At 64.7% G+C, this 57,117-nt stretch carries 53 protein-coding genes, 1 pseudogene and 1 riboswitch (1 of these 55 only partly in view); of the genes and pseudogenes, 29 read left to right on the top strand and 25 right to left on the bottom strand.

The genetic code is table 11. From position 1 onward, the window contains the following. The 4 genes from CXY72_RS09170 to CXY72_RS09155 form a co-directional block, all read right to left on the bottom strand. Positions 1-858, bottom strand: the 5' portion of a protein-coding gene (locus tag CXY72_RS09170; protein ID WP_158252525.1) for an endonuclease domain-containing protein. The gene continues 66 nt to the left of window position 1, outside the view; the window shows 858 of its 924 coding nt (coding positions 1-858); it begins with the start codon at positions 856-858; its stop codon lies off the left edge, out of view. A gap of 491 nt (positions 859-1,349) precedes the next feature. Further along, on the bottom strand, positions 1,350-2,864 hold the full coding sequence (gene glpK, locus CXY72_RS09165; protein ID WP_104127391.1) for a glycerol kinase GlpK: 1,515 nt from the start codon (positions 2,862-2,864) through the stop codon (positions 1,350-1,352). Between the two features lie 83 nt (positions 2,865-2,947). Continuing rightward, positions 2,948-3,682: an MIP/aquaporin family protein gene (locus CXY72_RS09160; protein ID WP_104127485.1), complete on the bottom strand. Its 735-nt coding sequence runs from the start codon at positions 3,680-3,682 to the stop codon at positions 2,948-2,950. Between the two features lie 182 nt (positions 3,683-3,864). Further along, the gene (locus tag CXY72_RS09155; RefSeq protein WP_104127390.1) at positions 3,865-5,607 is read right to left on the bottom strand and encodes a glycerol-3-phosphate dehydrogenase/oxidase; all 1,743 of its coding nucleotides are present in this window, start codon (positions 5,605-5,607) and stop codon (positions 3,865-3,867) included. A 208-nt stretch (positions 5,608-5,815) separates the two neighbouring features. Here CXY72_RS09155 and CXY72_RS09150 point away from each other — a divergent pair, with 208 nt between their 5' ends. The 7 genes from CXY72_RS09150 (at position 5,816) to CXY72_RS09120 (ending at position 12,355) form a co-directional block, all read left to right on the top strand. Then, the gene (locus CXY72_RS09150; RefSeq protein WP_104127484.1) at positions 5,816-6,703 is read left to right on the top strand and encodes a sugar-binding transcriptional regulator; all 888 of its coding nucleotides are present in this window, start codon (positions 5,816-5,818) and stop codon (positions 6,701-6,703) included. Positions 6,704-6,787: 84 nt separating this feature from the next. Next, positions 6,788-6,929: riboswitch (FMN riboswitch) on the top strand. 87 nt (positions 6,930-7,016) lie between these two features. Continuing rightward, positions 7,017-8,060 carry a bifunctional diaminohydroxyphosphoribosylaminopyrimidine deaminase/5-amino-6-(5-phosphoribosylamino)uracil reductase RibD gene (gene ribD / locus CXY72_RS09145; protein ID WP_104127389.1) on the top strand — a complete coding sequence of 348 codons (1,044 nt, stop codon included), beginning with the start codon at positions 7,017-7,019 and terminating at the stop codon, positions 8,058-8,060. Between the two features lie 8 nt (positions 8,061-8,068). Further along, positions 8,069-8,728: a riboflavin synthase gene (locus CXY72_RS09140; protein ID WP_104127388.1), complete on the top strand. Its 660-nt coding sequence runs from the start codon at positions 8,069-8,071 to the stop codon at positions 8,726-8,728. Beyond that, positions 8,725-9,984: a GTP cyclohydrolase II gene (gene ribA, locus CXY72_RS09135; RefSeq protein WP_104127387.1), complete on the top strand. Its 1,260-nt coding sequence runs from the start codon at positions 8,725-8,727 to the stop codon at positions 9,982-9,984. Before CXY72_RS09140 ends, ribA begins: the two co-directional genes overlap by 4 nt. After that, positions 9,984-10,460 (top strand): 6,7-dimethyl-8-ribityllumazine synthase, encoded by a 477-nt coding sequence (gene ribH / locus CXY72_RS09130; RefSeq protein ID WP_104127386.1) that lies wholly within the window; start codon positions 9,984-9,986, stop codon positions 10,458-10,460. The genes ribA and ribH overlap by 1 nt, the downstream gene beginning before the upstream one ends. Positions 10,461-10,493: 33 nt before the next feature. After that, positions 10,494-10,850 (top strand): hypothetical protein, encoded by a 357-nt coding sequence (locus CXY72_RS09125; RefSeq protein ID WP_104127385.1) that lies wholly within the window; start codon positions 10,494-10,496, stop codon positions 10,848-10,850. A 152-nt stretch (positions 10,851-11,002) separates the two neighbouring features. Further along, positions 11,003-12,355, top strand: coding sequence for an MFS transporter (locus CXY72_RS09120; RefSeq protein ID WP_199184000.1), 1,353 nt, complete (start codon positions 11,003-11,005; stop codon positions 12,353-12,355). 61 nt (positions 12,356-12,416) lie between these two features. Here the strand turns inward: CXY72_RS09120 and CXY72_RS09115 are convergent, their stop codons facing one another. The 3 genes from CXY72_RS09115 to CXY72_RS09105 are packed head-to-tail and all read right to left on the bottom strand — an operon-like array spanning position 12,417 to position 15,054. Beyond that, the gene (locus tag CXY72_RS09115) at positions 12,417-13,256 is read right to left on the bottom strand and encodes an ABC transporter permease (protein WP_104127383.1); all 840 of its coding nucleotides are present in this window, start codon (positions 13,254-13,256) and stop codon (positions 12,417-12,419) included. Continuing rightward, positions 13,253-14,116 (bottom strand): ABC transporter permease, encoded by an 864-nt coding sequence (locus CXY72_RS09110; RefSeq protein ID WP_104127382.1) that lies wholly within the window; start codon positions 14,114-14,116, stop codon positions 13,253-13,255. The genes CXY72_RS09115 and CXY72_RS09110 overlap by 4 nt, the downstream gene beginning before the upstream one ends. Beyond that, the gene (locus CXY72_RS09105) at positions 14,113-15,054 is read right to left on the bottom strand and encodes an ABC transporter ATP-binding protein (RefSeq protein WP_104127381.1); all 942 of its coding nucleotides are present in this window, start codon (positions 15,052-15,054) and stop codon (positions 14,113-14,115) included. Before CXY72_RS09105 ends, CXY72_RS09110 begins: the two co-directional genes overlap by 4 nt. An 85-nt stretch (positions 15,055-15,139) precedes the next feature. Between CXY72_RS09105 and CXY72_RS09100 the strand changes: the two genes are divergently transcribed. Next, complete coding sequence (locus CXY72_RS09100) at positions 15,140-17,089, top strand: ABC transporter ATP-binding protein (protein WP_370446247.1); 1,950 nt, start codon at positions 15,140-15,142, stop codon at positions 17,087-17,089. Positions 17,090-17,209: 120 nt separating this feature from the next. On the opposite strand, the gene CXY72_RS09095 is transcribed toward CXY72_RS09100, so the two are convergent. Then, complete coding sequence (locus CXY72_RS09095) at positions 17,210-19,057, bottom strand: phosphoenolpyruvate carboxykinase (GTP) (protein ID WP_104127379.1); 1,848 nt, start codon at positions 19,055-19,057, stop codon at positions 17,210-17,212. A gap of 178 nt (positions 19,058-19,235) precedes the next feature. On the opposite strand from CXY72_RS09095, the gene CXY72_RS09090 reads away from it, so the two are divergent. Then, positions 19,236-20,678: an XRE family transcriptional regulator gene (locus CXY72_RS09090; protein ID WP_104127378.1), complete on the top strand. Its 1,443-nt coding sequence runs from the start codon at positions 19,236-19,238 to the stop codon at positions 20,676-20,678. A 91-nt stretch (positions 20,679-20,769) separates the two neighbouring features. On the opposite strand, the gene CXY72_RS09085 is transcribed toward CXY72_RS09090, so the two are convergent. The 8 genes from CXY72_RS09085 to CXY72_RS09050 form a co-directional block, all read right to left on the bottom strand. Further along, the gene (locus CXY72_RS09085; protein ID WP_104127377.1) at positions 20,770-21,063 is read right to left on the bottom strand and encodes a hypothetical protein; all 294 of its coding nucleotides are present in this window, start codon (positions 21,061-21,063) and stop codon (positions 20,770-20,772) included. Next, a complete protein-coding gene (locus tag CXY72_RS09080; RefSeq protein ID WP_104127376.1) occupies positions 21,063-21,257 on the bottom strand; it encodes a hypothetical protein in 195 nt (64 codons plus the stop codon). Before CXY72_RS09080 ends, CXY72_RS09085 begins: the two co-directional genes overlap by 1 nt. A gap of 104 nt (positions 21,258-21,361) precedes the next feature. Further along, positions 21,362-22,159 (bottom strand): 3-hydroxyacyl-CoA dehydrogenase, encoded by a 798-nt coding sequence (locus tag CXY72_RS09075; RefSeq protein ID WP_104127375.1) that lies wholly within the window; start codon positions 22,157-22,159, stop codon positions 21,362-21,364. After that, positions 22,159-23,343 (bottom strand): thiolase family protein, encoded by a 1,185-nt coding sequence (locus CXY72_RS09070; RefSeq protein ID WP_104127374.1) that lies wholly within the window; start codon positions 23,341-23,343, stop codon positions 22,159-22,161. Before CXY72_RS09070 ends, CXY72_RS09075 begins: the two co-directional genes overlap by 1 nt. 51 nt (positions 23,344-23,394) lie before the next feature. Next, complete coding sequence (locus CXY72_RS09065) at positions 23,395-24,201, bottom strand: RNA methyltransferase (protein ID WP_104127373.1); 807 nt, start codon at positions 24,199-24,201, stop codon at positions 23,395-23,397. A gap of 211 nt (positions 24,202-24,412) precedes the next feature. Beyond that, positions 24,413-25,723 (bottom strand): DUF4397 domain-containing protein, encoded by a 1,311-nt coding sequence (locus CXY72_RS09060; RefSeq protein WP_104127372.1) that lies wholly within the window; start codon positions 25,721-25,723, stop codon positions 24,413-24,415. A 207-nt stretch (positions 25,724-25,930) separates the two neighbouring features. After that, positions 25,931-26,485, bottom strand: a complete 555-nt coding sequence (locus CXY72_RS09055; protein WP_104127371.1) for an RNA polymerase sigma factor — start codon at positions 26,483-26,485, stop codon at positions 25,931-25,933. Between the two features lie 269 nt (positions 26,486-26,754). Beyond that, positions 26,755-28,236, bottom strand: a complete 1,482-nt coding sequence (locus CXY72_RS09050) for an NAD-dependent succinate-semialdehyde dehydrogenase (protein ID WP_104127370.1) — start codon at positions 28,234-28,236, stop codon at positions 26,755-26,757. Between the two features lie 159 nt (positions 28,237-28,395). On the opposite strand from CXY72_RS09050, the gene CXY72_RS09045 reads away from it, so the two are divergent. The 8 genes from CXY72_RS09045 (at position 28,396) to CXY72_RS09010 (ending at position 37,186) form a co-directional block, all read left to right on the top strand. Further along, positions 28,396-29,862 (top strand): fumarylacetoacetate hydrolase family protein, encoded by a 1,467-nt coding sequence (locus tag CXY72_RS09045; protein WP_104127369.1) that lies wholly within the window; start codon positions 28,396-28,398, stop codon positions 29,860-29,862. Continuing rightward, the gene (locus CXY72_RS09040) at positions 29,847-30,569 is read left to right on the top strand and encodes a GntR family transcriptional regulator (protein WP_104127368.1); all 723 of its coding nucleotides are present in this window, start codon (positions 29,847-29,849) and stop codon (positions 30,567-30,569) included. Before CXY72_RS09045 ends, CXY72_RS09040 begins: the two co-directional genes overlap by 16 nt. Then, positions 30,566-32,092: a 5-carboxymethyl-2-hydroxymuconate semialdehyde dehydrogenase gene (hpaE, locus tag CXY72_RS09035; RefSeq protein WP_104127367.1), complete on the top strand. Its 1,527-nt coding sequence runs from the start codon at positions 30,566-30,568 to the stop codon at positions 32,090-32,092. The genes CXY72_RS09040 and hpaE overlap by 4 nt, the downstream gene beginning before the upstream one ends. A gap of 43 nt (positions 32,093-32,135) precedes the next feature. Beyond that, positions 32,136-33,209 (top strand): 3,4-dihydroxyphenylacetate 2,3-dioxygenase, encoded by a 1,074-nt coding sequence (gene hpaD, locus CXY72_RS09030; RefSeq protein ID WP_104127366.1) that lies wholly within the window; start codon positions 32,136-32,138, stop codon positions 33,207-33,209. Positions 33,210-33,223: 14 nt separating this feature from the next. Beyond that, the gene (gene hpaH, locus CXY72_RS09025) at positions 33,224-34,009 is read left to right on the top strand and encodes a 2-oxo-hept-4-ene-1,7-dioate hydratase (RefSeq protein ID WP_104127365.1); all 786 of its coding nucleotides are present in this window, start codon (positions 33,224-33,226) and stop codon (positions 34,007-34,009) included. Beyond that, a complete protein-coding gene (locus tag CXY72_RS09020) occupies positions 33,994-34,821 on the top strand; it encodes an HpcH/HpaI aldolase/citrate lyase family protein (RefSeq protein WP_104127364.1) in 828 nt (275 codons plus the stop codon). The genes hpaH and CXY72_RS09020 overlap by 16 nt, the downstream gene beginning before the upstream one ends. Before the next feature lie 29 nt (positions 34,822-34,850). Further along, complete coding sequence (locus CXY72_RS09015; RefSeq protein ID WP_370446244.1) at positions 34,851-35,615, top strand: IclR family transcriptional regulator; 765 nt, start codon at positions 34,851-34,853, stop codon at positions 35,613-35,615. A gap of 224 nt (positions 35,616-35,839) precedes the next feature. Continuing rightward, positions 35,840-37,186 (top strand): MFS transporter, encoded by a 1,347-nt coding sequence (locus CXY72_RS09010; protein WP_199183999.1) that lies wholly within the window; start codon positions 35,840-35,842, stop codon positions 37,184-37,186. A gap of 90 nt (positions 37,187-37,276) precedes the next feature. Here CXY72_RS09010 and CXY72_RS09005 read toward each other — a convergent pair whose 3' ends face one another. Genes CXY72_RS09005 through CXY72_RS08985 form a run of 5 tightly spaced genes read right to left on the bottom strand, consistent with a single transcriptional unit; the run spans position 37,277 to position 42,492 of the window. Further along, the gene (locus CXY72_RS09005; protein ID WP_104127363.1) at positions 37,277-38,008 is read right to left on the bottom strand and encodes an alpha/beta fold hydrolase; all 732 of its coding nucleotides are present in this window, start codon (positions 38,006-38,008) and stop codon (positions 37,277-37,279) included. Continuing rightward, the gene (locus tag CXY72_RS09000) at positions 38,005-38,595 is read right to left on the bottom strand and encodes an isochorismatase family protein (RefSeq protein ID WP_104127362.1); all 591 of its coding nucleotides are present in this window, start codon (positions 38,593-38,595) and stop codon (positions 38,005-38,007) included. The genes CXY72_RS09005 and CXY72_RS09000 overlap by 4 nt, the downstream gene beginning before the upstream one ends. Before the next feature lie 19 nt (positions 38,596-38,614). After that, a complete protein-coding gene (gene dacB / locus CXY72_RS08995) occupies positions 38,615-40,081 on the bottom strand; it encodes a D-alanyl-D-alanine carboxypeptidase/D-alanyl-D-alanine-endopeptidase (RefSeq protein ID WP_233197731.1) in 1,467 nt (488 codons plus the stop codon). Positions 40,082-40,126: 45 nt separating this feature from the next. Continuing rightward, a complete protein-coding gene (locus CXY72_RS08990) occupies positions 40,127-41,113 on the bottom strand; it encodes a Gfo/Idh/MocA family protein (RefSeq protein ID WP_104127360.1) in 987 nt (328 codons plus the stop codon). Next, positions 41,110-42,492 carry a DHA2 family efflux MFS transporter permease subunit gene (locus CXY72_RS08985; RefSeq protein WP_104127481.1) on the bottom strand — a complete coding sequence of 461 codons (1,383 nt, stop codon included), beginning with the start codon at positions 42,490-42,492 and terminating at the stop codon, positions 41,110-41,112. The genes CXY72_RS08990 and CXY72_RS08985 overlap by 4 nt, the downstream gene beginning before the upstream one ends. Before the next feature lie 56 nt (positions 42,493-42,548). Here CXY72_RS08985 and CXY72_RS08980 point away from each other — a divergent pair, with 56 nt between their 5' ends. Then, positions 42,549-42,818, top strand: a complete 270-nt coding sequence (locus CXY72_RS08980) for a hypothetical protein (protein ID WP_104127359.1) — start codon at positions 42,549-42,551, stop codon at positions 42,816-42,818. Here the strand turns inward: CXY72_RS08980 and arsA are convergent. Together arsA and arsD are read right to left on the bottom strand one after the other, a co-directional pair. Then, on the bottom strand, positions 42,815-44,566 hold the full coding sequence (gene arsA / locus CXY72_RS08975) for an arsenical pump-driving ATPase (RefSeq protein ID WP_104127358.1): 1,752 nt from the start codon (positions 44,564-44,566) through the stop codon (positions 42,815-42,817). The genes CXY72_RS08980 and arsA overlap by 4 nt on opposite strands. Positions 44,567-44,570: 4 nt before the next feature. Continuing rightward, positions 44,571-44,966, bottom strand: a complete 396-nt coding sequence (gene arsD / locus CXY72_RS08970; RefSeq protein WP_104127357.1) for an arsenite efflux transporter metallochaperone ArsD — start codon at positions 44,964-44,966, stop codon at positions 44,571-44,573. Positions 44,967-45,062: 96 nt separating this feature from the next. On the opposite strand from arsD, the gene arsM reads away from it, so the two are divergent. The 11 genes from arsM to CXY72_RS08910 all read left to right on the top strand — a co-directional run bounded on the left by arsM (position 45,063) and on the right by CXY72_RS08910 (position 55,337). Beyond that, positions 45,063-45,815, top strand: a complete 753-nt coding sequence (arsM, locus tag CXY72_RS08965) for an arsenite methyltransferase (protein ID WP_104127356.1) — start codon at positions 45,063-45,065, stop codon at positions 45,813-45,815. A 93-nt stretch (positions 45,816-45,908) separates the two neighbouring features. After that, positions 45,909-46,262 carry a helix-turn-helix transcriptional regulator gene (locus CXY72_RS08960; protein WP_104127355.1) on the top strand — a complete coding sequence of 118 codons (354 nt, stop codon included), beginning with the start codon at positions 45,909-45,911 and terminating at the stop codon, positions 46,260-46,262. 344 nt (positions 46,263-46,606) lie between these two features. Then, positions 46,607-47,920, top strand: coding sequence for an MFS transporter (locus CXY72_RS08950; RefSeq protein WP_370446243.1), 1,314 nt, complete (start codon positions 46,607-46,609; stop codon positions 47,918-47,920). A 157-nt stretch (positions 47,921-48,077) separates the two neighbouring features. After that, positions 48,078-48,536, top strand: coding sequence for a hypothetical protein (locus CXY72_RS08945; protein WP_104127354.1), 459 nt, complete (start codon positions 48,078-48,080; stop codon positions 48,534-48,536). A 237-nt stretch (positions 48,537-48,773) separates the two neighbouring features. Further along, positions 48,774-49,223: a DUF305 domain-containing protein gene (locus tag CXY72_RS08940; RefSeq protein ID WP_370446242.1), complete on the top strand. Its 450-nt coding sequence runs from the start codon at positions 48,774-48,776 to the stop codon at positions 49,221-49,223. 140 nt (positions 49,224-49,363) lie between these two features. Beyond that, positions 49,364-50,215: a M23 family metallopeptidase gene (locus CXY72_RS08935; protein WP_104127352.1), complete on the top strand. Its 852-nt coding sequence runs from the start codon at positions 49,364-49,366 to the stop codon at positions 50,213-50,215. A gap of 121 nt (positions 50,216-50,336) precedes the next feature. Beyond that, complete coding sequence (locus tag CXY72_RS08930; protein ID WP_104127351.1) at positions 50,337-51,161, top strand: F510_1955 family glycosylhydrolase; 825 nt, start codon at positions 50,337-50,339, stop codon at positions 51,159-51,161. A 125-nt stretch (positions 51,162-51,286) separates the two neighbouring features. Then, positions 51,287-51,541 (top strand): SHOCT domain-containing protein, encoded by a 255-nt coding sequence (locus tag CXY72_RS08925; RefSeq protein WP_104127350.1) that lies wholly within the window; start codon positions 51,287-51,289, stop codon positions 51,539-51,541. Next, positions 51,541-53,001, top strand: a complete 1,461-nt coding sequence (locus CXY72_RS08920; protein ID WP_104127349.1) for a multicopper oxidase family protein — start codon at positions 51,541-51,543, stop codon at positions 52,999-53,001. The genes CXY72_RS08925 and CXY72_RS08920 overlap by 1 nt, the downstream gene beginning before the upstream one ends. A 48-nt stretch (positions 53,002-53,049) precedes the next feature. Continuing rightward, entirely contained in the window at positions 53,050-53,436 is a 387-nt protein-coding gene (locus CXY72_RS08915; RefSeq protein ID WP_104127348.1) for a metalloregulator ArsR/SmtB family transcription factor, read from the top strand. Further along, the gene (locus CXY72_RS08910) at positions 53,433-55,337 is read left to right on the top strand and encodes a heavy metal translocating P-type ATPase (RefSeq protein WP_104127347.1); all 1,905 of its coding nucleotides are present in this window, start codon (positions 53,433-53,435) and stop codon (positions 55,335-55,337) included. Before CXY72_RS08915 ends, CXY72_RS08910 begins: the two co-directional genes overlap by 4 nt. Before the next feature lie 214 nt (positions 55,338-55,551). On the opposite strand, the gene CXY72_RS08905 is transcribed toward CXY72_RS08910, so the two are convergent. Continuing rightward, positions 55,552-55,992: a GyrI-like domain-containing protein gene (locus tag CXY72_RS08905; RefSeq protein WP_104127346.1), complete on the bottom strand. Its 441-nt coding sequence runs from the start codon at positions 55,990-55,992 to the stop codon at positions 55,552-55,554. Between the two features lie 432 nt (positions 55,993-56,424). After that, a pseudogene (locus CXY72_RS20065) lies at positions 56,425-56,900 on the bottom strand (transposase); the annotation flags it as partial. Between the last annotated feature and the right edge of the window lie 217 nt (positions 56,901-57,117).

The raw sequence follows: 57,117 nt of genomic DNA, 5'->3' as shown, positions 1-57,117 counted from the left end.
GTCGACGAGCTTCTGAATTGCCCGAAGCACCCCCTCCGGATCGAACATGATGTCTTGATACAGCACGCGGAGCGTCACGTAGCCGAGGGTTGCCAGCAACCGGTCTCGGGTGCGGTCGCGAATGTGCTCCTCCCAGGCTTTGTGATGACTCTGGCTGTCCGCCTCGACGACTACACAGTCCTCGACCAGCACATCGACGCGGCCGACCCGGTCGATGTGCACCTGAATGTCGCAGCGGTACCCGGCGGCCCGGAACAGGTCGCGTAGGACGGACTCCTGGCCGGCATCCACTCGCGCGTCGATGCGGGACCGCAGCCCTCTATGCTTGTCGGGGACATGGGCGAAGATCTCGTCGAGGTCAGCTTCCCGAATCTTGTGCTCGTGCAGGGCTGTGTCGAGTGCCGCGAGAGCGAAGCGAGGTTCCTGACACTGGATGATCTGGGCGAGGGCGTCGCGGGGCCCGACGCAGTACTCGGTGCCATCAGTGCTGTCGATGAGCGGCCACCAGTGCAGCTCGACGCCGTCCCGCGGGGCGGCCGCCAGCGGAACGTGGCGACTTTGGGGACTGCGCAGACGGGAGCCCTCCCGCGGGATATGCACGTGGGTGAATTGCGAGTCGAAGGCAAAGAAGCCGATCTCCCGGGCCGCCGAAACGCAGGCTTCGCGCCCGCCGATGCGAACCGCCTCGAGGGTGTGGCGATCGGTTCCCGGCAGAGCGTAGTGATCGCGGCGCACTCGGATGAGCGTATTGCTACGCACTGCAGCCGTGATGTGTTTGGCTCGCATGCCGCTGTTCAATAGGTCTTGTCGGCTGACGATGCGGCACTGGCCAGCGAAGGAGGTCAGAAATGGGTTCATGCAGACGATCGTCGTCATTTTCCAGTTACGAGGACCTCCCCGAAAGCAATCTGGGGACAGCACTTCCAGCCGCCTGTGCATAACTTTTCCGTGCTTACTCTTTCGTGCTTACTCTTTCGTGTCGCACCTCTCGCCTAAGCGCATAACTCCTGCAATCTCCGCACTCGTCTGCAATCTAAGCCGGACGCACTCGGGTCGGCCGGTCCGAGAGACCAAATTGCAGGAGTTACGCGATCGGGCCATCCCGGAGTGACAACGGTCACCCGAAGGGCGATCGAGCCGTGTTCACCGATCACCGATCACCGATCACCGATCATGCATCACCGGTCACGGGCGGTCACCGGCAGTCACCGAGGCATAACTCCTGCAGATTGCAGGCACTGTTTCTACGGACCGCGAAAACACGGGCCTCCGAAAACTTGACGCGGCAAATTGCAGGAGTTATGCGCCCCGAAAGAGGGGAAGCGGCCGGGCGGGGAAAGAGGTGTGGACTACTTCACGTCCTCGTCGACCCAATCGAGGGTCTTCGTGACGGCTTTCTTCCAGTTGCGCAGGAGACGAGCAGCTTCCTTCGGGTCCATGGAGGGCTCCCAGCGGGCGTCTTCCTGCCAGTTGGAGCGCAGATCGTCGAGACCGCTCCAGAAGCCCACAGCGAGGCCGGCCGCGTACGCGGCGCCGAGCGCGGTGGTCTCGGCGACAACCGGGCGCACGACGGGCACGCCGATGATGTCGGCCTGGAACTGCATGAGCAGGTCGTTGACCGTGGCACCACCGTCGACCTTGAGCGCGGTCAGCGGCACCCCGGAGTCCGCGTTGACCGCATCGAGCACCTCTCGCGTCTGATACGCGATGGCTTCGAGCGCCGCCCGGGCGATGTGGCCCTTGTTCACGTAGCGGGTCAGTCCCACGAGCGCTCCGCGCGCGTCCGACCGCCAGTACGGCGCGAACAGGCCCGAGAAGGCCGGCACGAAGTAGGCCCCACCATTGTCGTCGACCGTCTTGGCGAGGTCTTCGATCTCAGAGGCGTCCTTGATGATGCCGAGCTGGTCACGCAGCCACTGCACGAGCGAGCCGGTTACCGCGATCGAACCCTCGAGCGCGTAGTGCACCGGCGCATCGCCGAGCTTGTAGCCCACGGTGGTGAGCAGGCCGTTCTTCGAGTGGATGATATCGGTGCCGGTGTTGAAGATCAGAAAGTTTCCGGTGCCGTAGGTGTTCTTCGCTTCGCCCTGGTCGAAGGCAGCCTGGCCGAAGGTCGCGGCCTGCTGGTCGCCGAGGATGCCGGCTATCGGCACCTCGCGCAGCAGGCTGTGTCCGCTGGCAGTGCCGTATACCTCTGAGGACGACTTGATCTCGGGCAACATCGACTTCGGCACATTGAAAATGCTGAGAATCTCGTCGTCCCACTGCAGAGTTTTGAGGTCCATGAACATGGTGCGGCTCGCATTGGTGACGTCGGTCGCGTGCACACCGCCCTCGGTGCCGCCGGTCAGGTTCCACAGCACCCAGGAATCGGTGGTGCCGAACAAAAGGTCGCCGGCATCCGCTTTCGCGCGTGCTCCCTCGACGTTTTCCAGGATCCAGACGATCTTGGTCCCGGAGAAGTAGGTGGCCAGCGGCAGGCCGACGGTCGACTTGAACCGATCGACGCCGCCATCCGCTGCCAACCGGTCGACGATCGGCTGGGTACGGGTGTCCTGCCAGACGATGGCGTTATAGACGGGCACGCCGGTGGTCTTGTCCCAGACGACAGCGGTTTCGCGCTGATTGGTGATGCCGATGGCTTCGATGTCGTGGCGCGTGATATTCGCCTTCGACAGCGCCTGCCCGATGGCCTCTCGGGTGTTGTCCCAGATTTCCTTTGGGTCATGCTCAACCCAGCCGGCCTGCGGCAGAATCTGTTCGTGCTCAAGCTGACCGGTCGAAATAATCGACCCGGCCTTGTCGAAGATGATTGCGCGGGAGCTCGTGGTCCCCTGGTCGATGGCGAGAACGTACTTGGCCATGTGTAACTCCTTTGTTGTTCCAGGTGAGAAATACGGTGGTGAAAGGATAACGAAAGCGGATGCCGCAGGCTACGTCGGCCGCCCTAGCCCAAAACCGGCAGCAGCACACCCGATGATGCTCCGGCGAGCACACCGCCGATGATAGGTCCGAGAACCGGAACCCAGGAGTAGGACCAGTCGCTGCCGCGCTTGCCCTTGATCGGCAACAGGAAGTGCGCGATGCGGGGACCGAGGTCACGCGCGGGGTTGATGGCGTAGCCGGTCGGCCCACCGAGCGAGGCACCGATGGCGATCACGAGCAGCGCCACCGGCAGCGCGCCGAGCGCCGCGAGCCCGCCGGCATCGCCGTTGCGGCCGAATCCGATGACGACGAAGACGAGCACAAAAGTGCCGATGATCTCGGTGACGAGGTTCCACCCGTACGAGCGGATGGCCGGCCCGGTCGCGAAGACACCGAGCTTGTTTGCCGCGTCCGGCTCTTGGTCGAAGTGCGGCTTGTAGGCGAGCCAGACTACGACGGCACCGAGAATAGCGCCGATCATCTGCGCGCCGATGTAGGCGAGCGTCGAGGCGACATTGACCGGAACGCCGGATCCGAAGGTATCAGCCCCACTCGCGACCAGGCCGAGCGTGACGGCGGGGTTCAGGTGAGCACCCGAGTTGTACGCGGCGATCACACCGGCATAGACCGCGAGGCCCCAGCCGATCGTGACCATGAGAAAGCCACCGCCGAAGCCCTTGTTCTTGGCGAGCGCGACGTTGGCCACCACACCACAGCCGAGTAATACGAGGATGGCCGTTCCCACGACCTCTGACATAAAGACGACACCGAGATTGTCCACATTGACCTTTCAGATGGAGTGCTGTTCACCGTACGCAACAGTGTTGTTGAGCGCGGCTGTCGTGCGTGTTGTCTAAAACGTAGCGGCGACGGGGCCGGAGTGAACAGGTTTCTCGTGCACGTTCGTGCAGATTGTCAATAATCGTCAGTTCGAGCGGGTCAGTCGATCAGAACACCGGCTTCGGCGACCGGGGCGAGGTCGACCCCGTGCACGTCCATCAGAGTGGCGCGAGCGAGCTCGATCTCTTCAGCGCGGCGTGCGGTATCCCAGCCGAGAACAGGAGCGACAACGCGGGCGATCTCCTCGATCAGAGGAGTGGTCACGGCGCCGACGAAGGCCATGCTGGTGCGGCGCAACAGCACGTCGCTCAGCCGCACGACGCCCTCGAACCCGGCCAGGAACTCGATTTCACGCCGCGTGTAGTCACTGTTGTGCACGACAGGGGCATCCGCTGGACCGGTCGGATCGATGAGGAAGTCGATGACCTCGCTCGCTCTGGTGCCGTAGCGGGCGAGCAGCGCTGCGGCGCGATCGGTGCCCACCTCGTCGCCGTGGGCTGCGGCCCAAACCACGCGGGCGGCGTCCGAGGCCGGCCAGTCGCGGCCGCCTCCGATAGCGAGCCCCTCGGTAGAGACCGTGCGCGGCAGGCCGAGCAGTTTCAGGATGTCCGTGCTCAGGTTCTCAGCGAGGGCGCGGAAGGTGGTCCACTTGCCCCCGACCAGGCTGAGCAGGGTGCCATCAGCGGCGTCGGTGCGGGGCAGCGGACGGGACTCGATGCGGTAGTCACGGGAGACGAAACCCGGTGTTTCATCGTCGTGTCGCGGTAGCGGACGCACTCCGGCGAAGCGGAACACGATGTGCGAACGATCGACCGGTACCGTTGGGAAAACGTGCGCGACCAGATCGAAGAAGTAATCGATCTCGTCTTCGGTGCAGCGAATGGGCTGGGTGATGTCGTGCTCGAGGTCGGTGGTGCCGACGAGAACGCGGCCCTTGAGCGGGTAGATCAACACGATGCGGCCGTCTTCGTGCTCGAAGAAGATCTCTCGACCTCCCGTCGCCGCGAATAGTTGCGGATTGTCCAGTACGACGTGGGAACCCTTGGTGCCGCCCATGAAAGTGCTCGGCTGGCCGAGAGCGTCATTGGTCAGGTCGGTCCACGGCCCGCTCGTGTTGACGATGACGTCCGCTCGAAAGGAGAATTCTTCGCCGGTGATGCTGTTGCGAAGCAATACGCCGTTTTCCGTTATACCGGCCGCTTCGACATAGTTGGCGGCGCGAGCGTGCGGGCCGGCGTCGAGGCCGTCGCGCAGCACGTCGAGCGCGAGGCGTTCGGGGTCGTGCATGGCCGCGTCATAGTAGGTGGCCGTGTATTTCAGTCCCGGGTTCAGCAGCGGCAGGGCGGCGAGTGCCTTGGTGCGGCCCTTGAATTCGTGGCGGGGTACCGTTCCGCCGTCGCGGGAGAAGGCGTCGTAGATCATCATGCCGATTTTGATGAGCATCGCACCACGCTCGACGTGCTTGGCGCCCTGCTTGTGGGTGAGGAAACGCAGCGGCGCGGCCATCACGCCCGAAAAGGTCGAGAAGATGGGGATGGTCGTCTGCAATGGTTTGACGTAGTGCGGTGCGATCTTGAGCAGGCCGTTGCGTTCCTCGACCGACTCCTTGACCAGGCGAAACTCACCATTTTCGAGATAGCGCACGCCGCCGTGAATCATGTGCGAGCTGGCCGACGAGGCGCCGGAGACGTAATCGTTCTTCTCAACGATGACCACGTCGACGCCCTGCAGGGCTAGATCACGAAAGGTGGCGATGCCGTTGATGCCGGCACCGATGATGAGCACCTGGGCGCTCGGGCGATCGGCGATTGCGGTCGAGGTCTGTGAGTTGAGGAACGACATTGTTGTCACCTTTGTCTCGGGGATTGCCGGTGATTTGCACGGGGCAAGTCATGTGGATGGCTATAGTCTGACAGTCCGACACAATTTCTCAAGTGGATTGAACATACGTGCAAGGAGCCCCGTGATCTTCGATATCGATCCCGCACAGTCTGATCGCAGCCGCGACGCCCTCACCGCCGCGCACCTGTATTACATCCAGGACCTCACCATGGATGCCATCGCTCAAGAGCTGCACACCTCCCGTTCCTCGGTCTCGCGCCTGCTCAGCCACGCGCGCGAGACCGGCCTGGTCGATATTCAGATCAAGTCTCCACTGGATGCCCCGAGTCACCTCGAGCAGCAGATCGAGGCTCGATTTCAGATCACCGCTCACGTCGTTCCGGTGCCGGACAGCGCGAGTGACGTCGATCGGCTCGAGCGTGTCGCCCTCTCGGTTGCACGGATTCTCGGTCAATACTTCGACTCAAACATGACCATGGGCATCGCCTGGGGTTCCACCATGAACGTGATCAGCCGGCACATCACCCCGAAACAGACCCACAACTCCCAGATCGTGCAGCTGAACGGTGCCGGAAACATGCGCACCACAGGCCTGGGTTACGCGAGCGAAATTCTCGGCCGTTTCGGTACGGCGTTCGGCGCGCACGTACAGCAGTTTCCGGTGCCCGCCTTCTTTGACGACCCGGCGACCAAGCACGCATTATGGCGGGAGCGCAGCGTCAGTCGCCTGCTGGAGATGCAGGCCATCATGGATATCGCATTATTCGGCCTCGGTTCGCCATTCTCTGGAGTGGTCAGCCGCGTCTACGCGGGCGGCTACCTCGAACAGGCCGAATTCGATGCGCTCAGCGCAGCCGGCGTGGTCGGCGACGTGGCGACAGTGTTCTACCGCGCCGACGGCTCGGCCGACGGTATCGCCCTGAACGAGCGGTCCACCGGCCCGGATTTCACCGTGCTGCGCCGCACGCCACGCCGCATCTGCGTCGTGGCTGGCCGCTCCAAGCTCGCTAGTCTGCGCGGCGCCCTCGCCGCGTCACTCATCACCGACCTATTCGTCGATGAGAGCACCGCCCGCGCGCTGGTCGAGGCCCCCTGACGTCGTTGCCATGACAGCGCTTGTCGCCGGGAATAACACGCCACGCAGGCTGTTGCACTATAACTAGAAGAAGAACTTGCAATACACGTGCTCCGGGGTCGGTGTAATTCCGAACCGGCGGTTAAAGTCCGCGACCCGTTAGTCCCCCAGCACCATCGAGGGACGAGCGGTTGAGCTGGTGAAACTCCAGCACCGACGGTCAAAGTCCGGACGGGAGGCGCACGAGTTGGTCGGCCCCTATGGTCGACCGACGGGTTTGTGCACGCTGCACATCCCATACCCCCGGAGCTCGTCCGATACGGATGAGGGCGGGATGACCAACAACGCGGCAGTCGGCCTGGATAGCCCTGCCCTGGCGACCGCACTGCGCCGCGCCCTGGAACTCGCCGCCCGCGGTCCGGCCACCGGCGTGAACCCACGGGTCGGCTGCGTCATCCTGAACGCCAACGGCGAGACCCTCGCCGAGGGCTGGCATCGCGGTGCCGGCAGCCAGCACGCTGAGGTCGACGCGCTCTCCCACCTCGCCCCCGGCCTGTCCCGCGGCAGCACCGTCGTCGTTACACTCGAACCGTGCAATCATGTCGGCCGTACCGGTCCGTGCGCGCTCGCTCTGATCGACGCCGGCGTCGACCGCGTCGTCTATTCCGTCACCGACCCGGGCGCGCACTCCTGCGGCGGTGCTACTCGGCTGCGCGCGGCCGGCATCGAGGTAGAGGGCGGCCTGCTCGCCACTGACGGGGAGGCCTTTCTCGGCGACTGGCTTGTCGCCGCCCGCCTCGGCCGGCCCTTCATCACGCTGAAGTGGGCCTCCAGCCTCGACGGTCGCGCGGCGGCTGCCGACGGCTCCAGCCGGTGGATCACGGGAGCGGCAGCGCGGCTCGACGTGCACCGGCGTCGCGCCGCCAGCGGCACGATCCTGGTCGGCACCGGCACCGTGCTCGCCGACGACCCGGCGCTGACCGCCCGCGACCCCTCTGGCGACCTCCTCGCCCGCCAGCCCATTCCCGTGGTCGTCGGCCGCCGAGCGCTGCCGGCATCCGCTGCGGTCTACGCACACCCGCACGCGCCACTATTTTTCGACGGCCTCGACCTGCCAAGCCTGGTGGCCGACCTACACCAGCGCGCCGTGCGCACCGTGTTCATCGAGGGCGGGCCCACCGTGGCGAGCGCGTTCGTCGCCGCCGGGCTGGTCGACGAGTACCTCGTCTACCTCGCACCAACGCTCCTCGGTGGTCCCCGGCTGGCTCTCGGCGACTTCGGCGTGACCACCATCGGCGAGCAGCGTCGCCTCTCCATCCATTCCCTCAACCGGATTGGCGACGATGTTCTCATCGTCGCCAGACCCCTCACTACCTAAGGAACCCCATGTTCACCGGAATAATCGAGGAACTCGGCCAGATCGAGCGCATCGAGACCACAGTGGATGCTGCCCGCTTCACCATCCACGGCCCGCTCGTTGTCGATGGTGCCGGTCACGGCGACTCGATCGCTGTCTCGGGAGTCTGCCTCACCGTGGTCGAGCGCACCGCCTCGACTTTCACCGCCGACGTGATGGCGCAGACCCTGCACATGTCGACACTGTCCGAGGCCCGCGTCGGTTCTCCGGTCAACCTCGAACGTGCAGCGCTCGTCGGCGGGCGCCTTGGCGGCCACATCGTGCAGGGCCACATCGACGGCACGAGCACCGTGCTCGCCGTCACGCCGGGCGAAGCCTGGCGGGTGCTGCGATTCAGCCTCTTCCCCCAGCTTGCCAAGCTCGTCGTCGACAAGGGCTCGATCGCAATCGACGGCGTCTCCCTAACGGTGAGCAACATCAGCCCGGCCACCGACGCGACCCAGTGGTTCGAGGTGTCCCTCATACCCGAAACCCTCGCCGCCACAACGCTTGGCGAGCGCCGGGTCGGCGACCTCGTCAACATCGAGACCGACATTCTGGCCCGCCACGTTGAGCGGATGCTGGCCCTCAGCGCCGCCGCAAAAACCCCAGAACCCCAGCACGCAACCGCACCAAGGAGCGCATCATGAACCTCGCCGACATTCCTGCCGCACTGGACGCCCTTCGCCTCGGTCGACCGGTCATCGTCGCCGACGACGAAGGCCGCGAAAACGAGGGCGACGTCATCATCTCGGCCCAGCTCGCCACCCAGGAATGGATCGCCTGGACCGTGCGCTACTCCTCCGGTTTCATCTGTGCTCCGATGACCAACGAGCTCGCCGACCAGCTCGATCTGCCGGTGATGGTCGTGAACAACGAAGACCCGCTCGGCACCAATTACACGGTAAGCGTCGACGCCGCCGACCGACTGTCGACCGGGATCAGCGCCGCCGACCGAGCCCACACCCTGCGTGTGCTCGCCGACCCCGCGTCGGTACCGGCGAGCCTGCACCGCCCCGGCCACATCCTGCCCCTGCGCGCCAGAGACGGCGGCGTGAGGGAGCGTGGCGGCCATACCGAAGCCGGTGTCGATCTGATGAAACTCGCCGGTCTGGTTCCAGTCGCGGCCATCGCTGAGATCGTCGGCGAAGACGGTGAGATGATGCGCCTCCCCGGCCTGCTCGAACTCGGTGAGCGCGAGGGCCTGCTCGTCATCACGATCAAAGACCTGATCAGCTACGTCAATGAGTTTCACCCGGATGAACCCCTATCGACAATCTCCCCGCTCACCAAGGCGCCACGGGTCGACTTCGAGGTGGAGACCACGGTGCCCACCCGGCACGGAACTTTCCGGATCCGCGCCTACCGGGACCGCTCGACCGGTGCCGACCATGTCGCTCTCGTGGCGGGCACGCCGGTCGACGGCGCCATCGTGCGGGTGCACTCCGAGTGCCTCACCGGCGAAGCGTTCGGCTCGCTCAAGTGTGAGTGCGGACCGCAGCTGAGCGCTTCGCTCGACATCATCCAGGCGGAAGGCGGCGTGGTCGTCTACCTGCGCGGCCAGGAAGGGCGCGGCATCGGCCTCATCAACAAGCTGCGGGCCTATGCACTGCAGGAAGACGGCCTGGACACCCTTGATGCCAACCTGGCGCTGGGTCTGCCCGGTGACAGCCGCGACTACGGCGCGGCCACGGGCATTCTGCACGATCTGGGATTGCACGAGGTGCGGCTGCTGACCAACAATCCCGAAAAAGTGCGCCAGCTCGAGCTGCACGGCATCGCCGTGACCGAGCGTGTCCCGCTTATCGTCGGCATCGGGGAGTTCAACGAAAAGTACGTTGCGACCAAACGTGACCGTATGGGGCACCATATCTCCAACATCGAAATTATGAATGGAATCGCCTAATGGCTGGAACAGGACCCACAATCTCGGTTGACGCGGCAGGCCTGCGGTTGGTCATCGTGGCAGGTCTTTGGCACGACGTGATCACCGACGGTCTCATCGCCGGTGCCATCCGGGTACTCGAAGCGAGCAACGCCGAGTTCTCGCTCGTGCGGGTACCGGGCAGCTTCGAGCTGCCCGTCACTTGCAAGGTCGCCCTGGACAGCGGTGCCGATGCTGTCATCGCCCTCGGTGTGATCATTCGCGGCGGCACTCCCCACTTCGACTTCGTGTCGAATGCGGCAACGGATGGCCTCACCCGCGTCGCGCTCGACGCCGGTAAACCGGTTGGCTTTGGGGTGCTGACCCTGGACGATGAGCAACAGGGCCTCGACCGGGCCGGACTACCCGGTTCGAAGGAAGACAAGGGTGCGGAGGCGGCATCCGCCGCTCTGGCGACCGCACTGGTGCTGCGGGAGCTACGCGAGCACATTGGGTAATTGGGGGCGCGTTTGACTGCTTAAGCTGAACGCATGGACCTTCTACGCAACATTCTGCTCATTTTGCACTTCGTCGGTTTGGCCTCACTACTTGGTGGCTTCCTCGTGCAGATCAAGCCGATCATTGCCGGCAAGGGCACCATTGTCACCGCGATGTTCCACGGTGCATTGACCCAACTGGTCACCGGTTTGCTGCTCGTCGGCGTCATCGAGATGGGCTCGCTCGGCCACATCGACAACACCAAAATCGGCATCAAGCTTCTGGTGCTCATCGTTATCACCGTGCTCGTGATCGTGAATCGCAAGAAGCCGACCGTGTCGTCCCTCGTACTGTGGGCCATCGGCGCCCTGACCTTCGCCAACGTCGTGATCGCGGTGCTCTGGAAGTAACCGGACTTCGAGCCGATAGCCCCCGGGGTAAACTACGGTGTGACCTCTACACGAGGTCACACCACTATTCGTGCGTAAACGCTTCCGCGGGAAGTCAGATCGACTTGCGGGTTTCGTCGGCGCCCAGCCACCTTCCGGAGCGTTTCACCCCCATGTCAACATCCACAGCGTCAGTTTCGACGCCGACCACGCCTCTCAACCCGAAGAGCCGCGTCATCATGGCGAGCCTCATCGGCACGACCATCGAGTTCTATGATTTCTACGTCTACGCGACCGCGGCCGTGCTCGTTTTCCCGCACCTGTTCTTTCCGACGGGCAACGAGACCACCGCGCTGCTCGCCTCTTTCGCCGTGTTCGGTGCCGCCATGGTCGCCCGCCCGATCGGGGCGCTGTTCTTCGGTCACTTCGGCGACCGTAAAGGACGCAAGGCCACCCTGGTCGGCGCGTTGCTCACGATGGGCATCGCGACCTTTCTGATCGGCCTGCTGCCGACCTACGACATGATCGGCTGGTGGGCGCCGTTCATGCTCGTCATCCTGCGACTCGCCCAGGGCTTCGCCCTCGGCGGCGAGTGGAGCGGCGCAGCACTCGTCGCGACCGAGAACGCCCCCGCAGGCAAGCGCGCCTGGTACGGCACCTTCCCGCAGGTCGGCGCGCCGCTCGGCTTCATCATCGCCAACGGCCTGTTTCTTGGCCTTGCCCTCGCGTTGCCGTCAACCGACCCGACCCGTCCGTCCGAGGCATTCCTCGATTGGGCCTGGCGCATCCCGTTCCTGTTCTCGGCCGTGATGGTCATCATCGGACTCTGGGTACGTCTGCGCTTGGTGGAGAGCGAAGTCTTCACCAAGGTCGTCAAGGCCGACCGGGTCGAGAAGCTACCGCTCGCGGCGGTGTTCAAGTCCAACTGGCGCGAACTGATCCTCGGCACGTTCATCATGCTCGCGACCTACGTATTGTTCTACCTGATGACCACGTTCACGCTCGGCTACGGCCGGGCCGCAACGGATGCCCCGGTTCCCGGCCTGGGCTTCAGCTATAACAACTTCATTCTCATGATGATTCTCGGCGTGGTGTTCTTCGGAATCTTCACGCTGGCCTCTGGACCCTGGGCGGACAAGCACGGACGACGTAAGGCGCTCATCATCGTGACGTTGTTCATCATCGTGTTCGGCCTATTGTTCGTACCACTGCTCGGCGCGGGCTTTCCCGGCGTGCTACTGTTCCTCATCGTCGGCTTCTCGCTCATGGGCATGACCTTCGGCCCGATGGGCGCGCTTTTGCCCGAGCTGTTCCCGACCAGCGTGCGCTACACCGGCTCAGCCTTCGCCTACAACATGAGTTCAATTCTCGGCGCAGCCGTCGCCCCATTCATTGCCATCTGGTTGTGGACCGTCGGCGAGGGAAGCCCGTTCTGGGTTGGCATCTACCTCTCGGTCATGGCGGTCATCACCCTGATCGCGCTCCTGTTGAGCCGCGAAACGAAGGACCTCGACCTGCACCGCTAGGCTGTCGCCGCACAGCATCCGCACCCCCCTCTCGCGATTGCGAGGAGGGGGGTGCGTTTCTTCAGTTCAAGAACAGGGCCTTGAGGCGGCGAGTGGTGAAGACCAGGCCGATCACGATCATCACGGCGTAGTACAGCACGTGCCAGAGCATTCCGGGTTCGATCTGCCCGGTGGTCAGGCCACGTACGAGGTCGACACCGTGCCAGAGCGGCAGCGCCTGGATCACGTACTGGACGCCCTGCGGGTAGACGCTGAGCGGGTAGAACGTGGCCGAGAACAAAAACATCGGCAGCAGTACAAAGTTGATCCAGTCCATCTGCTGGAAGGTCTTCATGTAGCTCGTCACCGCCATCCCGATACTCGCGAAGCCGAACGCGATGAGCACGACCGCCGGCAAGGCCAGAAGCGCCCACCAAGACAGGTTGAGCCCGAGCACCTGCATCACGAGCAGGAATCCGGTCGCGTAGAGCAGCCCGCGCAGCAGGGCGAGCGAGATCTCGCCAAGCGCAACGTCCAGCGGGCCAAGCGATGTGGACAGCATGCCCTCGTAGAGCTTGGCGAACTGCATCTTGAAGAACACGTTCCAGGTCGAGTCGTAGATCGCGCCGTTCATCGCGGCGACGGCGAGCAGGGCCGGGGCGATGAACGCCGCGTAGGACATCTGAGTGCCGTCAGCGGTCTGCACCTGGCCGATCAGGGCTCCCAGGCCGAGGCCCATCGACAACAGATAGAAGATGGGCTCGACGAATCCGCTGAGCACCACGAGCAAGTTGGTGCTGCGCGTGGCCCGCCACCCGCGCGCCATCACACTGCGCGCGTTGCCGGCATACAGACTGCCAAACCGGTCCGGAGCGGCAGCGGATGCCGCTACGGTCGATGGGGAGAGCTGAGGCCCGGTCATTTGTTCAACCGTCTGGTCGCGAGGCGGCGGGCCCAGATCCAGCCGATGGCCAGCAGGGCGGCCAGATAGAGCACGTGCACCAGGCTCAGCCAGATCGGCTCCGGCAGGCCGTAGGCGAAGACGCGAGAGAGTTCCGTGCCGTGCCAGAGCGGCGAGATCCAGCCGATCCACTGCAGGTACGGCGGCAGCACGTCGAGCGGGAAGAACGTGCCCGAAAACAGAGTCATCGGTAGAACCACGAAGCGTTCCACCATAACTAGCTGCCCGGTGTCATCTTTCAGGGTGGCCGTGTAGGCCATCACGAGCACGCCAAAGGCCAGCCCGGTCAGTAGCGCCACCGGCGCGGCGACGAACCCGAACCTTCCGGGCACCGCACTGAAGACGAGCATGAACACGTAGAAAATAGTGCAGGTGACGAGCATGCGAGCCGCGACCGATATGACGAGGCCGTTGATGATCTGGCCGGGCTGGATGGAGCTCGCATTCATACCGAAAAAGGTAGGGTTCCACCTGAAGCCGAGCATGATCGGGTACGTGAACTCCTCAGTGGCTACGGCGATCGCGCTGCTTGCAAGCAGCGCCGGCGCCAGAAAGGCAAGGTAGCTCACCCCGGTGACGGCGTCATCCCCGAGATTGCCGTCTACGAGGCCGGCCAGGCCCACGCCCATCGCGTAGAGGTAGACGAACGGGCTGCCGACGGCGGTGAAGAGCACGGTCTGGGCGTACGACCGCATGACCCGAAACCGGTGCTCGGCCACATACCAGGAGCCGTAACGCCGAGTGCGCGCCGCGGCTTTAACGGCCGCCGCGAGCGTCTCTGCGCGCTTGCCGTCGCTGATGCCTTCCGTTTGATTGCTCATTCGATCAGGTTTCGGCCGGTGAGCCTCAGGAACACGTCTTCCAGGCTGGGGCGGCGTACGAGGCTGGTGATCGGGTGGAGGCCGGCAGCGGTCATCCGCTCTAATTCGTTTTCGCCACTGTCGCTGTAGACCAAAATACGGTCGGGCAGCACGTCGACTCGCTCACCATAGCCCTGGATGCGACCGGCGACCTCAGCGTTTTGGGTAGAACCGAAGCGCACTTCGAGTACTTCACGGGACGAATAGCGGCGAATGAGGTCGGCCGGGGAGCCCTCGGCCATGATACGACCCTGATCGACCACGACGAGGCGGTCGCAGAGTTGTTCAGCCTCGTCCATGTAATGGGTGGTGAGAAGCAGCGTCGTGCCCTGCTCCTTGAGGCGGAACAGACGGTCCCACAGAATGTGGCGCGCCTGCGGGTCGAGGCCGGTCGTGGGTTCGTCGAGCAGCAGGATGCGCGGGTCGTTGATGAGCGCCCTGGCAATGGTGAGGCGGCGTTTCATACCGCCAGAGAGATCATCGACCTTGGCACCGGCCTTGTCGGCGAGCTGGGCGAATTCGAGCAGTTCGTCGGCGCGGCGGGCGACGCGGGCGCGTGGCAGTCCGAAGTACCGGCCGTAGACCAGCAGGTTCTCGCGCACCTTCAGTTCCATGTCGAGGTTGTTCTCCTGCGGCACGACGCCGAGCTGCGAACGAATCTCGGGACCATACCGGTTCGGGTCGAGGCCGAGCACGTCGAGGTCACCGCTCGTTCGGGTGGAGACCGCGCCGATCATGCGCATCGTCGTGGACTTGCCCGCGCCATTGGGGCCGAGCAGCCCGAAAGACTCCCCCGGCGCGACCTCAAAACTAATGCCGTCGACGGCGACGAACTCCTTCGAGTTTTTGACCGGATAACTCTTGACGAGATTCTGGGCGGCGATGACAGGCGCTGGCACAGCTCTAACCTAGACCGCCCCCGCTTTAGTGGGGATGGTTCGCATCTGGGACGGTTAAGATTTACCAGTGACTACCGCTAGCCGTGTGCCCGAAACCTCCGCTGCCCCAGCTTCGCCCACCGCAGCCAAGCCGCCGCGCGGCCGCCGCGGCCGTGCCGCTCCTACCGGGCCGAGGGCGACGTTCAGCCAGTTGCTGCCCTACCTGTTCGAGCACAAAAAGGTGCTCAGCGTCGTCATCGTATTGAGCGTGCTCGGCGCTGCCGCGAGTCTGGCCCAGCCTCTGCTCGTCAGCCGGGTCATCACGATCGTGCAGGCTAACGATCCGCTCGGATCGCTCGTCGGCCTGCTGATCGCCCTCGTAGTCATTTCGGGCCTGATCAGCGGCTACCAGCACTACCTGTTGCAGCGCACCGGTGAGGGGGTTGTGCTCTCGAGCCGTCGCAAACTGGTCGGGCGTCTGCTGCGCCTGCCGATCAGCGAGTTCGACGCGCGTCGCACCGGAGACCTCGTCTCCCGCGTCGGCAGCGACACCACCCTGCTGCGCGCAGTGCTCACCCAGGGCCTGGTCGAAGCCATCGGCGGATCACTCACTTTCATCGGCGCTCTCGTGGCAATGCTCATCATCGACCCGGTGCTGCTCGGACTGACCGTGCTCGTCATCGCGGTGTCGGTGGTCACCGTCATCCTGCTCTCGCGTCGCATCCGCACGGCGAGCACGGCAGCCCAGGCGAAGGTCGGTGACCTCGCCGCGAGCGTTGAGCGTGCCATCAGTGCCATTCGCACCGTGCGTGCGTCCAATGCGACCGAGCGCGAAGTCGCCGTGATCGAAGAAGACGCTCGCGGCGCCTGGCGCATGGGCATCAAGGTCGCCAAGATCAGCGCCCTCGTCGTGCCGATCGCGGGTATCGCCATGCAGGTGTCGTTTCTCGTGGTGCTCGGCGTCGGCGGTTTTCGCGTCGCCAGCGACGCCATCACGATCGCCGACCTGGTCGCGTTCATTCTGTTCCTGTTCCTGATGATCATGCCGCTCGGCCAGTTCTTCGGCGCCATCACCTCGGTCAACGCGGCGCTCGGCGCCCTCGGCCGTATCCAGGAAATCATCGACCTGCCCGCCGAAGACCAGTTCGACCGCGATATCGCACCACTGGCCATGACGGTCGGCGCCGCCAACGAGAAGGTCAACCCCGAAGCCGCCGCAATCAGCTTCGAGAATGTGCATTTCGGGTACGCTGCGGTGCCAGTCGAGGTTGACGCCGAAGCAGATCATGACAAACCGACGACAACGGATGCTGCCGGCACGGTCGCTTCCGCCGGCTCGGTCGCTTCCGCCGACCCCGTCGGCGCCGTGGAAGCCCGTCCCGTGCTCAAGGGAGTCTCCTTCAGTGCCCCGCGCGGGCTGCGCACGGCGCTCGTCGGGCCCAGCGGTGCCGGCAAGAGCACGATCCTCGCCCTGATCGAACGGTTCTACGACGTCTCCGATGGCACAGTGCGGCTCGGTGGGCTGGACATCCGTTCGCTGGATCGCACCGCGTTGCGGTCCCAGATCGGCTATGTCGAGCAGGACGCCCCGGTGCTCGCCGGATCGCTGCGCGACAACCTGACGCTCGCCACCCCGGACGCCACCGACGAGGACTGCATCAAGGTGCTGCATGCCGTCAATCTCGGCGAGGTGCTCGAGCGCGACCCCGCTGGGCTGGGAGCTGCTGTCGGCGAATCGGGAGTCAAGCTCTCCGGTGGCGAACGCCAACGACTCGCCATCGCCCGGGCGCTGCTCGCGGCTCCGCCGATTCTGCTGCTCGACGAGTCGACGTCGAGCCTCGACGGCAAAAATGAGCAGATGATGCGGGAGGCCATCGATGCCGTTGCGGCCGACCGCACGCTCATCGTCATCGCGCACCGTTTGTCGACCGTCGTTGACAGCGACCAGATCGTGGTGCTCGACCACGGTGAGGTTGTCGGCGTCGGCACGCACTCCGAACTCGTTGTCTCTACGCCCCTGTACCGGGATCTCGCCAAGCACCAGCTTCTGGTCTAGCCAGCCGCGCCGGCCGGGTGCCTCAAACCGGTATCGGCTCGTCTCAGCCACCGGAGTCGGACTGAAAGGACGCGAACAGCCCTGCCGCGTGAGGCGACAGGGCCGTTACTGCTGCAGAAACTAGTCCTTCAGGTGGTACCGCACGCTCGCGAGCTCGGCCCGGAGCGCCGGCGGGACCTTGTCACCGAACTTGTCGAAGTATTCCTCGGTCAGGTCACATTCGGCGAGCCAGCTGTTCTGGTCGATCGCGAACAACTGGTCGACGGCTTCCTTCGACAGGTCGAGACCGTCGAGATTCAGGCCGTCCTCGGCCGGAAGCAGGCCGATCGGGGTATCGATGGCGTCGGCGGTGCCCTGGATGCGGCGAATCATCCATTCGAGTACCCGCGAGTTCTCGCCGAAACCGGGCCAGATGAAAGCGCCGTCCGGACCCTTGCGGAACCAGTTGACCTGAAAGATCGCCGGGGCGTTGGTGCCGAGTTCCTTGCCGACTTTGAGCCAGTGGCCCCAGTAGTCGGCCATGTTGTAGCCACAGAACGGGAGCATCGCGAACGGGTCGCGTCGCAGCTCGCCGACGATGCCGTCAGCGGCGGCGGTCTTCTCCGACGAGATCGTGGCTCCCATGAATACACCGTGTTTCCAGCTGCGCGCCTGCGCGACCAGCGGAACGTTCGTCGCCCGACGGCCTCCGAACACGATGGCGTCGATCGGTACGCCACCGGCAGCTTCCCAGTCGTCGGCGATCGACGGGCACTGGGCGGCCGCGACGGTGAAACGCGAGTTGGGGTGGGCGGCGGTGCGGCCGGAGTCGGGCGTCCAGTCATTGCCCTGCCAGTCGATCAGGTGGTCGGGAGCTTTATCGGTGAGGCCTTCCCACCAGACGTCTCCGTCGTCGCGCAGTGCGACGTTGGTGAAGATGGTGTTGCCCCACATGGTGGAGACGGCGGTCGGGTTGGTGGTTTCACCGGTGCCGGGGGCGACTCCGAAGAAGCCGGCCTCTGGATTGATCGCCCACAGGCGACCATCTTCGCCCTGGCGCAGCCAGGCGATGTCGTCGCCGATGGTCTCGACCGTCCAACCGGGGATGGTCGGGCGCAGCATCGACAGGTTCGTCTTGCCGCAGGCCGACGGGAACGCGGCCGCCATGTGGAACACGCCGCCCTCGGGCGAGATCAGCTTGATGAGCAGCATGTGCTCGGCGAGCCAGCCCTCGTCACGTCCCATCACCGATGCGATGCGCAGAGCGAAGGACTTCTTCGACAGCAGGGCGTTTCCACCGTAGCCGGAACCGTAGGACCAGACCTCGCGGGTGTCGGGAAACTGCACGATGTACTTGTCGTCGTTGCAGGGCCACTCCACCTCGGGGCGGGTGATGCCCGACTGGTCGACGAGCGGGTAGCCGACGCTGTGTACGGTGTGCACCCACGGTTCTCCGGCTTCGATCATGGTCAGCACGGTCTCACCCATGCGCGTCATGATGCCCATGTTGAGGACGACGTAGGGAGAGTCGGTGATCTCGACGCCGAGCTGCGAGATGGGCCCGCCAAGCGGGCCCATCGAGAACGGCACGATGTACATGGTGCGACCGCGCATGCAGCCGGCGAAGACTCCGCGCAGTTCGGCGCGCATGGCGGACGGTTCGGCCCAGTTGTTGGTGGGGCCGGCATCCGCTTCAGCGTTGGAGCAGATGAAGGTGCGGTTCTCGACGCGGGCGACGTCCGTCGGATTGGTTCGAGCAAGAAAGCTGTTGGGGCGCCATTCCGGGTTCAGCCGGATGAGTTGGCCGGAGGCGACGAGCAGTTTGGAGAGGTCGTTGGCCTCGCGCTTGGAGCCGTCGCACCAGACGATCGCGTCGGGTTCGGTCAGGCGTGCAATCTCGTCGACCCAGGCTTGCAGGTTGGGGTCGGTGCTCCCCGTGCGACGCGGGTTGGCGTCCCCGGCGCTCTGGCGGGAATGGGTGAGGGTCATCGTCTGGCCTTTCTGTACTGCTCGGGTAGGTACAAAGTTGTGGGACGCCGGGCTGCGTTGTGTGCAGGACATTGCCTACGACCAGAATTTTGGCCACATCTTCAGAGTGGCCCCCCTTCAGATGAGAAACCGCGATATTGCAGGTTAAGAATCATCATTCTTTAGATATCGTTAAGGAATGTCGCCTCAAGCTTCCGATCTGATCACCCTCGGTCATCGCATCCGTCATTTTCGTGGCGAGCGCGGTCTGACCCTCGACCAGCTCGGTGAGCGGGTCCGCCTCGCCGGCAGCCAGCTGTCCCTGATCGAGAATGGCCGCCGCGAACCGAAACTGTCGACCCTGCAGGACCTCGCGACCGCGTTGTCGGTCGATCTGGCCGAGCTGCTGCGCCGGGAAGCGCCCAATAACCGTGCGGCGCTGGAGATCGAACTGGATCGGGCCCAGAAGAATCCGCTGTACGGGGCGCTGGGACTGCCAATGGTCAAAGTCACGAAGGGGATGCCTCTGCCGGCCATCGAGTCGCTTCTCGGCCTGCACCGCGAGCTGTCGCGCCGGGCCAGCGAAGCTATCGCGACGCCGGAGGAGGCGCGGCGTGCCAACACCGAATTGCGCGAACGGATGCGCGAGCAGGGCAACTACATGCCCGAGATCGAAAAGCTCGTGGAGGAGCGGGTGCGCGCCAGCGGGCATACTTCGGGTGCCCTCACCCACCGCGAGGTCAGTGTCATGGCCGATCAGCTCGGCTTCAGCCTGATCTATGTCAATGACCTGCCGGGCTCCACCCGATCGGTCACCGACCTCGCCAACGGTCGCATCTACCTGCCGCCGGCCTCGATTCCCGGCGGGCATGGCCTGCGATCGATGGCGTTGCAGGCGATGGGCCACCGGCTGCTCGGGCACGAACGGCCCGTCAGCTACGCCGAGTTCCTCTGGCAGCGACTCGAGATCAACTACTTCGCGGCGGCGTGTTTGATGCCGCGCGAAGCGTCCGTTGCCTTTCTTGCACATGCCAAGCAGGAGCGGGAGTTGGCCGTGGAAGACTTTCGCGACGCCTTCGGCGTGACCCATGAGGCGGCGGCGTTGCGATTGACCAACCTCGCCACGTCCCACCTCGACATGACGCTGCATTTTCTGCGAGTCAACGGCGACGGCGCTCTGCAGAAGGGGTACGAGAACGACGACCTGCCGTTTCCGGTGGACGTCACCGGGTCGATCGAAGGGCAGTACGTCTGCAAGCAGTGGAGCGCCCGCAGCGCCTTCACCCACACCAACCGCACCACCGAGTATTACCAGTACACCGACACCCCGGCCGGCACGTACTGGTCGGCGACGCAGACCGGGTCGACGGATGCCGGCGAGTTCTCGATCAGCGTCGGCGTTCCGTTTGCGCAGGCCAAGTGGTTTCGCGGGCGGGAGACCACGCAGCGCACGGTATCGCGCTGCCCCGATGAGTCGTGCTGCCGTCGACCCGATTCGGATGCCGCCGCCCGCTGGGCTGGGCGGGCCTGGCCGAGCGCCCGGCTGCACGCGCACGTGTTGTCGCCGTTGCCGTCCGGAACTTTTCCCGGCGTTGACGATTCCGAGGTGTACGCGTTCCTCGAGGCACACGCGGCGGAGTAGCGGCACTTTATAGTGTGACGCCGGTAGCTGATCGCGCAGAATTTCTAGAAAACAGTATGCGTCTGATTGCGGCCCCTCCGGGACGGCCTGATCAGGCGTCAGCCGGCAGACGCCAATTGCGCCACAGGGCGAAGATGAGTAGCAGAACGGGGACGATTCCGACAATCAGATACGCCGAATCACCCCACTCTTTGTGCACGAGCGAAACGCCGAAAACCAGCAGACCGATGTAGAGCATTCTCCAGCCCAGCATCAGCAATTTTTGGCGAACCGTGGGTCCCACGAAGGTTTGCCGGCCCCGGTTCGGCCCGGATATCCTCACGGCTTCGACCAGACCGATTGCCGTCGAGACAGTGATGAGAGCAAAGCCGAGCAGGAGATCCATCAGTGCTGCCTCTGCGCGGTGACGCGCCGATTATGCCAGACCCGAACCAGGTCGAACGGAACCAGAACGGCGATGCCGAGCAGCACGAACGCCCACGGGCCAACCTCGGCATTCGCGCGGACCAGCCAGACGGCGTAACCGATGCCGCCGGCCAACCCGGCCAGAACCAGAATGGTGCCGAATATCGCTGCCATGCGGTCGCGCCCCCATTGTGTCGATACTACGACTCTAAACGCTCAGAAGTCCCGGGCGCGACTATCTGGCTGCGGGCGGCTGAGGGCGGCCAGGCCGCCAATGACTACTTCGGCTGCATCCGAATCGCCCCGTCGAGACGGATGGTTTCTCCGTTGAGCATGGGATTTTCGATGATATGCCGCACTAGGAATGCAAATTCGTCGGGGTCGCCGAGTCGGGACGGGTGCGGCACCTGGGCGCCCAGGGAGTCCCGCACCGGCTGCGGCAGCCCCTGCAGCATGGGAGTGTCGAAGATTCCGGGCGCAATGGACATAACCCGAATCAGGCTTTGCGCGAACTCGCGGGCCAAAGGAAGGGTCATCGCGGCGACGCCACCCTTGGAGGCAGCGTAGGCCGCCTGCCCGATCTGCCCGTCAAACGCGGCGACCGATGCCGTGTTGACGATAACGCCGCGTTCGGCGCCGCCGTGGCGGTCCGCGTCACCGACGGGTTCGGTGCGCTGCATTGCCGCGGCGGCCAGTCGCACGACGTTGAACGTACCCACGAGGTTGATGCGAATAGCGCGTTCGAAGTCTTCGAGCGGCAGCGGCCCATCGCGTCCGACCGTGCGAGCGCCCGGCGCGATGCCGGCGCAATTGACCACGATGCGCAGCGGACCCTGGGCCACCGCGACGTCGACGGCGGTCTGCACATCGCCGGCGCTCGTCACATCGCCGGCGACGAACCGGGCCCGTTCGCCAAGGGAGGCGGCGATCTCCTCGCCGGGGGCACCGGGCAGATCCAGCAACACCACGGATGCCCCGGCTTCGTGCAGGGTGCGAACACAGGCCAGGCCGAGGCCGGAGGCGCCTCCGGTGATGAGGGCGGAGCATCCGCTATTGAGCACATTGACGGCGTGCATCAGAGCCTCTCGATCAGGGTGGCGTTGGCCATGCCGCCTCCCTCGCACATGGCCTGCAGCCCCCATCGACCTCCGGTCATTTCGAGGTGGTTGAGCAGGGTCCCCAGCAGGCGGGTACCCGAGGAACCGAGCGCGTGGCCCAGGGCGATGGCGCCGCCACGCGGGTTGAGGCAATCGGGGTCGGCGTGAAGCTCGTGCAGCCACGCCAGCGGCACGCTCGCGAAGGCCTCGTTGATCTCATAAGCGTCGATGTCGTCGATACTCAGACCGGCCCGCGAGAGGATGCGCTGGGTCGCCGGAATCACGCCGGTCAGCATGAGCAGCGGGTCACTTCCCACCACGGTGAAACTGTGAAAGCGGGCGCGGGCGTTGAGGCCGAGCTGGTCAGCCCGCTTGGCGCTCATGATCAGGGTCGCCGAGGCGCCGTCGGTCAGCGGCGAGGAGTTGCCGGCCGTGACATGCCAGCCAAGCTTCGGAAACCGGGCCGCGAGTGCATCGGTACGAAAGGCGGGCAGCAGGCCCACCAGCGAGGCGTGCGACGTGCCGGCGCGAATGGTCTCGTCCTCGCTGACCACGCTGCCGTCCGGCCGGGTGACGGTCACGATTTCGCCGGAGAAATCTCCCCGTTCGGCCGTCGCTGCTGCGCGCCGGTGGGAGCGGGCCGCGTAGTTGTCGAGGGCGTCGCGGCCGAGGTTCCATTTTTGGTTGATGAGCTCGGCGGAGACGCCCTGGTTCACCAGTTCGTCGGGATAGCGCTCATGCATGAGAGTGCCGTATGGGTCTTGAGAGCCGGCCGATGACCCGAGCGGAACGCGACTCATCGACTCGACGCCGCACGCGATGACGACGTCAGCGCTGCCGCTCATGACGGCCTGGGCGGCGAAGGCGGTTGCTTGCTGGCTGGATCCGCACTGCCGGTCGATCGTGGTGCCGGGAACGGTGTCGGGAAACCCGGCGCTCAAGAGAGCGGTGCGGGTGACGTTGTTGCTCTGCTCGCCGACCTGGCTGACGCAGCCGCCGATCACGTCGTCAACGAGCCCCGAGTCGAGGTCGTTGCGGCTGACCAGCTCGCGCAGCACGGTGGCCAGAAGGTCGGCCGGATGAATGCCGTCGAGAGCTCCCCCGGGTTTGCCCCGGCCCGATGGGGTGCGCAGAACGTCCACGATGACAGCTTCATTGCTCATGACCCCAGCCTAGGCCCGCCGGGGCGACAACAGCGGGAGGCCGATGTCCGGCTACTGGGACAGGGCCCACATCGCGACGGCACTCGCCGCGGCCACGTTGAGCGAGTCGATGCCGTGCTTCATCGGAATCTGCACGACGCTGTCCGATGCGGCGAGCGCCTCGGGCGTGAGCCCCTCTCCTTCGGCGCCGAGCAGCAGGGCCAGGTGCTCATGCCCAGTGCCATCGAAATCGCGCAGGCTGACCGCGTCGGGGGTGAGGGCGAGGGCGGCCACGTGGAAGCCGTGCCGGGTGAGCAGGGCGCGGGTCTCCATCCAGTCGCCGACCCGGGTCCACGGCACCTGCAGCACGGTCCCCATCGACACGCGAATGGCCCGGCGGTAGAAGGGGTCGGAGCAGCGGGGCGTGACCAGAATCGCATCCGCCCCGATGGCGCCGGCCGAGCGAAAGATGGCGCCGACGTTGGTCGGGTCCGATACGTTTTCGAGGATGACGATGCGGCGCGCACTGGCCAGCAGGGCATCGGCGTGCGGCAGCTCTGGCCGGTTCATCGCTGCGATCACACCGCGATGCAGAATATATCCGGTGAGATCGGCGAGCAGGTCGCCAGGACCGACGAACACCGGAATTTCGGCTGCGTAGTCGCCGAGCACCGCGAGTGCCTCGTCGGCCGTGTTGCCAAGAGCGAGCACCGATCGCGGAGCATGCCCCGCTCGCAGGGCCCGCTCGAGCACGAGGGCCGACTCGGCGATGTACAGCCCATGTTCGGTGCCGCGGGCTTTCTTCAGGGCCACGTCGGTGAGGTGGGCGTAGTCGACCAGTCGTGGGTCGCTCAGGTCATCGATAGCGATCAGGGGCATCCGCAAAGTCTAACGAGCGGCCCGAGCGGCCCCCTCGGCCCGCGCCCGGGCAGGTGCCCCTGTCGGCCCGCGCCACTCTGCGCATAACTCCTGCAATTTGCCGGCCGNCCCCCCCCCCCCCCCCGGAATTTCCGGGGGTCGAACGGCCACCCGCCGCGGATTGCAGGAGTTATGCGCCACGGTGGCTCGGGCTGGCGCAGCGGAGATGGAGCTACTTCGTGCGCACCGTCTGCACGGCCAGGGCGAGGTTGCCGTCGGCGAGGCTGCCCCAGGCGTACACGATGGTGTTCGTGCGCGCGGCGATGCGCACGTCGGCCGGACCGATGAGCGCTGCAGTGGTACCGGCAGCGGCAACCGCTGCTGAAATGGTACCGACCGGTAGCGCGAGCACGGACTCGTTCGGGTTGGTCAGGCCGGAAATGGCCGGGGCTCCGTTGGCGAGCACGTCGACGGCGGGGGCGGCAGCAACGTGACGCACGGTCAGGCGGCCCTGGCCGTCGCCGGGCGCTGAAGTGTCGTTCGTGAACAAGGCGGCGGTCGGAACCCCGGTCTCACTGAGGTGGGCATTGGCCGTGTAGTTCAGGCCGGATGCGACCGTGAGGTCGACCGGACCGATCACAGGAGCACTCGCGTCGGCGGCATCCGCTGCGGTGATGGCGAGGGTGTAGCTGCCGGCCGCAAGACGGAACGTCTTCGTGAGGGTGCAGGGTTCGAAGTTGTCGATGACTCGCTTGTTGTCGACATACACGTCAACCACGACGCCGGGGATCGCGTGCAGCACCGAAACGGATGCCCGCGTGGCAGCCCGAGTGCGTACCGTCTGTACGAACAGGGCGAGGTTTCCCTTGGCGAGGCTACCCCAGGCGTACACGATGGTGTTAGCACGCGGGGCGATCGTGACATCGGCCGGGCCGAGCAGCGGAGCCGTGGTTCCGGCAGCGGCGACGACAGCACTGATCGTGCCGACCGGCAGGTCGAGCATGGCCTGCGACGGGTTGGTCAAGCCGGCGACGGCCTCCGCACCGTTCGCGAGCACGTCGACGGCGGGAGCGGCTGCAACGTGGCGCACCGTGAGACGGCCCTGCCCGGCAGCCAGCGGCGTGGTGTCGTCGTTGAACAAAGTGGCGGTGGGAATACCGGTGTCACCGAGGTAGGCGACGGCCGTGAAGCTGCGGCCAGCCGTGAGGGTCACGGTGGTCGAACCGCTGAGTGCGATGTCGACCACCGGCTTGCCGTTGGCGCTGCCGCCGAGCACGAAGGGGTCCATGGCGGAAATCTTGACGGTGTGCGTGCCGGCTGTAAGTTTCAACGGGCCGAGCAGTGTTCCCGGCGTGAAGTCGCCGACAACGACACGGCCGTCCACCGAAATGTCGAGGATCAGCCCGGGAATGGCGTGTAGCACCGACACCGAGGCGGTGCCCGGTGCCGCAGATGCCGCGGGCACGGCCGCCTGAGCCGGCGCGAACCCGGCGAGGGCGACGAGGAGGCCGGCGGATATTCCGACGGCGATGGACTTGCGCATTGCTACCTCCATCGGGTCGTTACGGCAGGCGGCTTCGCCTCCCTGCTAACAACTTCCCTGCTCCGCCGAGTTTTGGATGCACCGTCAGAAAGTTTTTCGACGCTAGAGCACGTGCAGTTCACCGCGAGGTACGCGCGGTCCGCCACGCGAGTATCGCGTTCGGCGAGAGCCATGCGGCGCAGGTCGTCCGCAGCTATATGCCTGGCATCAATAGGAGTCATCGGACACCTCCAACCGGGTGCGCAAGCGCGTCAGGCTGCGGCGCATATGGCTCTTGACCGTACCGAGCGGCAGCCCGAGGATGCTGGCGATCTGCACCTGGGTGAGATCGTCGAAAAAGGCCAGCCGCATCACCTCGCGGGGCACCGGCTCCAGGCGGTTGATTTCGTCACCGATCAGTACCCGGTTGACGACGCTGACACTGTCATCGGAATGCTGTGCTGAGATGGTCGCGGCGAGGCAGTCCTCGAGCCGACGCTGTCGCCTGCGCACCTCATGGGCGTCCGCGATCATGTGCCGGGCGATCCCGATCAGCCAGTCCGGCAGCCGGGAGCGGGCCGGGTCGAACCCCACGCGCCCGCACCAGGCCGCGATGAACACCTTCTGGGTGACGTCTTCGGCGTCGGTCGCATTGGCGAGCGAACGTACGGCGATCGTGAGCACCAGCGGTGACCAGCGTGCGTAGGCTGCGGCCAACGCGCGCTCGTCGCCATCGCAAAACGCGCGGTCCACTGCCTCGTCATCGTCGGTGGGTGCACTCACGTCGGGGTGGGTCCTTGGGGTCAAAACACGAGCTGGACAGGGCAGCGAGAGCCGAACCCTTCGGGCATCACCCCTCGCGCCCACCAGCTTAGTGAGGTTTCTTCACTTCAGGCGGGACTTCGCAGCCGCACAAAGAGGGCCACAGCAGCAGGCCCGACGCCGCGCACTGTGACCCTCCCGTGGTGGGACAGTTACTTCCTAAGTTCTCTCCTTGACAGTAAGACGGATGCACCCTGCCGCAGATTGACCGGCCGCTCACGAACAGCGTGTTAGGGAACGGGCGTGAGCGTGTACTTCGTCGAGAGGTATTCCTGGATACCCTCGAGCCCGCCCTCACGACCCAGACCGGACTGCTTCACGCCGCCGAACGGTGCGGCCGCGTTCGAGACGACGCCGGTGTTCAGCCCCATCATGCCGGTCTGCAAGGTGTCGATCATGCGCTGGCTGCGGGCGAGGTCGGTCGTGTAGACGTAGCTGATCAGGCCAAACTCGGTGTCGCTGGCGAGGCGCACCGCATCCGCTTCGTCGGTGAAGGTGCTGATGGCGAGCACCGGACCGAAGATTTCGTCGCGCAGAATATCGCTGCCCGGCTGGATATCGGTGAGTACGGTGGGTGCGTAGAAGGAGCCCTCGCGGTCGATTGCGGCACCGCCGGTTATCAGGGTCGCACCGCGGGTGAGGGCGTCCTGCACGAGGGAATCGGCCTTGGCGACGGCTTTGCCGTCGATGAGCGGGCCAATGGTGATGCCGGTCTCGGTACCACGCCCGATCTGGAACGCCTCGACTTTTTCGGTGATCCGGCGGGTGAATTCGGCGGCGACGGACTCGTGCACGATGAAGCGGTTGGCTGCAGTGCAGGCCTGGCCGATGTTGCGGAACTTTGCGATGATCGCTCCATCAACGGCCTGATCGAGGTCGGCATCGGCGAAAACGACGAAGGGGGCGTTGCCACCGAGTTCCATCGAAGTGCGCAGCACATTCTCGGCGGACAGCTTGATGAGGGATTTGCCGACCGCGGTCGACCCGGTGAAACTGAGTTTGCGAAGGCGCGGGTCGGTGATGATCGGCTCGGAGACCGTGCCGGACTGTGATGTCGTGATGACGTTGACAACCCCGGCAGGCAGGCCGACCTCTTCGAGCAGAGCCACGAAGTGCAGGGTGGTCAGCGGAGTGAGCGCGGCCGGCTTGACAACGACGGTGCAGCCGGCGGCGAGTGCCGGGGCGATCTTGCGCGTCGCCATGGCCAGCGGAAAGTTCCACGGGGTGATCAAGAAGCAGGGACCAACCGGGTGCTGGGTGACGATCATGCGACCGGTGCCCTCGGGGTTAGCGCTGTAACGGCCACTGATGCGCACGGCTTCTTCGCTGAACCAGCGCAAAAACTCGCCGCCGTAGGCGACCTCCCCGAGCGCCTCGGGCAGTGGCTTGCCCATTTCGATGGTCATGAGCAGCGCGAACTCATGTTTACGTTCCTGCAGCAGATCGAAGGTGCGGCGCAGAATTTCACCCCGCACGCGGGCGGGAGTCGCGGCCCAGCCGGCCTGGGCGGCATCGGCGGCGTCGAGGGCGGCGGCGCCATCGGCCACGCTCGCGTCAGCGATGGTCTTGATCACACGACCGGTGGCCGGGTCGGTGACATCGAGGGTGCGCCCGCCGGTCGCAGCGACCCACTGCCCGTTGATGTAGAGCTGGCCCGGCACTCGAGCGAGGAGCTCCGATTCGTTCGTTGGCGCGTCGGTAACAACTGTCATTGCATCTCCCATGCTTGTCTCTGCCCGTCGATCTGACGCTAATAGCCTAACGGCGCTCACCGACAGGGTCGGTGGGCGCTCATGCTTCTACGGGGTTGCGCCATTCGCGTGATCGTATATTATTTCAAATACACACGCAGCGCTGCGAGAGGATGTCCCATGCAGAAGCCCACGTCATTCACCGGCACCCCCGGCAAGGTGATCGCCCTGCACCTCAACTATCCCTCGCGCATTGCCCAGCGCGGCCGCGTGCCGGAGCAGCCCTCCTACTTTCTGAAGCCCGGCTCCTCGGTGAGCGCGTCCGGCACCCCGATTGAACGCCCGGCCGGCACCGAACTGCTCGCCTTCGAGGGCGAGATCGCCCTGATCATCGGCCACAGGGTCCGTCGAGTGAGCCCGGAGCAGGGCTGGGCGGCCGTCTCCGGCGTCACCGCCGCAAACGACTTCGGCGTCTACGATCTGCGCTATGCCGACAAGGGGTCGAATCTGAAGTCCAAGGGCGGAGACGGCTTCACCCCTCTTGGCCCGCACGTGATCAACGCCAGGGGCGTTGAACCCGATGCCCTCCGGGTGCGTACCTGGGTCAACGGCGAGTTGGTGCAGGAAGACACCACCACGCACCTGGTCTTCCCGTTCGGCCGCCTGGTCGCCGATCTCTCCCAGCTGATGACGCTCGAGCCGGGCGACGTGATTCTCACCGGGACCCCCGCTGGGTCCTCCGTGGTGCAGCCCGGCGACGTGGTCGAGGTCGAAGTGGATGCCCCGACTGCGCCGGGCGCGCCGAGCAGCGGGCGACTGGTCACCCCGGTCGTCGCCGGCACGATCGCGATGGCCGAATATGGCGCCAGCCCGAAGATCGACGATCTGCAGCGGGCCGCGGCGTGGGGTTCGACCCAAGCGGCCGGGCTGGCAGCTTCGGCCAGCTCAGCCAGCGTTCTGACCGACGAACTCAAAGCGAAGATCAACTCGGTCGGAACGGCCACGCTCAGCTCTCAACTGCGCAAACGCGGCCTGAACAACGTCTCGATCGACGGACTCCAGTCCACTCGTCCCACCAAACGTCTGGTGGGGCTCGCCCGAACCCTGCGATTCATTCCCAACCGGGAGGACCTCTTCATCGCCCACGGCGGCGGCTACAACGCGCAAAAGCGCGCCTTCGATTCGCTCCGCCCCGATGATGTGCTCGTGATCGAGGCTCGCGGCGAGACCGGCACCGGCACGGTCGGGGACATCCTCGCCCTTCGCGCCCAGGTCAACGGCGCAGCCGGTCTGGTGACGGATGGCGGGGTGCGCGACGTGACCGCCGTGGCCGCCCTCGAGATGCCCACGTACTTCGCCAACGCGCATCCGGCCGTTCTCGGCCGTCGTCACGTGCCGTGGGACACTGACCTCACCATCGCCTGCGGTGGTGCGGCTGTGCAGCCCGGCGATGTGATCGTGGGAGACGCTGACGGTGTCCTCGTGATTCCGCCGCACGTGATCGAGGAGGTCGTCACCGACGCGATCGCGCAGGAGCGTGAGGAGACCTTCATCGCCGAGATGGTTGCCGCGGGCGAGGGCGTCGACGGGCTGTACCCGATGAACGCCACCTGGAAAGGGCGGTACCAAAAATGGTCGCCCCAGTGACGCTCCCTCCCATCGGCGTGAGCAAGTCCCAACTCGCCTATCAATGGATCAAGTCACGCATCTCCGACGGAACGTTCACGCCGGGCTACCGCTTAGTACTCGGCGCGATCGGTAAGGATCTGGGCGTGAGCGTCGTACCGGTGCGCGAGGCGATCCGGCGCCTCGAAGCGGAGGGGCTCATCACCTTCGAGCGCAACGTCGGGGCGCAGGTCGCGATGCTCGAAGAGACCGAATATCTCTATACGATGCAAACGCTGAGCGTCGTCGAGGGCGTCGCGACGGCCCTGTCGGCGCCATTCATCACCACCACCGACATCGAACGTGCCCGCACGGTCAACCAGGCCATGATCACCTCCCTCGAAGACCTCAACCCGCACCGGTTCACCGAACTCAACCTCGAATTCCACTCGATCCTGTTCGAGAACTGTCCGAACCCGCACATCCTCGATCTGGTGCACCGCGGCTGGAACCGCATGAAGGTGCTGCGCGACTCCACTTTCAGCTTCGTGCCCGGCCGCGCTCGCGACTCCGTAACGGAGCACGACAACCTGCTACAGCTGATCGCGTCGGGCACCGACGCGCTCACACTCGAGTTGGCCGCGCGCGCCCATCGCACCGGCACACTGGATGCCTTCCTCGCATACCAGAAGTCGCAGCACCCCAGCCGATATCCGCCCCGTCCCCGAGAAAGAGAGCCTGAGCGATGACGCAGACGTCTGTCCAGACCGCACACTACGTACCGGCCGACCTGCCCACCAGCATCCGTCATTTCATCGGTGGCGAATTCGTCGACAGCGTCGGCGGCGAAACGTTTGACGTGCTCGACCCAGTGTCGAACCAGACCTACGCCACCGCGGCCGCCGGCCAGCAGGCGGACATCGATCTGGCCGTCGCAGCCGCGAAGGACGCCTTCGACAACGGACCGTGGCCGCGCATGCTGCCCCGCGCCCGCGCCCGGGTACTGCACCGCATCGCCGACGCCGTCGAGGCGCAGGATGCCCGGCTCGCCGAGTTGGAAACCTTCGATACCGGGCTGCCGGTCACGCAGGCGCTCGGCCAGGCGCAACGGGCGGCCGAGAACTTTCGCTTCTTCGCTGACCTGATCGTGGCGCAGGCCGACGACACCTATAAGGTACCCGGCAAGCAGATCAACTACGTCAACCGTAAGCCGGTCGGTGTCGCCGGGCTGATCACCCCGTGGAACACCCCGTTCATGCTCGAAAGCTGGAAGCTCGCGCCCGCGCTTGCCTCCGGCTGCACCGTCGTGCTGAAACCGGCCGAATTCACGCCGCTGTCAGCGAGCCTGTGGGCCGAGATCTTTCGCACGGCGGGCGTTCCCGACGGTGTGTTCAACCTGGTCAACGGCATCGGCGAGAGGGCCGGCGACGCGCTGGTGAAGCATCCCGACGTGCCGCTCATCTCCTTCACCGGCGAAACCACCACGGGCCAGACCATTTACCGCAACTGCGCCGCGAACCTCAAGGGCATGTCCATGGAGCTCGGCGGTAAGTCACCCGCGGTCGTCTTCGCCGACGCCGACCTCGACGCCGCGATCGACTCGACCCTGTTCGGCGTGTTCTCGCTGAATGGCGAGCGGTGCACCGCGTCGAGTCGCATCCTGGTGGAGCGCTCCATCTACGATGACTTCTGCGCCCGCTACGCGGCCCGCGCAGCACGCATCGTCGTCGGCGACCCACACGACCCCAGGACCGAAGTCGGCGCGCTCGTGCACCCCGAGCACTACGCCAAGGTCATGGGCTACGTCGAGATCGGCAAGACCGAGGGACGTCTGCTCGCCGGCGGCGGTCGCCCGGCCGGGCTTCCCGAATGGTTGGCACGGGGCAACTACGTCTCCCCCACGGTGTTTGCCGACGTCGCCCCGACCGCCCGTATCTTTCAGGAGGAGATCTTCGGCCCGGTCGTGACCATCACCCCCTTCGAAACGGATGCCGACGCGCTCGCCCTGGCCAATGGTGTGAAGTACGGGTTGGCGGCCTACATCTGGACCACCGATCTCAGTCGCGCACACAACTTCGCCCAGTCCGTCGATGCCGGGATGGTCTGGTTGAACTCGCACAACGTGCGGGACCTTCGCACCCCGTTCGGCGGAGTCAAAGCCTCCGGCCTCGGCCACGAGGGAGGCTACCGATCGATCGACTTCTACACCGACTCGCAGGCCGTACACATCACGCTCGCCCCGGTGCACCCGCCCCGCTTCGGCGGCAAGTAGCTTGTTTTCAGTTCCGCGGCCACCGATCAGCGAGGAGAACCCCATGACAATTCCGATCCCGACTCCCACCCAGGCCCCGCCGGATATTCTCCGCTGCGCCTACATGGACATCGTCGTGACCGACCTGGCCACGTCGCGCGAGTTCTACGTCGATATTCTCGGCCTCGTCGTCACCGAGGAGAGCGACACCGAGATCTACCTGCGCAGCTTCGAGGAATTCATCCACCACAACCTGGTATTGCGCCAGGGGCCCATTGCCGCCGTCGCCGCGATGGCCTTTCGGGTGCGCAGCCCCGAAGACGTCGACCTCGCCGAGGCTTACTTTCAGGAGCTCGGCTGCCGCACCGAACGCCGCACCGAGGGCTTCGTGAGGGGCATCGGTGACAGCGTCCGCGTCGAAGACCCGCTCGGCTTTCCGTATGAGTTCTTCTATGCAACCACCCACGTGGAACGACTCGCCTGGCGCTACGACCTGCAGGGTCCAGGTGCGCTCGTGCGCCTCGACCACTTCAACCAGGTCACCCCCCACGTCGGCCGCGGACGTGGATACCTCGAAGACCTCGGCTTTCGCGTCACCGAAGACATCAAAGACGACGACGGCGTCACCTACGCGGCGTGGATGCGCCGCAAGGACACCGTGCACGACACCGCCCTCACCGGCGGTGCCGGGCCGCGCATGCACCACCTCGCCTTCGCCACGCACGAGAAGAACAACATCATCTACATTTGCGACAAACTCGGCGCCTTGCGCAAGAGCGACCTGATCGAGCGCGGACCCGGTCGTCACGGCGTCTCGAACGCGTTCTACCTGTACCTGCGTGACCCCGACGGCCACCGCGTCGAGATCTACACGCAGGATTACTACACCGGCGACCCCGACAACCCGGTTGTCACTTGGAACGTGCACGACAACCAGCGCCGCGACTGGTGGGGCAACCCCGTTGTACCCAGCTGGTACACGGATGCCTCGCTCGTGCTCGACCTCGACGGCAACCCCCAGCCCGTCATCGAACGCACCGAGTCGAGCGAAATGGCCGTGACCGTCGGCGCTGACGGCTTCTCGTACACGCGCAAGGACGACGAGCTGGCCGGCTTCAAACTCGGCAACACCCTGTAGGAAGAAGCGCGCGCATGCTTGACCAGTCAGTCATCGAAGAGATCGCCGACGAACTCGTCGCGGCCGGCCGAACCCGGTCGACGGTCCCCCTCCTCACCGCCCGCTACCCCGGCATGACCGTCGACGATGCCTACGCCGTGCAGAGCTTGTGGAGGGAGCGCGGCATCGCGGGCGGCCGCCGTCTCGTCGGCCACAAGATCGGCCTGACCTCCAAGGTCATGCAGAACGCCACCGGCATCACCGAACCCGATTACGGTGTGATCTTCGCTGACGAGGTCTATGAGAATGGCGCGAGCATCCGTTTCGACAGCTTCTCGAACGTGCGAATCGAAGTCGAGCTTGCCTTCGTGCTGGGCACGTCACTGTCCGGCCCGAACTGCACGTTGTTCGACGTGCTCGATGCCACGGACTACGTCGTTCCGGCGCTGGAAATCCTCAGCTCACGCATCGAAATGGCCGGCCGTACCATCGTCGACACCATCTCCGACAACGCGGCGATGGGCGGAATGGTGCTGGGCGGTACGCCCGTGAAGGTCGGCGATATCGACCTGCCCTGGGTGTCGGCGCTGCTCTACCGCAACCAGACCATCGAGGAATCCGGTGTGGCCGCGGCCGTGCTGGGCCACCCCGCTGCCGGCGTCTACTGGCTGGCGAACAAGCTCGCCCAGCACGAAGCCAGGCTCGAAGCCGGCGAGATCATTTTGGCCGGCTCGTTCACCCGCCCGATGTGGGTGGAACAGGGCGATACCGTGCACGCCGACTACGGACCGTTGGGAGCAATCACATGCCGATTCGAGTAATAGCAGAGCCGACCTTCCGAGACGTTCTTGCGAGCGCCTCACGTGCCCAGATCGGAATGTGGGTGTGCTCCGGCAGCGCGCTGGTGGCCGAAATCTGCGCCGGCAGCGGTCTCGACTGGCTGTTGATCGATACCGAACACAGCCCCAACGGCCTCGAGGCGACGCTCAGTCAGCTGCAGGCGGTGCACGGCTACCCGATCGTGCCGGTGGTGCGCGTACCAGCCGGCGAGCGTGTCATCGTGAAGCAACTGTTGGACCTCGGCGCTCAGAATCTGTTGATCCCCATGATCGACACTGCCGAGCAGGCCCGCGAGATGGCCGCCGCGGTGCGCTATGCGCCGCTCGGCGTTCGCGGCGTCGGCAGCGCCCTCGCCCGGGCATCCCGGTGGAACCGTATCGACGACTACCTGGCTCGCGCCAACGACACGATCTCACTGTTCGTGCAGATCGAGACGACGGATGCCGTGGCCAACATCGCCCAGATCGCCGCCGTCGACGGCATCGACGGCGTGTTCATCGGCCCCGCCGACCTCGCCGCGTCGATGGGCCTGCTCGGCCAGCAGGACCACCCCGACGTCATCGCCTCGGTCGAGCAGTGCATCCGCACGGTGTCGGCGCTCGGCAAACCCGCCGGCGTCAATGCCTTCGCCCCCGCAACCGCCGAGCGTTACCTGGCGGCGGGCGCCCGCTTCGTGCTCGTCGGTGCCGACGTGGCCGTTCTCGCCCGGGCCTCGGAGAAGCTCGCCGCGACGTTCATCAGGCCCGGCAGCACGGGCCCTGCCGTCGATGCCGTCCCACGAACGAGTTACTGAGCGCCCAGGCCGAATGCGAGAATGAGAGGGTGTCGATCCCCGAATTCGCCGAGACCTCCGGCAGCCCCGCCTCGGGGCCCGCCTCGGTGCCCGCCTCGGTGCCCGCCGCACACTCGCAGACCCTGTCGCGCGGCATTCGCATGCTGGAGATTCTCGCTGAATCCGGCGAACCGATGAGTATCCTCCAACTCGCCGCTGCCCTCGACGTGCACCGTTCGATCGCCTATCGCATCCTCCGCACCCTGGAAGATCACGGCCTCGTCGTGCGGGACCCGGCCGGACTGGTGCGGCTCGGCCCCCGCTTGGCCGCCCTGGCCCGCGGGGTGTCCCGCGACCTGCAGGCCGCGGCACTGCCCGTGCTTACCCGTATTGCCCACGACCTCGGCATGACCGCCTTCGTCGCCGTGCTTGACCTGGGCGAGGTGGTCACGCTCGTGAGTATCGAATCGCGCCAGCCCCACGCGACGGTGGCGCAGCGGCCCGGCACACGGCACCCGCTGCACGTGGGGGCACCAGGGATCGCCATCCAGTCCGCGCTGAACGCCGCGCAGTGGGCCGCGCTCGGTCTCACCGAAACTCGACGGAGCGAGGCCAGTGAGGTCGCTACTGTCGGCTATGCCTCCAGCCACGACGAGGTCATTCCCGGCCTGTCGTCGATCGCCGTGCCGCTGCCCGTGCCCGGGGATTCGCCTGCCGCCATCGCCGTCGTCTATATCTCGAGTCTGCATTCCCCCACCGACATCGGCGCAGCCCTCACCGAGGCTGCGCGCACGATCGTCGCCGAGCTTCGCTGACCCACTCTGCGTGTTGCACGCGCTACTGCGCGTCAATCGTGTATGCCGGGTGCGATTGTGCTCCACCTCCCGCACAAGCAACGATCCCGTACAATACTGACCAATAGGTAGGTAATCTTTGGTTTTGCTGCCATACTGCCCCCGTGCCGGTTTTCTCCGCACGATCCCCACACTGTGCATCAGTACCCGACCCAGCACCGCAATGAGATACAAGGGAGTATTCCATGGCCTTAACGACCGAGCGCACGCAGGCAATCAGCGCTAAACGGAATGAAGAACGGCGGGTCCTCGCCGGTACGATGGTCGGCACCACCATCGAGTGGTACGACTTTTTCATCTACGCCCAGGCCGCCGGCCTCGTACTGGCCGGCCTGTTCTTCGCCCCGCTTGCCGGCGAAAACGTGCCGCTCGCTCAGCTGATCGCCTGGGCGTCACTCGGCATTAGCTTCCTCGTCCGTCCGCTCGGCGCCATCATCGCCGGGCACCTCGGCGACCGCATCGGCCGCAAGGCGATGCTGGTGTTCACACTCGTCATGATGGGCGCGGCCACTGCTCTCATCGGCCTGCTGCCGACCTTTGACCAGATCGGCGTCTCGGCACCGATCCTGCTGATCGTGCTTCGCATCCTGCAAGGCTTCTCGGCCGGCGGCGAATGGGGCGGTGCGGCGCTCATGAGCGTCGAGCACGCACCGATCAACAAGCGCGGATTCTTCGGTGCCTACCCGCAGATCGGGGTTCCGGTCGGCCTCATTCTCGCCACGGGTGTCATGATCATCGTGACCACCTCGATGAGCGACGACGCGTTCCTCAGCTGGGGTTGGCGCATTCCGTTCCTCGTCTCCGTGCTACTCATCGTCGTCGGTTGGGTCATCCGCCGCGCGGTCGCCGAAAGCCCGGTCTTCAAAGAAATGCAGAACCGCAAGAAAGAATCTGCCGCCCCGATCAAGCAGCTCTTCCAGAACCACTCGCGTCAGGTCATCCTCACCGCATTGATCTTCATAGCCAACAACGCGGCCGGTTATATGCTCATCGCTTTCTTCGGCTCGTACGCCACCAAGCCCGCCGACGCTGGCGGACTCGGCATGGAGCGCACCCCTGTGCTCATCGCCAGCACTGTCGCCGCCGCGTTCTGGCTCGCGTCGACCATGCTCGGTGGAATCCTCTCCGACAAAATCGGCCGCGTGCGCACCTTCCAGCTCGGCTACGCGTTCCTCTTCATCTGGGCAATCCCGATGTTCCTGCTCGTCGACACCGGCGACATCGTCTGGTTTGCGCTCTCGCTCATCATCCTGGCGAGCGGACTCGGCTTCTCCTATGGCCCGCAGGCCGCGCTCTACGCCGAAATGTTCCCGGCCCAGGTGCGCTACTCCGGTGTTTCGATCGGCTACGCGCTCGGTGCGATTCTCGGTGGCGCGTTCGCCCCGCTCATCGCGCAACTGTTGCTCGATCAGACCGGTCAGTCCATCTCGATCGGCGTCTATCTCATGGTGCTCGCCGCGATATCCTTCGTCGCGGTGACCCTGGTGAAAGAGACGCGCGGGGTTGCGCTGGGCATCAGCACGCACGAGTAACTGTCGTAGATCACAACCGTGCCGCTTGGAATAACACTCTGGCGGCACGGTTTCTTCGTGCTTGCTGCGCGCGGGCTACGAGCCAGCGGCTCAGTTCAAGAACTCCAGGGCGGCTTGCGTGAACTCGGGGGCGGTCAGCGCGCTAAGGTGGGTGCGGCCGGGCAGTTCGACGTACCCGGCACCGCGTTCGGCCGCGAGCACGGCCACCCCCGCTGGAATCTGGTCGGCGCCGCCCGCCACGAATAATTGCGGGATGCCCACTGGCACGTCCAGGGTGCATCCCGCCATCCCCTGCACACACGCCCAGAGTGCCTCCCGGTCGGCACCAGCGGTGATCGCCGGCCCGAGTACGGCGGCGATGGTCGGGTCGGAAGGAAGGTCGCCAGAGAGCAGGAACCGGTTGACCTCGCCCTGGTCCCAGGTGTCGAATAGTTCGAGCGGCCCTGCCCCGCCGAGCACGAGGCTGCGCACGCGTTCGGGCGCAAGCCTGGCCAGGGCGGCCACGACCCGCGACCCCAGGGAATAACCGATTACGTCGACCCGCTCAAGTTCCAGTCTGTCGAGCACCGCCACGAGGTCAGCGGCCAGCTGCCTCGGTAGATAGTCGGCAGAGCGGTGCGGCCTGTCGCTGCGCCCGTGCCCGCGGAGGTCAGGCGTGATCGCGCCCCGCCCGACTTCCCCAAGTGCCCGCACCCACCCCGAGCCAATCCAGGTGACCGCCGCGGTCGACGCGAAACCGTGCACGAGCAGAACCGGTCGCTCCCCCGGGGCGGCATCAAAGGCAATTTGTACGCCATCGAGCCTGTTGGCGAATAGGGTCACTCGACGGCGTCGCTCACGGCAAACACCGCACCGGCGTGCGCCATCTCAGCGAGGGCGGTCGCCGTGGATTCCGCGGCGACACCGGCAACGAGATCGGTCAGCACCCGCACGCGCTGGCCGTGTTCGAGCGCGTCGAGAACGGAGGCTCGCACGCAGTGGTCCGTTGCGAGGCCGACGATGTCCACCTCGGTCACGCCGTGCTCGCTCAGCAACTCCGTCACCGTCTGCCCGGCCTCGGTGGCGCCCTCGAAAATGGAATATGCGGGCCGGCCCTGGCCCTTGCGAATGTGGAAGGTCACGGCATCCGTTGTCAGAGCCTTGTGGTACTCGGCGCCCGTCGTGCCGGCCACGCAGTGCACCGGCCAGGTTGTGACGTAGTCGGGCGCCGTATCGCGCGCGAAGTGGCCACCGTTGTCGTTGCCGATATCGTGCCAGTCACGCGAGGCGAAGACATATTTATAGGCATGCGGATGCTCGGCCAGCAGCACACTCACACCCGACGCGACCGCGGCCCCACCGTCAACGCCGAGCACTCCGCCCTCGGTGAAATCATTCTGAACGTCGATGATGAACAGTGCGCGGGTCATGAGGTCTCCTTGCGAAGGGTTAGTTGTTCGATAAATTGTCACCGCAGTGAAAGAAGCCGGTGGTCAAAGTGTCGATGGCGATTTTAGCGTTTGAGCTCACGGTGCCGATGGCGTAGATGGCGAAGGTGAGCGGGGTGCCGTCGGCGGCGCGAATGACCCCGGCGAGCGTGTAGCCGGTATCGATCCAGCCGGTCTTGGCGAACACTGCGCCGTCGGCGGCGGAATTCGCACCGGCGAAACGGTCGCTGTAGGAGAGGGAACCGCGCGGACCGCCGGCGATCGGCAGGCCATCGAAGAGCACGCCGAGGTTGCCCTCGCGGGCGTTGACCTTGAGGAACAGGGCCGTCAGGTACGCCGGCGAAACAGCATTGTGAGGGCTGAGTCCCGAGCCGTCCTTGATGATCATGCCGGTGGTGTCGATGCCGTAGGCGGCGAGGCCACCGACGATGCCTTGTTGCAGCGCGGAGAAAGAGTTGCCGGCGCCGTTTTCGATGGCCACGAGGCGGGCGAGCATCTCGGCGATGGTGTTGTCACTCACAATCAGGGACTGTTGAATAAGCGTCGACACCGGTGCGGACTGTACGGCACCGAGTTGGGCGGTTCCGGCCGGGGCGGTGGCCTGACTGATGCTGAGGCCGCCGCCGAGCGCGTCGGCGAAGGCCTGGCCGGCCCGGGCAATCGGGTCTTCGCTGCGCGCCGATGTGCTCCGGGTCGGGTCGTCGCGGTCACCGTCGACCATCAGCGCGGTGATCTCGGGCATGGCGCCGAGGCCGAGCTCGGTGCGGGCCCAGCCCTCGTCCCAGTCAGGGCCGGAAAAGTACGAGGCGTCGAGTACGAGCGAGGTGATCGGCGGATTGGTCGGGTCGGCAGCCCAGGCGACCATGGTCTGGGTCGCAAGGTCGTCGAGGTGGGCGGCGCCGGTGTAGAACGGCTCCTGACCGGTGGGTAGCCGCGACAGGGTGAGGTCTCCCCCGCCGACGAGCACGACCTGACCGGGTTCCGCGCCCTTCACCACGCGGGTCGTGGCCCGGTAGTCGCTCCCGAGCACGTTGAGGGCAGCGGCCGAGGTGAGCACCTTCATGACACTCGCGGTGCGGGACGACGTCGTGCCGCCGCGGTCGAACAACACCTCACCGGTGTTGGCATTGACGACCTGCGCCTGAAAATCGGCGAGGCGGGCGTCGGCGGCGAGCGCGGCAACCGAGCAGGTACGCAACCGGCTGGCCGCTGTCGCTTCGGCGGGCACCGGTCGAGCCGGATCGATGGTGGGAGTGGGAAGCGGCGTGGCCGTGGGCGACGGCGCGCCGGATGCCGCAGCCGGCCCGGCGGCGCCGGTCTGGGTTCCGGCGAAGACGGCTCCACTACCGAGCAGCACGAAGACGGCAGCACCGGCGGCGATCAGCGACGCCCGGCGGTACCGGGTGAAGACTGCACGGATTCCGCTGCGCGGAGCAGGGTCGCCCTCTGGGGCTACGGGTGTCTGCACGGGTTCATCCACCTCCGTATGGTAGCCGACGCGCCTTCGGGCCAGCTATTCTCCCGGGTAGCGCAGGCCGATCCTGGCCCGAATCGCGTCGAGGGTGTGCATGATGGCGACCGATTCTTCGGCCGGCATGATGTCGCTCGAGAACTTGCCGGCGCGAATCAGGGCCTCGGCTTCGACCGCTTCGAAGTGCATCCCGCGGCCGGTGAACTCGGCCGGTACAAACGTTTCGAGTACGGTGCCGACCGTGTCCAGTACTCGAAAACCGGTCGGTGCGTACCAGACGGCGTCGATGTCGATGCGCCCCTCGGCGCCGATGATCGACGCCGAGGTGGGGCCGAGGGTGTCGCTTGCCGAGAAGGTCGTGGCGATCTGTCCGCCCAGATAGCGAAAAATCGTCGCGACCTGGGCATCCGCTCCGGTGGCCTTGAATGAGGCACTGGCCAGTATCGTTTCGGGTGCCCCGAAGACAGCGTGCGCGAAATTCACCGGATAGACCCCCAAGTCGAGCAGGGCTCCGCCGCCGAGTGCCAGGGAGTTGATCCGGTGTTCCGGGTCGTTGGGAAGGTCCTGGGTATGGTCGGCGAGCAGGCTGCGCACGTCGCCGAGCGTGCCGGCCGCCAGAATCTCGCGGATGCGCACCATGTGCGGCAGAAACCGGGTCCACATGGCTTCGAGCACGAGCAGATTCTTGCTCGCGGCCAGGTCGACGATCTGTCGGGCTTCCCGGGCGTTGAGCGCGATCGGCTTCTCGATCAGCACGTGTTTGCCGGCATTCAACGCGAGGGCAGCGTGTTCGGCATGAAACGGATGCGGTGTCGACACGTAGACGACGTCGACCGCGGGATCGTTGACCATCGCTTCGTAGCTGGCATGTGCCGTGGGAATGCCAAATTCGGCGGCGAAGGCATCCCCTGACGCCTGGCTGCGCGACCCGACGGCCTGCACCGTGTGGCCGTTCTGTACCAGGTCGCTCGTGAACTGGTGGGCGATACCGCCGGTGGCCAGGATTCCCCAGCGAATCGAATCTGTCATGCCTGGAGCTTATCGGCCGGCACCGACACGGGGTTCTGAATGCCGATGCCTGAGACGATTCCGCCTCCGACCAGCAGAATTCCGGTGACGATCGCGGCGCGATGGAACCCGTCGACGTCGAGCACCGGGCCCACGACAATGCTCGCTGCGGCGATGGCCACCAGTCCGGCGACCCGGGAGAGCGCGTTATTGACCGCGGAGGCAATGCCCGCCCGGCCGGGTTCAATCGCGCCCAGAATGGCGGAGGTCAGCGGCGCGACCGTGATCGTCAGGCCCAGGCCGAAGATGATGACGCCGGGCAGAACCTGGCTGGAATAGGCGACGGTCGAGTCGATGCGCAGCATGAGAAAAAACCCGATACCGGCGATGATCGGCCCGACGCACATGAACAGACGCGGGCCAAATCGGCCAGCCAGACGACCGATGACGGTGGACAGGGCGATGCTCAAAATGCTCACTGGCAGCAGGGCCAACCCGGCGCGCGTCGCGCTGTATCCGCCGACCTGCTGCAAGAAGACAGCGAGCAGGAACGTGCCGAGCGACAGGGCGGCGTAAATGAAGGTCGTCGCCACGTTTCCCACCCAAAAGTTGCGCACCCGAAAAAGGCTGAGCGGCATCATCGGCGCTCTCGCACGGTTCTCATGCCAGATAAACGCCGCAAAACTCAGCAGTCCGACGATGAGCGGCACCAGAATGACCGGGCTTCCCCAGCCGAAGGCGGCGTGCTCGATCAGCGCAAAGACGGGCAGGGCCACGCCAAGCACACCGAGAACCGCTCCGCTGACGTCGATGCGGGGCGCGGCATCCGCTGCCTCGTCGCCCGGCAACCGCGCCAACAGAACCAGGGTGAGCGCGATCGGCGCGATGTTGACGGCGAACACCAGCCGCCACGACGCCAGGTCGACCAGCAACCCGCCGATGAGCGGGCCGGCAATGAAGGCTGTGCTGGTCCAGGCGGTCCAGGTTCCGATCGCGCGGGCCTGGCCGGCACCCGAAAATGTGCTGAAGATGAGAGCGAGCGAGCTCGGTACCAGCAGCGCACCAGCGACGCCCTGGATGGCACGTGCGCCGATCAGAAACGGAGCGCTCGGAGCCACCGCACAGAGAACGGATGCCGAGACGAACCCCACCAGACCCCACAACAGCACCCGCTTGCGCCCGAACGCGTCGGAGAGCGAACCGGCCAGCAGAATAATGCCGCCGAGGGTGATGAGGTAGGCGTCGACGACCCACTGCTGGGTCGAGATTCCTCCGCCCAGTTCACGGGTGATCGCGGGGAGAGCCACATTGATGACGGTGCCGTCGAGAAAGGCGATGAACGAGGCCAGCACCGCGACCACCAGAACAAGCCGTGGGGAATCGGCCAATGAACGGGTCATGACGTGAATGAACCCCACGTGCTGCCGCGGCGTGCCATATAGGTCAGACTAGACCAATGATCACCCTGCAGCAGGATGCCGATGGCTTCATCCGCATGAACCGGCACTTTCCCGACACCACTCTTATCAGCATCAGCTTCACAGAGGGGGCGGTGGGAGAATTCACCGGGGCCCAACTGAACGCCGTCTTTGACGACGCCCTGGCCGAGTTTCGCGGGCAGAACCGCCTCGAGGGAGCAAAAGGTTTTTCCCGGGCGCCGGCGAAAACCGTGCATCCCACGAAAAACATCACCGTCATCAAGGTGCACCCCGAAATGGCCCGCTAGCTGCGACCGGGCGCAGTCAGCGCAGTCAGTCTGTCCACGCCGATCGGTTCAGCGGCCAGTAACGGCACGATCGCGACCCGATCGGCGTGGTCGAACACCCGGTCGATCTGGGTGACCTCGTTGGCGGCGCGCGCCAGCAAAAACGGTGACTCGGGGCGCGCCGCCGCAATGGAATTGTTGACTACCCAGCCCCACGGCTGGATTCCGGCGCGCTGAAGATCCTGCTGGAGCTCCTCTGCCTCGAGCACCGGCGTCGTCTCGGCCAGGGTGACGAGCAGCACCTTGGTCAGCGCGGAATCCTGCAGTCGCATCAATGGGGTCACGAACGCCATGCCCTCCCCCATCTGACGCGCGATTTCACGATGGTACGATCCCGTGGCATCGAGCAACAGCAGGGTGTGGCCGGTCGGAGCGGTATCAACGACAACGAATTCGTGCCGCGATTCATGCACGGCCTTCGAGAATTGCCGAAACACGGCGACCTCATCGGTGCACGGCGAGAGCAGGTCTTCGGCCAGGGCGGCCCGGCCGTCGTCGTCGAGGTTCGTGCCCTTGGTAGCCATGACGTGATTTCGATACTCTCGAATAGCCTCGTCCGGGTCGATGCGCGAGACGCGCAGCCCCGGCAGGGTTCCGTGCAGGGTGTCCACAAGGTGGGCCGCCGGGTCCGTCGTGGTCAGGTGCACAGTATGGCCGCGCCGAGCGAGGGAAACGGCGAGTGCTGCAGCGATCGTGGTTTTGCCGACACCGCCTTTTCCCATGCATAAAATCAGGCCGTGACCGGTCTGTTCTAATTCGTCGACGAACTGGCCGAGCGGGGCATTCGGCACTTCGACCGGGGTCTGCGGGGATACTCCACCATTGTTGCCGGCTTGAAACAGGTCGCGCAGCGCTCTGTCACCCGTCATGTTTCCGGTCTTGAGCTCGAGCAGGTCACGCGGCAGGATAGCGATGTTCGCCGGAATACCGTCCAGAGCGGCCGCCTCGCGTGTGCGCACCGCTGCGGCTATCGGCTCTGTTCCCGCGCCAACTGGCAGCAGTCCATTGATAACGACATAGCCGCCAAGAATTCCGATCTGCGCCAGCTCAGCGTGGGTGCGATCGATCTCGCTCAAAGCGGATGCCTGCGCGCGCGCCACGAGCACCAGCCGCGTACGCCGCGGGTCGGCCAGGGCAGCGACCGCAGCCGCATACACCGTCTTGTGCTTCTCCAGCCCGGATAGCGGGCCGAGGCACGACGGATCACCCTTACCCGCATTCAGAAACTCCGTCCAGGAGCCGGGCAACTGCAGCAGGCGGATGGTGTGTCCGGTCGGCGCGGTGTCGAACACGATGTGGTCGTAGGTCTGGAGCAGGCTGTCATCGGTCAGTAGGTTCGTGAACTCGTCGAACGAGGCAACCTCGGTAGTACACGAACCGGACAGGCCCTCAGCAATGCTGGCCAGCTCGCGCTCCGGCAAAAGCCCCCGAACCGGCGCGATAATGCGTTCGCGATAGGCATCCGCGGCCTGCTCCGGGTCGATTTCGAGGGCGCTGAGACCGGCAATGGCCTCAATCAGAGTGACCGTGTTGCCGATCGTGACACCGAATACCTGCCCGATGTTGGACGCCGGGTCGGTGCTCACCAGCAACACTCGGCGGCCCCGGGTGGCCAGCTCGATGGCCGAAGCGCAGGCAACGGATGTCTTGCCGACGCCACCCTTTCCGGTGAAAAACAGAAAGTGGGGCGGGTCTTTCAGAAACTTCACGGTGCTAGCAGCAGCCGGTGGCGCCGCCGCAGCATCCGCTTTCAGATTTCTCACTCAGGCCGAGCTGGGGTCGCTCGGCTGGCTCACTCGTGATGGGAGCGAGGCCGGCGAAGGCGGACAGTTGGGTTTTCGAGGGATAGGTGCCGGTCGCGACGGTGACACCGTCGACGACGGTGAGCGGCAGCCCGGTCGAACCGACGACGTGCATGAAGGCGCGCACGGTCTCCTCCGTGGTGAAAGCGAGCGGGTCGGTGGCCAGGTTATGGCGCTGGATGTCAGCGCCCAGGTCCTGCAGACTGCGCACGGTCGCGGTCACTTCGACCAGGGACTGGTCGACATCGACGCCGCAGACTCCGGTGTCGCAGCACAGTGCCGGTTCGTAGATTCGGATGGCAGCCATGTGGATCTCCCTCATAAGTTGAGCCTTCACTCGCTATATCGATAAGAATCAATGTAGCAGTAGGCTGGTGCCGCACCTACCGGAAGGGATCATTTCATGACCGAGAAATCTGAGATCACGGAGCGTGTTCGTGCGCGTTACGCGATGGCCGCAGTGCAGTTGAACGACGTCTCGAGCACGTCGTGCTGCGTGCCGACCGATTTGGGCGACGGCGACGTGTTCGGCTCCGCGCTCTACACCGGCAACGAAAAGTTGGAGATCCCCGAAGAGGCGTTTCTGGCCAGTCTGGGCTGCGGCAATCCAACAGCGGTCGCCGACCTGCACCCGGGAGAAACGGTGCTCGACCTCGGCTCCGGCGGCGGCATCGACGTGCTGCTCTCCGCTCGTCGGGTGGGCCCAACGGGCTTCGCCTACGGGCTCGATATGACCGATGAGATGCTCAGGCTCGCCCGAGCTAATGCGGCGAAGGCCCAAGCCACCAACGTGGAGTTCATTAAGGGTCAGATGGAAGCCATCCCCCTGCCCGGTGCAACCGTCGACGTGATCATCTCCAACTGCGTCATCAACCTGTCCACCGACAAGAATGCGGTGATCAGCGAGATGTTCCGGGTTTTGAAGCCCGGCGGGCGTCTCGGAATCTCCGACGTGGTGGCCGAAAACCATCTGAGCGCAGAGGACCGCATCGAGCGCGGCAGTTACACCGGTTGCATCGCCGGGGCACTCTCGAATCAGGAATACCTGGACGCGCTCGCCGCAGCAGGATTTCTCGACGCGACTGTGGAGTACACCCACGAAGTCGCCCCCGAAATGCACGGGAGCATCGTGAAGGCGGTCAAACCCCGCGCCTAGTCTCGGGCGCTTTTTTCCCTGGAACGGCCGGCCCCTACGAGCAGCAATCCTGAACTCAGAAAGCAGGATCGCCACAGCCAGAGATGACAGTGCATGCTGACTAGTGCCTCTCGTCTGGATGTACTGAATCGGCTGGGGCGGGCCTTGGCGGATCCGACCCGATCCCGGATTCTACTGAGCCTGCTGGATGCCCCGGGGTATCCCGGCCAGCTTACGGAGGGACTGCGGCTGACGCGCTCGAATGTATCGAACCACCTGAGTTGCCTGCGGGGTTGCGGCATCGTGGTGGCCACGCTGGAGGGTCGGTCGACGCGATACGAGATTGCCGACCCGCATCTGACGCGTGCGCTGGTCGCGCTGGTCGACGTGGTCCTCGCCGTCGAGGACGGTGACGCCTGCGCAGATGACACCTGTGACGTGCCCCCGTGTTGCGGAGCCGAAACATGAGCGCGCCCTCACCCCTTCACCTTCCGGCACTGGGCCCGATTCGCAAACGCCTCCTCCAGCGCCGAATCCGCTGGCTCGGCTGGGCTTGGGCTGATGCGGTCGCCGCGCTGGTTATCGCGGGTTTCGCGATCCGAGAAGGCAGAGAAGCATGGACAGGCGACACGTGCGCCACGCCGGTATCCGCGCTGACCGGTGAACGCACCCTCGAGCATGAGGCCGGCTCCTGCGATCCCTTCCAGGCAATGGCTTACGACCAACCGGCGGGTCATTGTGCAATAATCTGCGTATGAATGCAGATACGGACAGGTGCATGCTTGAGGGAGATGTGATCTTTCAGGCGGGGCATGCCCTCGAGGGCCCACCGGCGCACCATCGGCATCCGCTCGAACGAGCCAGTGACCCCCACCGTGCCGTCGCTCATGTTTGAGGTCCTGCGTAACCGAACGTATCGCCGACTGTTCAGCGCGCAAGTCGTCGCGCTGATCGGCACCGGAATGCTCACGGTAGCTCTCGGCCTCCTCGCGTTCGACCTCGCCGGTGGTGATGCCGGGATAGTGCTCGGCATCGCACTGACCATCAAGATGCTCGCTTACGTCGGCGTCGCCCCGGTCATTTCCGCGCTGACTACGCATGTGCCACGCAAAACCCTGTTGGTATCAGCGGATGCACTCCGCGCGATCGTCGCGCTCGCCCTGCCGTTCGTCACCGATGCCTGGCAGATCTACGTCCTCATCTTCGTGCTGCAAGCCGCTTCAGCTACCTTCACCCCCGCCTTTCAAGCCCTCATCCCGGAGGTCTTGCCGAGGGAGAGCGAGTACACCCGGGCGCTGTCGCTGTCGCGACTGGCCTACGACCTTGAATCGCTCCTCAGCCCGATTCTCGCCGCCGCACTCTTGACCGTTATCAGCTACCACTCCCTTTTTGTGGGAACGATCGTCGGGTTCGCTGGCTCCGCCCTGCTCGTGTTCACCACCACTCTGCCGGCTCATCAGGTGGCCGTGACAACACCATTCGTGGAGCGCCTCACCCGCGGCGTTCGCGTCTTCGCACGCACCCCGCAATTGCGCGCCCTGCTGGCTATGAACATGGTCGTCGCAACGTCGACCGGCATGGTCATCGTCAACACCGTCGTGCTTGTGCAAAGCCACTTTGGCCGCCCTCAGTCCGACTTTGCTCTCGCCCTCGCCTGCTACGGATTCGGGTCCATGCTCGTCGCACTTGCGCTGCCCCGGGTACTCGAGCGTTTTGACGACCGAAACGTCATGCTGCTCGGCTGCGCGCTGTTGCCCGCCGGGCTTTTGGCCCTCGCCGGTCTTGTTCTCGCACCGGCGATACCCCTGACCTGGTCTGGTCTCCTCGTGATCTGGTTCGTGCTCGGCGCCGCGACCGCACTCATCCTGACGCCGTCGGCGCGGCTGTTGCGCCGCTGTTCCGACGAGACCAGCCGACCAGCCGTTTTCGCCGCCCAGTTTTCCCTGTCCCATGCCTGTTTCATCGTCACCTACCCACTGGCCGGGATACTCGGCGCCCTGTTGGGATTGGCGCCAGCTGCGACCATACTGGCCGGTATCGGGATACTCTCTGGGATCGTTGCGTTACGGGCCTGGACGACTCGGACGACACCTCTGGCACAGGTCGAATCAACGATCGCCACCTGAGAGATGATGGACGTGATAGCAGCAACAGGCGTTGCCGCGATCTCAGTTCTTGCTCGGGTAAAACCGGCACTCAGGTTTCGCCGCTGGCCGTGCGGTATTCTGCAAGAGAAGACATTGGGCAGTTCGGTCGTGGGCTGCGGGCAAAGAAGTAGGTGAAATGACGCTGGATCGTGCGGTGCGGCGGTCGGGTGCACCCGTATCTGTGCCTCCTCTCATCTCCTTGCTCGCTCTGGCCGCCCTATTGTTCGCAATTCTTGCCATTCATTCCGAGACCACCGGGCATGCCATGCACACGCTGGTCCCTGCATCATCGGCTGGTGCTGCATCATCGGCTGTTGCCGAGCACCAGACGTCGGTGACGGGTATGGCTGCAGTCATGGCTGCTCCCGTCGTCGCGATGATGTCGTCCGGAAGCCGCGGCGGGATGCTTGAGTGCACTCTGCTGGCGATGACGTGCGTCCTGCTGCTGACTCTCGTCGTCATGGTCTTTCTGACTCGGCTCCCGGCCAGGTATCGACGCCCGCTCGATACCTGCGTGACGTCGATCTCCTGCCGCATCAGCGCTCAACCGCGTCAGCGTCCCAGTCTCACCCTTCTGTCCATCTGTCGCGTTTAGACCGAGATGCAGTTCCGCGCCAGCACGTGGCGTCGGAACTGCGCCGTGCCCGCGGCCGCCGGTTTCTACCGCTAACAGACGAATGGATGAACGATGCTCAACCCACGAACTTTCTTATTTGCTGCCGTGACCTTGGCAGCAGCTCTCACTCTCAGCTCATGCTCTGGCGGCAGCCCCGCCGCCGAACCAGCGGGCTCTTCTGCCAGCCACAGCACAGCAGCTTTTGACTCCGCCGACGTGACCTTTGCCCAGATGATGATCCCCCATCATGAACAGGCCGTTCAAATGAGCGACGACCTACTCGCCAAAGACGGCCTCGATCACAGCGTGGTCGACCTCGCGACCGAGATCAAGGCTGCGCAGAAACCGGAGATCACCCAGTTGAAAGACTGGTTGACGGCGTGGGGCGAAGACGAGAACAGCATGTCGGACATGTCCGGCATGGACGGCAGCTCTGCCGGGATGATGTCCGACGACGACATGATGGCGTTGCAGCACGCCTCGGGAGCAGACGCCAGTTCCTTGTTCCTAAAGCAGATGACTGCGCACCATGAGGGGGCCGTCGCGATGGCGCAGCTCGAAATTGATAACGGTGAGAATGCGGATGCCCGGGCGATGGCCGCCAACATCGTCAAGACGCAGTCGGCTGAAATCGCCGTCATGGCCGAGCTTCTCGCCGCGCTCTAGAGCGGCACATTCGGGGCTGGTTCTTCTCTGGAAGGCCGGCCCCAGAACACCACCCAACGTTTTCTGAACCACCTGCAAGGACATATTCATGTATCGCCGTCAATTTTTTCACCTGATGCGTATTCCCGGAACGGTGCTCCGTGGATAACACCGGTCACGTCGCCACGGCGCCGCCCATCCCCGGTGTCATTCCACCAATGTCGCGCCGAGATATCCGCGCGATGGAGAACATGGTGCGTGCGGGCCGATCCGGTGCATCAAAAACTGCGCCATCGGTCAAAGTCACTTCTCGGCCCATCCCGCTGCGCCAGCGTGCTGCGGCCGCCAGCGCCATGGCGATGATCGCGCTCTTTGCGATCGGCGCGTCCCTCCCCGCACTCGCGGTGAACACAGAACCGCCACAGGCCGCAGCTGCGAGCGCCGCGAAAACGGACGATCTGCAAAGCGTCACCGCAGCGGGTACAACATCCGTTCCCTTTCAACGTGACGGGTACACCATCACGGAAGCACCTGAACCGGCCTCGTACACCCAAGTTGCCAGCGATGGAGAATACGCCAGCCTGAGTCCGGGCCAGCTCAGCGATCAAGGCTGGGCTCTACCTGTTCTGGGCCGAATATCGAGCCCGTTCGGTTCTCGCCCGAACAAGCCAGTTGATGGTGTCGGCGACTTTCACAACGGCACCGACATTGCCGCTCCCTGCGGCCAGCCCGTCTTCGCGGCGGCTGGAGGAAAAGTTATCACCTCGGGCTATCAGGGCTCCTATGGCAACTGGGTTCTCATCGACAACGGCAACGGCATCGAGACGGGTTATGCCCATAACAGTCAGCTCCTCGTTGATTCCGGCCAGATGGTTGTAGCCGGTGAAATTATTGCCATAGTGGGATCAACGGGTGCGTCCAGCGGCTGCCACATGCACTTTGAAACGCGCGTCGGCGGTGACGGCATCGATGCAGAAACATTCATGAGCGCCCGAGGAGTCACTCTTGGTTAAAATCAACCGATCAACACGCCGGATCAGTGCGTTGTCCGTACCGCTCGTCAGCCTCCTGGTTCTGACGGGATGTTCGGCCAGCGATGTAGATTCGACAGCGGTATCGCCCAGCACGGTCCCTATGGCGAACGCTTTCGAACACGTGCATGGCCTCGGCGCCGATCCTCTCACGGGAGACACCTACGCGGCCACGCACCAGGGGGTGTGGCTCATCCCGACCGGAATGCTGCCAGACACCTATCTGGCTGGAGCGCCACGAGCAGACCTGACCCAACCGATGCAGCTCGCCGGCCTGGCGCAGGACACGATGGGCTTCACCGTGGCCGCGCCGGGCCAGTTGATGGCATCGGGCCACCCCGATCCGACCGAACCCAGCGATCTGGCGCTTCCCAATTTGGGACTCATCTCCAGCACAGACGGTGCGTCTACCTGGACGCCGCTATCGCTGGCCGGCAAGACCGATTTTCACGATTTGGATGCCGTCCCCCTCGACGACGGCACCCTCCGTGTCTACGGATACGACGCGGGCGCTGGAACTATTTCCGTTAGTGACGACTCCGGCCTCACGTGGTCAGCGGGCGCACAGCTCGCACTCCGGGACCTGAGCGCGGATCCAGCAAAGGCCGATCTGCTCTACGCAACGACCGCCGCGGGCGTTCTGGTGAGCACCGACGCGGGTCGCACATTCACCGCGTTGACTGGAGCACCGGGACTGCTCCTTCTGGATTTTGCCGGCGGAGGATTGGTCGGTCTGGATCCCGACGGCGGAGTCTGGCGCCAGGACGCCGAGACGTGGACGCAAACCGGAACGACCGATCGCACCCCCGAAGCGTTCACCGTCGTCGGCGGATCCTCACCCTGGATTCTCGTGGCGGACGCCACCGGCATCGCCGCCAGCAGTGACTATGGAAACACCTGGACCACACTGGTATCGCTGTCCAGCTAGCCGGCACAGCACCGGCCCTGGTACCGGCCCTCCAGCCGATCTGAATGTGTTCGGCTGACTTCCAGCAAGAAAGATACCCCCAGAGGTATGATTCATCATTGGCGAATCACGGAAGGAATCACATCATGATGTGGGGCACGGGAAGTATGGGGTGGTCCTGGGGGTTCGGCTTGCTGGCTTTGGTTGGCGTTGCCATTCTTGTGTATGTCGTCATTCGCTTATCTACCAAAAACGGGCAGAGTATTCCCTCGTCGCCGCCTGTTCCCGCGTCGCCCGATCTCACCAGCGCGCGAAAGATCCTTGACGAGCGTTTCGCTCGCGGGGAGCTAACGCCGGAGCAGTACCGCGAGCAGATACGGGTGCTCGCCGAAGGCCGATGATGGTTGACATCAGCCGCCGGAACGCTCTCATTTTGGGAGGGGTAGGAATTGGCGGGGTAGCCATCGGAGGGACTGGCTTCCTCGTGAATCAAAAATCAGGCGGGCCGCTGGCCTCAGAAGCTGCGTCCGGGGCCATTTTCGTTCAGCCCACCGAATTGCGCAGCTCCAATGGCGTGCTGTCGGTGGCCTTGGAGTCGTCGTCTCAGCACGTGAGCATTGCCGGTAAAGACGTTCGCGCGCTCAGTTACAACGGGGGCGTTCCTGGCCCCACGCTGCGCGTTCGAGCCGGCGATATTCTCAATGTCAATCTACGTAATGGCTTGACCGATCCGAGCAACCTGCACGTGCACGGCCTCCACGTCTCTCCAAAGAACAACAGCGACAACATGTTCGTCACGATCGAAGCCGGCGACTCCTTCGACTACCAATACCAGCTGCCCGACAATCACGCACCGGGCGTGTATTGGTATCACCCGCATCACCACGGCTTTGTCGCCGACCAGGTGTTCGGAGGTCTCTATGGCGCCATCATTGTGGAGGACCCTGAGGAGATTCCCGCCACCCGGGAGCGCGTCCTTGTCATCTCCGACATCACCTTCGATGCATCGGGCACCATTGCAGCTGCCACCGAGATGGATAAGATGTCAGGCCGGGAGGGCGAGCTTGTCCTGGTGAACGGGCAGCGTGATCCGCTGCTGAGCGCCAGCCCCGGCGAGCGGGAACGCTGGCGAGTCATCAACGCGTGCACCTCCCGCTATCTGCGGCTTCGACTCGACGGGCAGCAACTCACCCTCCTGGGTATCGACTCCGGCCGGTTTGAATCCGCACGCAACGTTGACGAAGTCGTCTTGGCTCCGGGCAATCGCGCAGACCTGCTCGTGACGGCACGCGCTGGCATATCCACTCTTCGCGCGCTCCGTTATGACCGTGGTACGTCTGGCGGAATGATGGGCGGTAGAACGTTCAGTTCCGCTGATGTCGCACTGGCCACGTTCGCGGTCGCCGGCGCCGACACCGCCGCATTCACCGCGGTGCCCGATCAACTCTCACCGACGGACTTACGTTCTTCTACCGTCACCGCCCGACGCGAATTGGTGTTCGCCATGGGAATGGGCGGCGGCATGGGCGGCGGCATGATGTCAGCCACGATCAACGACCGCACCTTTGATGCCACCCGTGTCGACACGACAGTGCAATTTGGAAGCGTCGAAGAATGGACCCTCACCAATATCAGCACTCGCGATCACCCCTTACACCTGCACGTCTGGCCGATGCAGATTATTGAACAGGATGGCCGACCAGTCGAGTCGGTGATCTGGCAGGACGTTGTGAACATACCGGCACGCAGCACTGTACGCGTTCGGGTCACGTTCACTGACTTCAGCGGGCGAAGCGTCTATCACTGCCATGTTCTCGACCATGAAGACGCCGGCATGATGGGTGTCATCGAAGCCCGCTGAACGAGGGCGCGAGGGGATGCCTTGACGAGCATCTGCTATTATTTGCGTATGGATGCAGATAAGCGGATATGTGGTCGTCTTCCCGAGGGTGACTTTGTCGAACTCGCCGTAGAAATCTTCTCGATGCTGGCGGACGCCACCCGGGTGCGTCTGATTGTCGCGCTGCGAGACGCCGGAGAGCTGTCGGTGAGCCACCTGGCCGAAATCGTCGACAAGACCCCTGCGTCGGTGTCGCAGCATCTGGCGAAGATGCGCCTGGCGCGCATCGTGGCAACACGACAAGAGGGCACGCGCATTTTCTACCGCCTGGAAAACGAGCATGCCGCGCAGCTCGTGCGTGACGCGATCTTCCAAGCCGAGCACAGCCTGGGCGGCACGCCTCGGCACCACCACGCTGACCTTGCATCGACAAGCGCGGAGGCTGACAGCGCATGACGAATACGCTGTCAGACGCGCCAATCCGCACCGGAGGTCGCGTCCTCGCAACACCCCCATCGATCTTCCGCACGGGCGCACGCCTGCCCGAGGTTCGCTGGGCGGGCCTCGCGCTGCTGCTGTTCCTCATCGCCTGGCCCCTGCAACTCGCTGGCGCACCTTCGCCCCTGTGGTGGGGGATTTATCTTGCGTGCTATCTCGCTGGCGGGTGGGAGCCGGCGTGGGCGGGGATCACCGCCCTGCGCGCCAAGGTTCTCGACGTGGATCTGTTGATGATCGTCGCCGCGATCGCTGCAGCCTCCATTGGTCAAGTTTTCGACGGCGCTCTCCTCATCGTCATTTTCGCTACCAGTGGAGCGATTGAAGCCCTCGTCACCCAGAGGACCGCTGATTCGGTCAGCAGCCTCCTCTCCCTTGCGCCCGAACGAGCCACCCGCCTTGCCCGCTCGGGGACAGGCGAAGGCCTGGTCATCGTCGACACGGCAGATCTCCGGGTTGGAGATCTTATCCTCGTTCGTCCGGGCGAGCGGATCGGCGGGGACGGCCTCGTCATCGACGGCATCAGCGAGGTCGACCAGGCCGCTATGACGGGAGAATCGGTTCCCGTGCGCCGCGAGCCTGGTCAAAACGTGCTCTCCGGCACTGTCAACGGCACAGGCGCCCTGACCGTGCAGATCACGAGTCCAGCAAGCGAATCAGTCATTGCCCGGATGGTGTCCTCGGTCGCCGAAGCATCCGAGACGAAGTCGACGCGTGCGCTTTTCGTCGAGAAGGTCGAGCAGCGCTACTCGCTCGGCGTGGTCATCGCGACCGTTGTCGTGTTTGCACTGCCACTGCTGTTCGGCGAAGGTTTCCGTGATGCCCTCCTGCGCGCGATCACCTTCATGATCGTTGCGTCCCCGTGCGCGGTCGTCCTGTCCACGATGCCTCCGCTGTTGGCTGCGATCGCCAACGCCGCTCGCCACGGCATCCTCGTCAAGTCCGCCACCGTCATGGAGGCGATGGGACGCACTCAGCTGGTTGCCTTCGACAAGACTGGAACCCTTACCGAAGGTGCTCCTATCCTCGTCGAGGTCAGCCCCGCCGCCGGGTATGACGCACAGGCCGTTGTGAACCTCGCCGCTGCGGTCGAGCACCACAGCGAGCACCCCCTCGGCCGCGCCGTCGTGCGCGCTGCCGCAACAACGGTGACCCCGGCGACCAATTTTCGAGCCATTCCCGGCCAGGGCGTTCAAGGCATGGTCCACGGGCAAATCGTGCGTGTCGTTCAAGCCCCCAAGGAACGCATCGACACGATCGGAACGATCGTCGAAGTACTCGTCGACGGCCAACTCGCCGGAACGCTCAACCTCCAAGACGCGTTGCGCCCCGACGCGACAACGACTGTTGCTCGCACTGCAGCCATCACGCAATACCCAGTCCACCTCCTCACCGGCGATAATCAGCGCACCGCGGCCGAAATTGCGGCCCGCACGGGCATTACCGAGGTGCACTCCCGCCTTCTTCCCGGAGACAAAGCTGCCATCGTGCGACAGCTGGAAAGCGCTGGCATCCCGGTACTGATCGTCGGCGACGGCGTCAACGACGCCCCAGCGCTCGCAGCGGCCAGCATCGGAATCGCGATGGGACGCCACGGCTCTGATCTCGCCCTCGAGACCGCCGACGCCGTCATCATCCGCGACGAACTCTCCGCAATCCCGAGCGTCATCGAACTCTCACAGAAAGCGCACCGGTTCGTCGTAGCCAACCTTGTCATTGCCGGAACATTCATCACCGTTCTCGTCACCTGGGACCTCATCTCGACACTGCCCCTCCCCCTCGCCGTGGCTGGCCACGAAGGGTCTACGGTGCTCGTAGCCCTCAACGGATTGCGACTGCTTCGCGCAAAAGCCTGGCGCTAAGCCCGACCGATGGATCGAGCTCAGGCGATCTGAAATTCTTCGACATAGCGTGACACGCGACCCGAGTGGCAAATTCGTCGGCGTAAACGTTGAATCCAGCGACACAGTCCGCTGAGGCTGTCGCATCGGATGTCTGCGACAGTTGCGCGGATCACTGCCAGAAGACGACAGTCGGGCCGGATACAGCGGGCCTCCGTCGTGACGGCAGACGCCATCAGCCCAGGATGTCGATGTACAGTTCATGCGGTTGCTGAAGACCGTCGGCAGTGTATCCGACATCAAACTTGCGGTTCCCCAGAATCAGTCCCTGCTCTGCAGCCCAGTCATAGATGGCCTGGAAACCACCGGCGATTGCTGCCACCGAACCGTCATGCCGGTGGTGGACAAAACGTCCAGCGGGAAAGAAAGTTACAGCCATACCCTCGGGCACTGCAATGTCGGCGACGACAGCAACTGCTCCAATAATCTCGCGATAACGGTCGTCGCCAAGATGGTCGCTGGCCTCGACGAAAACGCCAGCGCCTGAGGCGGGCAGCTCGTCTTGACGGGAGAAGAGCTCGCGCCAGGCTGCAGGCATCTCGGCGAGTAGCTGGGCGAAGTCAGAGACAACCTCGATTCCCACGATGACAGTATCACCAAGTTCAACGATCTCCATGAGTGCCTTTCCAGCCTGGCCTGACCACGACCGATCTGCTCCTGTACCCGATGATGTGCGCCCTTCAGCCTATCCAGACGCCCGAGATAGCCCTTCGCTTTTCTGTTGACATCGGCTGAAAAAACGGCCACCAACCACTATAAAAAGCGATCAATATGGGCGATTAGGAGAAGATCCGCCAGCCGTTTCAACAAGGCAGCACTCGCAGCGGAAGATCGCGCGGCCGGGCGAGTGTGTGCATCTCCTCGGGGCTGCTCGGCTGTGTGCGCCGAACCGTAGCTCCCCTCTGGGTCTGGTGAATATCCGCCGCAAATAGTCGATGACGAGAACCGTCGGCAGGCGGTAGAGGGGGGCGATGCGATCGTCCAGGGCGGGCTCGCTGATCGACGCCACCAGCTGCGCTCTACGGCTCGTGCACTCGACATCTTGGCGAAGGGAGCCCTCCGACAAGTAGCGGCGGGTTGAGGCTTCCCACTCGTCGTGTTGCTCGACGAGGACAGCGCCGGCAAGGCGGAGCAGCGCCGCAAGACTGGAGAATACGCCGACGACGAGGTTTGGCGCTTGATCTCTTTGTTGAGGCGCTCGATGGGGTTAGTGGACCAGATCTGCCGCCAGTGTTTGGGCGGGAACCCGCAGAACGCGAGCAGGTCGCCGCGGGCGTCGTGGAGCACCTGGGCGACCTTGGAATGAGAGCGTTCGAGCATGCGGGCGCCCTCGTCGAACTGCGCCTGAACGTGCTTGGCGTCGGGCTGGGCGAAGATGGTGCGGATGACGCTGGCGACCATTTCTTGGCTGGCCCGCGGCACGATCGAGGGAATAGTGCGCATTTGGTGCACTCGGCAGCGTTGCCAGCTGGCGCCTTGGAACACTGTGCCGATGGCCTTCTTCAATCCGGTGTGAACGGATGACGAAGGACACACGCCGAGATGCCCCTTCTGGCCTATGAAAACATCGCACCGCCCGCGAGATACCATTTCTGGCCTTCTAAAAGTCGGCCAAGGGTCACGTCCCGCTGGGTGGTGTAATTCCTCGTCACCGTGCGGGTCAGTTTGTTTAGTTTAGGCGGCAGCGAGTTCGGGGAGAATCACCGCCTCGTCGATGACCTCGACGGGGTTGTTCATGGTG

Source organism: Cryobacterium sp. Y57, from assembly GCF_002929505.1.
Lineage (GTDB): Bacteria > Actinomycetota > Actinomycetes > Actinomycetales > Microbacteriaceae > Cryobacterium.
Note: the sequence above shows the minus strand (reverse complement) of the source record. Positions and strands in the feature narration are given on the sequence as shown.

Coding starts and splice junctions, on each gene's coding strand:
- CXY72_RS09070 (WP_104127374.1), bottom strand. CDS start 23,343: ATGAGCAATGAAGCTGTCATCGTGGACGTTCTGCGCACCCCATCGGGC.
- CXY72_RS09115 (WP_104127383.1), bottom strand. CDS start 13,256: ATGACCGGGCCTCAGCTCTCCCCATCGACCGTAGCGGCATCCGCTGCC.
- CXY72_RS08990 (WP_104127360.1), bottom strand. CDS start 41,113: ATGACAGATTCGATTCGCTGGGGAATCCTGGCCACCGGCGGTATCGCC.
- CXY72_RS09110 (WP_104127382.1), bottom strand. CDS start 14,116: ATGAGCAATCAAACGGAAGGCATCAGCGACGGCAAGCGCGCAGAGACG.
- CXY72_RS09050 (WP_104127370.1), bottom strand. CDS start 28,236: ATGACAGTTGTTACCGACGCGCCAACGAACGAATCGGAGCTCCTCGCT.
- CXY72_RS08925 (WP_104127350.1), top strand. CDS start 51,287: ATGATGTGGGGCACGGGAAGTATGGGGTGGTCCTGGGGGTTCGGCTTG.
- CXY72_RS08910 (WP_104127347.1), top strand. CDS start 53,433: ATGACGAATACGCTGTCAGACGCGCCAATCCGCACCGGAGGTCGCGTC.
- CXY72_RS09065 (WP_104127373.1), bottom strand. CDS start 24,201: ATGCCCCTGATCGCTATCGATGACCTGAGCGACCCACGACTGGTCGAC.
- CXY72_RS09150 (WP_104127484.1), top strand. CDS start 5,816: ATGGATGCCATCGCTCAAGAGCTGCACACCTCCCGTTCCTCGGTCTCG.
- CXY72_RS08945 (WP_104127354.1), top strand. CDS start 48,078: ATGACGCTGGATCGTGCGGTGCGGCGGTCGGGTGCACCCGTATCTGTG.
- arsM (WP_104127356.1), top strand. CDS start 45,063: ATGACCGAGAAATCTGAGATCACGGAGCGTGTTCGTGCGCGTTACGCG.
- arsD (WP_104127357.1), bottom strand. CDS start 44,966: ATGGCTGCCATCCGAATCTACGAACCGGCACTGTGCTGCGACACCGGA.
- ribD (WP_104127389.1), top strand. CDS start 7,017: ATGACCAACAACGCGGCAGTCGGCCTGGATAGCCCTGCCCTGGCGACC.
- CXY72_RS09095 (WP_104127379.1), bottom strand. CDS start 19,057: ATGACCCTCACCCATTCCCGCCAGAGCGCCGGGGACGCCAACCCGCGT.
- CXY72_RS09160 (WP_104127485.1), bottom strand. CDS start 3,682: ATGTCAGAGGTCGTGGGAACGGCCATCCTCGTATTACTCGGCTGTGGT.
- CXY72_RS09090 (WP_104127378.1), top strand. CDS start 19,236: ATGTCGCCTCAAGCTTCCGATCTGATCACCCTCGGTCATCGCATCCGT.
- CXY72_RS09085 (WP_104127377.1), bottom strand. CDS start 21,063: ATGGATCTCCTGCTCGGCTTTGCTCTCATCACTGTCTCGACGGCAATC.
- CXY72_RS08905 (WP_104127346.1), bottom strand. CDS start 55,992: ATGGAGATCGTTGAACTTGGTGATACTGTCATCGTGGGAATCGAGGTT.
- CXY72_RS08915 (WP_104127348.1), top strand. CDS start 53,050: ATGGATGCAGATAAGCGGATATGTGGTCGTCTTCCCGAGGGTGACTTT.
- hpaH (WP_104127365.1), top strand. CDS start 33,224: ATGCTTGACCAGTCAGTCATCGAAGAGATCGCCGACGAACTCGTCGCG.
- CXY72_RS08960 (WP_104127355.1), top strand. CDS start 45,909: ATGCTGACTAGTGCCTCTCGTCTGGATGTACTGAATCGGCTGGGGCGG.
- CXY72_RS08985 (WP_104127481.1), bottom strand. CDS start 42,492: ATGACCCGTTCATTGGCCGATTCCCCACGGCTTGTTCTGGTGGTCGCG.
- ribA (WP_104127387.1), top strand. CDS start 8,725: ATGAACCTCGCCGACATTCCTGCCGCACTGGACGCCCTTCGCCTCGGT.
- glpK (WP_104127391.1), bottom strand. CDS start 2,864: ATGGCCAAGTACGTTCTCGCCATCGACCAGGGGACCACGAGCTCCCGC.
- CXY72_RS09000 (WP_104127362.1), bottom strand. CDS start 38,595: ATGACCCGCGCACTGTTCATCATCGACGTTCAGAATGATTTCACCGAG.
- CXY72_RS09040 (WP_104127368.1), top strand. CDS start 29,847: ATGGTCGCCCCAGTGACGCTCCCTCCCATCGGCGTGAGCAAGTCCCAA.
- CXY72_RS09120 (WP_199184000.1), top strand. CDS start 11,003: ATGTCAACATCCACAGCGTCAGTTTCGACGCCGACCACGCCTCTCAAC.
- CXY72_RS09080 (WP_104127376.1), bottom strand. CDS start 21,257: ATGGCAGCGATATTCGGCACCATTCTGGTTCTGGCCGGGTTGGCCGGC.
- CXY72_RS09060 (WP_104127372.1), bottom strand. CDS start 25,723: ATGCGCAAGTCCATCGCCGTCGGAATATCCGCCGGCCTCCTCGTCGCC.
- CXY72_RS08920 (WP_104127349.1), top strand. CDS start 51,541: ATGGTTGACATCAGCCGCCGGAACGCTCTCATTTTGGGAGGGGTAGGA.
- CXY72_RS09020 (WP_104127364.1), top strand. CDS start 33,994: ATGCCGATTCGAGTAATAGCAGAGCCGACCTTCCGAGACGTTCTTGCG.
- CXY72_RS08950 (WP_370446243.1), top strand. CDS start 46,607: ATGCCCTCGAGGGCCCACCGGCGCACCATCGGCATCCGCTCGAACGAG.
- CXY72_RS09140 (WP_104127388.1), top strand. CDS start 8,069: ATGTTCACCGGAATAATCGAGGAACTCGGCCAGATCGAGCGCATCGAG.
- hpaE (WP_104127367.1), top strand. CDS start 30,566: ATGACGCAGACGTCTGTCCAGACCGCACACTACGTACCGGCCGACCTG.
- CXY72_RS09125 (WP_104127385.1), top strand. CDS start 10,494: ATGGACCTTCTACGCAACATTCTGCTCATTTTGCACTTCGTCGGTTTG.
- CXY72_RS09010 (WP_199183999.1), top strand. CDS start 35,840: ATGGCCTTAACGACCGAGCGCACGCAGGCAATCAGCGCTAAACGGAAT.
- ribH (WP_104127386.1), top strand. CDS start 9,984: ATGGCTGGAACAGGACCCACAATCTCGGTTGACGCGGCAGGCCTGCGG.
- hpaD (WP_104127366.1), top strand. CDS start 32,136: ATGACAATTCCGATCCCGACTCCCACCCAGGCCCCGCCGGATATTCTC.
- CXY72_RS08930 (WP_104127351.1), top strand. CDS start 50,337: ATGGCGAACGCTTTCGAACACGTGCATGGCCTCGGCGCCGATCCTCTC.
- CXY72_RS09045 (WP_104127369.1), top strand. CDS start 28,396: ATGCAGAAGCCCACGTCATTCACCGGCACCCCCGGCAAGGTGATCGCC.
- CXY72_RS09075 (WP_104127375.1), bottom strand. CDS start 22,159: ATGCACGCCGTCAATGTGCTCAATAGCGGATGCTCCGCCCTCATCACC.
- CXY72_RS09155 (WP_104127390.1), bottom strand. CDS start 5,607: ATGTCGTTCCTCAACTCACAGACCTCGACCGCAATCGCCGATCGCCCG.
- CXY72_RS08980 (WP_104127359.1), top strand. CDS start 42,549: ATGATCACCCTGCAGCAGGATGCCGATGGCTTCATCCGCATGAACCGG.